Annotated in this window: 53 protein-coding genes and 1 tRNA gene (2 of these 54 only partly in view); 23 read left to right on the plus strand and 31 right to left on the minus strand. The window is 32.9% G+C overall.

Annotated elements, in window-relative coordinates; all coding sequences use genetic code 11:
* The 3 genes in view from coaD to ACNQGD_RS11445 are tightly spaced (at most 40 nt apart) and all read right to left on the minus strand, a layout consistent with a single transcriptional unit that may run on beyond the window.
* On the minus strand, positions 1 to 311 hold the 5' portion of the coding sequence (coaD, locus tag ACNQGD_RS11435; protein ID WP_417999354.1) for a pantetheine-phosphate adenylyltransferase. Its footprint begins 145 nt before the window's first position; the window shows 311 of its 456 coding nt (coding positions 1–311); it begins with the start codon at positions 309 to 311; its stop codon lies beyond the left edge, outside the window.
* Positions 312 to 351: 40 nt separating this feature from the next.
* Entirely contained in the window at positions 352 to 1,044 is a 693-nt protein-coding gene (locus ACNQGD_RS11440; protein ID WP_417999355.1) for a DUF421 domain-containing protein, read from the minus strand.
* 9 nt (positions 1,045 to 1,053) lie between these two features.
* Entirely contained in the window at positions 1,054 to 2,028 is a 975-nt protein-coding gene (locus ACNQGD_RS11445) for a D-alanine--D-alanine ligase (protein ID WP_417999356.1), read from the minus strand.
* 218 nt (positions 2,029 to 2,246) lie between these two features.
* Between ACNQGD_RS11445 and ACNQGD_RS11450 the strand changes: the two genes are divergently transcribed.
* Both ACNQGD_RS11450 and ACNQGD_RS11455 read left to right on the plus strand, forming a co-directional pair.
* Positions 2,247 to 2,870 carry a PASTA domain-containing protein gene (locus ACNQGD_RS11450; protein ID WP_417999357.1) on the plus strand — a complete coding sequence of 208 codons (624 nt, stop codon included), beginning with the start codon at positions 2,247 to 2,249 and terminating at the stop codon, positions 2,868 to 2,870.
* Positions 2,860 to 3,903, plus strand: coding sequence for an RluA family pseudouridine synthase (locus ACNQGD_RS11455; RefSeq protein ID WP_417997101.1), 1,044 nt, complete (start codon positions 2,860 to 2,862; stop codon positions 3,901 to 3,903). Before ACNQGD_RS11450 ends, ACNQGD_RS11455 begins: the two co-directional genes overlap by 11 nt.
* Positions 3,904 to 3,971: 68 nt before the next feature.
* On the opposite strand, the gene ACNQGD_RS11460 is transcribed toward ACNQGD_RS11455, so the two are convergent.
* The 3 genes from ACNQGD_RS11460 to ACNQGD_RS11470 all read right to left on the minus strand — a co-directional run bounded on the left by ACNQGD_RS11460 (position 3,972) and on the right by ACNQGD_RS11470 (position 5,852).
* Positions 3,972 to 4,298: a helix-turn-helix domain-containing protein gene (locus tag ACNQGD_RS11460; protein ID WP_417999358.1), complete on the minus strand. Its 327-nt coding sequence runs from the start codon at positions 4,296 to 4,298 to the stop codon at positions 3,972 to 3,974.
* A gap of 57 nt (positions 4,299 to 4,355) precedes the next feature.
* Entirely contained in the window at positions 4,356 to 4,598 is a 243-nt protein-coding gene (locus tag ACNQGD_RS11465) for a type II toxin-antitoxin system RelE/ParE family toxin (RefSeq protein WP_417999399.1), read from the minus strand.
* Positions 4,599 to 4,826: 228 nt separating this feature from the next.
* Positions 4,827 to 5,852 carry a DUF2971 domain-containing protein gene (locus tag ACNQGD_RS11470; RefSeq protein WP_417999359.1) on the minus strand — a complete coding sequence of 342 codons (1,026 nt, stop codon included), beginning with the start codon at positions 5,850 to 5,852 and terminating at the stop codon, positions 4,827 to 4,829.
* Positions 5,853 to 6,127: 275 nt separating this feature from the next.
* On the opposite strand from ACNQGD_RS11470, the gene ACNQGD_RS11475 reads away from it, so the two are divergent.
* Positions 6,128 to 8,596: a zinc-dependent metalloprotease gene (locus ACNQGD_RS11475; RefSeq protein ID WP_417999360.1), complete on the plus strand. Its 2,469-nt coding sequence runs from the start codon at positions 6,128 to 6,130 to the stop codon at positions 8,594 to 8,596.
* An 85-nt stretch (positions 8,597 to 8,681) separates the two neighbouring features.
* On the opposite strand, the gene ACNQGD_RS11480 is transcribed toward ACNQGD_RS11475, so the two are convergent.
* Together ACNQGD_RS11480 and ACNQGD_RS11485 are read right to left on the minus strand one after the other, a co-directional pair.
* On the minus strand, positions 8,682 to 9,470 hold the full coding sequence (locus tag ACNQGD_RS11480) for a transglutaminase-like domain-containing protein (protein ID WP_417997107.1): 789 nt from the start codon (positions 9,468 to 9,470) through the stop codon (positions 8,682 to 8,684).
* A 199-nt stretch (positions 9,471 to 9,669) separates the two neighbouring features.
* Complete coding sequence (locus tag ACNQGD_RS11485; RefSeq protein WP_417999361.1) at positions 9,670 to 11,088, minus strand: adenosine deaminase; 1,419 nt, start codon at positions 11,086 to 11,088, stop codon at positions 9,670 to 9,672.
* Between the two features lie 368 nt (positions 11,089 to 11,456).
* Between ACNQGD_RS11485 and ACNQGD_RS11490 the strand changes: the two genes are divergently transcribed.
* Positions 11,457 to 12,989, plus strand: coding sequence for a SulP family inorganic anion transporter (locus ACNQGD_RS11490; RefSeq protein WP_417999362.1), 1,533 nt, complete (start codon positions 11,457 to 11,459; stop codon positions 12,987 to 12,989).
* Between the two features lie 109 nt (positions 12,990 to 13,098).
* On the opposite strand, the gene ACNQGD_RS11495 is transcribed toward ACNQGD_RS11490, so the two are convergent.
* Both ACNQGD_RS11495 and ACNQGD_RS11500 read right to left on the minus strand, forming a co-directional pair.
* Positions 13,099 to 14,361, minus strand: coding sequence for an NAD(P)/FAD-dependent oxidoreductase (locus ACNQGD_RS11495; RefSeq protein ID WP_417999363.1), 1,263 nt, complete (start codon positions 14,359 to 14,361; stop codon positions 13,099 to 13,101).
* A 63-nt stretch (positions 14,362 to 14,424) separates the two neighbouring features.
* Positions 14,425 to 14,946 carry a GNAT family N-acetyltransferase gene (locus ACNQGD_RS11500; RefSeq protein ID WP_417999364.1) on the minus strand — a complete coding sequence of 174 codons (522 nt, stop codon included), beginning with the start codon at positions 14,944 to 14,946 and terminating at the stop codon, positions 14,425 to 14,427.
* Positions 14,947 to 15,191: 245 nt separating this feature from the next.
* On the opposite strand from ACNQGD_RS11500, the gene yaaA reads away from it, so the two are divergent.
* Positions 15,192 to 15,950 carry a peroxide stress protein YaaA gene (gene yaaA, locus ACNQGD_RS11505; protein WP_417999365.1) on the plus strand — a complete coding sequence of 253 codons (759 nt, stop codon included), beginning with the start codon at positions 15,192 to 15,194 and terminating at the stop codon, positions 15,948 to 15,950.
* Between the two features lie 74 nt (positions 15,951 to 16,024).
* Here yaaA and ACNQGD_RS11510 read toward each other — a convergent pair whose 3' ends face one another.
* The 4 genes from ACNQGD_RS11510 to ACNQGD_RS11525 form a co-directional block, all read right to left on the minus strand.
* Positions 16,025 to 17,608: a DHA2 family efflux MFS transporter permease subunit gene (locus ACNQGD_RS11510; RefSeq protein ID WP_417997113.1), complete on the minus strand. Its 1,584-nt coding sequence runs from the start codon at positions 17,606 to 17,608 to the stop codon at positions 16,025 to 16,027.
* Positions 17,609 to 17,678: 70 nt separating this feature from the next.
* Entirely contained in the window at positions 17,679 to 18,758 is a 1,080-nt protein-coding gene (locus ACNQGD_RS11515) for an HlyD family secretion protein (protein ID WP_417995245.1), read from the minus strand.
* An 11-nt stretch (positions 18,759 to 18,769) separates the two neighbouring features.
* Positions 18,770 to 20,101 (minus strand): TolC family protein, encoded by a 1,332-nt coding sequence (locus tag ACNQGD_RS11520; RefSeq protein ID WP_417999366.1) that lies wholly within the window; start codon positions 20,099 to 20,101, stop codon positions 18,770 to 18,772.
* Positions 20,091 to 20,717 (minus strand): TetR/AcrR family transcriptional regulator, encoded by a 627-nt coding sequence (locus ACNQGD_RS11525; RefSeq protein WP_417999367.1) that lies wholly within the window; start codon positions 20,715 to 20,717, stop codon positions 20,091 to 20,093. The genes ACNQGD_RS11520 and ACNQGD_RS11525 overlap by 11 nt, the downstream gene beginning before the upstream one ends.
* Before the next feature lie 212 nt (positions 20,718 to 20,929).
* On the opposite strand from ACNQGD_RS11525, the gene ACNQGD_RS11530 reads away from it, so the two are divergent.
* Positions 20,930 to 21,487, plus strand: a complete 558-nt coding sequence (locus ACNQGD_RS11530; RefSeq protein WP_417997116.1) for a DUF4494 domain-containing protein — start codon at positions 20,930 to 20,932, stop codon at positions 21,485 to 21,487.
* 117 nt (positions 21,488 to 21,604) lie between these two features.
* Here the strand turns inward: ACNQGD_RS11530 and ACNQGD_RS11535 are convergent, their stop codons facing one another.
* Positions 21,605 to 22,120 carry a GNAT family N-acetyltransferase gene (locus ACNQGD_RS11535; protein WP_417999368.1) on the minus strand — a complete coding sequence of 172 codons (516 nt, stop codon included), beginning with the start codon at positions 22,118 to 22,120 and terminating at the stop codon, positions 21,605 to 21,607.
* A gap of 380 nt (positions 22,121 to 22,500) precedes the next feature.
* Here ACNQGD_RS11535 and ACNQGD_RS11540 point away from each other — a divergent pair, with 380 nt between their 5' ends.
* From ACNQGD_RS11540 to ACNQGD_RS11550, 3 genes are read left to right on the plus strand one after another with little or no spacing between them, the layout of a single operon-like run.
* Complete coding sequence (locus ACNQGD_RS11540) at positions 22,501 to 22,704, plus strand: transposase (RefSeq protein WP_417999369.1); 204 nt, start codon at positions 22,501 to 22,503, stop codon at positions 22,702 to 22,704.
* A gap of 47 nt (positions 22,705 to 22,751) precedes the next feature.
* Positions 22,752 to 23,012, plus strand: a complete 261-nt coding sequence (locus ACNQGD_RS11545; RefSeq protein WP_417999370.1) for a hypothetical protein — start codon at positions 22,752 to 22,754, stop codon at positions 23,010 to 23,012.
* Positions 22,945 to 23,565 (plus strand): IS3 family transposase, encoded by a 621-nt coding sequence (locus tag ACNQGD_RS11550; RefSeq protein WP_417999371.1) that lies wholly within the window; start codon positions 22,945 to 22,947, stop codon positions 23,563 to 23,565. Before ACNQGD_RS11545 ends, ACNQGD_RS11550 begins: the two co-directional genes overlap by 68 nt.
* Here the strand turns inward: ACNQGD_RS11550 and ACNQGD_RS11555 are convergent.
* Positions 23,562 to 23,957 (minus strand): Arm DNA-binding domain-containing protein, encoded by a 396-nt coding sequence (locus tag ACNQGD_RS11555; protein ID WP_417999372.1) that lies wholly within the window; start codon positions 23,955 to 23,957, stop codon positions 23,562 to 23,564. The two genes, ACNQGD_RS11550 and ACNQGD_RS11555, sit on opposite strands and share 4 nt — an antisense overlap.
* Positions 23,958 to 24,422: 465 nt before the next feature.
* On the opposite strand from ACNQGD_RS11555, the gene ACNQGD_RS11560 reads away from it, so the two are divergent.
* The 13 genes from ACNQGD_RS11560 to ACNQGD_RS11620 all read left to right on the plus strand — a co-directional run bounded on the left by ACNQGD_RS11560 (position 24,423) and on the right by ACNQGD_RS11620 (position 39,722).
* The gene (locus ACNQGD_RS11560; RefSeq protein ID WP_417999373.1) at positions 24,423 to 25,724 is read left to right on the plus strand and encodes a site-specific integrase; all 1,302 of its coding nucleotides are present in this window, start codon (positions 24,423 to 24,425) and stop codon (positions 25,722 to 25,724) included.
* 67 nt (positions 25,725 to 25,791) lie between these two features.
* Positions 25,792 to 27,183: a hypothetical protein gene (locus ACNQGD_RS11565; RefSeq protein WP_417999374.1), complete on the plus strand. Its 1,392-nt coding sequence runs from the start codon at positions 25,792 to 25,794 to the stop codon at positions 27,181 to 27,183.
* A gap of 92 nt (positions 27,184 to 27,275) precedes the next feature.
* The gene (locus tag ACNQGD_RS11570; protein ID WP_417999375.1) at positions 27,276 to 27,572 is read left to right on the plus strand and encodes a helix-turn-helix domain-containing protein; all 297 of its coding nucleotides are present in this window, start codon (positions 27,276 to 27,278) and stop codon (positions 27,570 to 27,572) included.
* 2 nt (positions 27,573 to 27,574) lie between these two features.
* Positions 27,575 to 27,847, plus strand: coding sequence for a helix-turn-helix domain-containing protein (locus ACNQGD_RS11575; RefSeq protein ID WP_417999376.1), 273 nt, complete (start codon positions 27,575 to 27,577; stop codon positions 27,845 to 27,847).
* 11 nt (positions 27,848 to 27,858) lie between these two features.
* Positions 27,859 to 28,728, plus strand: a complete 870-nt coding sequence (locus ACNQGD_RS11580; protein ID WP_417999377.1) for a hypothetical protein — start codon at positions 27,859 to 27,861, stop codon at positions 28,726 to 28,728.
* Positions 28,729 to 28,892: 164 nt separating this feature from the next.
* On the plus strand, positions 28,893 to 30,461 hold the full coding sequence (locus ACNQGD_RS11585) for a type I restriction-modification system subunit M (RefSeq protein WP_417999378.1): 1,569 nt from the start codon (positions 28,893 to 28,895) through the stop codon (positions 30,459 to 30,461).
* A gap of 2 nt (positions 30,462 to 30,463) precedes the next feature.
* Entirely contained in the window at positions 30,464 to 31,705 is a 1,242-nt protein-coding gene (locus ACNQGD_RS11590) for a restriction endonuclease subunit S (RefSeq protein ID WP_417999379.1), read from the plus strand.
* Between the two features lie 36 nt (positions 31,706 to 31,741).
* On the plus strand, positions 31,742 to 32,308 hold the full coding sequence (locus ACNQGD_RS11595; RefSeq protein ID WP_417999380.1) for a hypothetical protein: 567 nt from the start codon (positions 31,742 to 31,744) through the stop codon (positions 32,306 to 32,308).
* A 10-nt stretch (positions 32,309 to 32,318) separates the two neighbouring features.
* The gene (locus ACNQGD_RS11600; RefSeq protein WP_417999381.1) at positions 32,319 to 32,798 is read left to right on the plus strand and encodes a helix-turn-helix domain-containing protein; all 480 of its coding nucleotides are present in this window, start codon (positions 32,319 to 32,321) and stop codon (positions 32,796 to 32,798) included.
* 3 nt (positions 32,799 to 32,801) lie between these two features.
* Positions 32,802 to 33,233: a hypothetical protein gene (locus ACNQGD_RS11605; RefSeq protein WP_417999382.1), complete on the plus strand. Its 432-nt coding sequence runs from the start codon at positions 32,802 to 32,804 to the stop codon at positions 33,231 to 33,233.
* Between the two features lie 67 nt (positions 33,234 to 33,300).
* On the plus strand, positions 33,301 to 36,156 hold the full coding sequence (locus tag ACNQGD_RS11610; protein ID WP_417999383.1) for a type I restriction endonuclease subunit R: 2,856 nt from the start codon (positions 33,301 to 33,303) through the stop codon (positions 36,154 to 36,156).
* 47 nt (positions 36,157 to 36,203) lie between these two features.
* Positions 36,204 to 37,403, plus strand: coding sequence for a hypothetical protein (locus tag ACNQGD_RS11615; RefSeq protein ID WP_417999384.1), 1,200 nt, complete (start codon positions 36,204 to 36,206; stop codon positions 37,401 to 37,403).
* Positions 37,404 to 37,406: 3 nt separating this feature from the next.
* The gene (locus tag ACNQGD_RS11620; protein ID WP_417999385.1) at positions 37,407 to 39,722 is read left to right on the plus strand and encodes a hypothetical protein; all 2,316 of its coding nucleotides are present in this window, start codon (positions 37,407 to 37,409) and stop codon (positions 39,720 to 39,722) included.
* Positions 39,723 to 40,755: 1,033 nt separating this feature from the next.
* Here the strand turns inward: ACNQGD_RS11620 and ACNQGD_RS11625 are convergent.
* The 15 genes from ACNQGD_RS11625 to ACNQGD_RS11695 all read right to left on the minus strand — a co-directional run bounded on the left by ACNQGD_RS11625 (position 40,756) and on the right by ACNQGD_RS11695 (position 55,997).
* Positions 40,756 to 41,511: a hypothetical protein gene (locus ACNQGD_RS11625; protein ID WP_417999386.1), complete on the minus strand. Its 756-nt coding sequence runs from the start codon at positions 41,509 to 41,511 to the stop codon at positions 40,756 to 40,758.
* A gap of 637 nt (positions 41,512 to 42,148) precedes the next feature.
* Positions 42,149 to 42,763, minus strand: a complete 615-nt coding sequence (locus ACNQGD_RS11630) for a hypothetical protein (RefSeq protein ID WP_417999387.1) — start codon at positions 42,761 to 42,763, stop codon at positions 42,149 to 42,151.
* A gap of 123 nt (positions 42,764 to 42,886) precedes the next feature.
* Positions 42,887 to 42,971, minus strand: a tRNA-Ser gene (locus tag ACNQGD_RS11635).
* Positions 42,972 to 43,138: 167 nt separating this feature from the next.
* Positions 43,139 to 44,272: a 3,4-dihydroxy-2-butanone-4-phosphate synthase gene (ribB, locus tag ACNQGD_RS11640; RefSeq protein WP_417997150.1), complete on the minus strand. Its 1,134-nt coding sequence runs from the start codon at positions 44,270 to 44,272 to the stop codon at positions 43,139 to 43,141.
* 8 nt (positions 44,273 to 44,280) lie between these two features.
* The gene (locus ACNQGD_RS11645) at positions 44,281 to 45,714 is read right to left on the minus strand and encodes an LptF/LptG family permease (RefSeq protein WP_417999388.1); all 1,434 of its coding nucleotides are present in this window, start codon (positions 45,712 to 45,714) and stop codon (positions 44,281 to 44,283) included.
* A gap of 8 nt (positions 45,715 to 45,722) precedes the next feature.
* The gene (lolA1, locus tag ACNQGD_RS11650; RefSeq protein ID WP_470303330.1) at positions 45,723 to 46,367 is read right to left on the minus strand and encodes an outer membrane lipoprotein periplasmic chaperone LolA1; all 645 of its coding nucleotides are present in this window, start codon (positions 46,365 to 46,367) and stop codon (positions 45,723 to 45,725) included.
* A 49-nt stretch (positions 46,368 to 46,416) separates the two neighbouring features.
* Positions 46,417 to 48,864, minus strand: a complete 2,448-nt coding sequence (locus ACNQGD_RS11655; RefSeq protein WP_417999389.1) for a DNA translocase FtsK — start codon at positions 48,862 to 48,864, stop codon at positions 46,417 to 46,419.
* An 18-nt stretch (positions 48,865 to 48,882) separates the two neighbouring features.
* Positions 48,883 to 49,257 carry a diacylglycerol kinase family protein gene (locus tag ACNQGD_RS11660; RefSeq protein WP_282716749.1) on the minus strand — a complete coding sequence of 125 codons (375 nt, stop codon included), beginning with the start codon at positions 49,255 to 49,257 and terminating at the stop codon, positions 48,883 to 48,885.
* A gap of 10 nt (positions 49,258 to 49,267) precedes the next feature.
* The gene (gene tpx / locus ACNQGD_RS11665; RefSeq protein ID WP_282730911.1) at positions 49,268 to 49,765 is read right to left on the minus strand and encodes a thiol peroxidase; all 498 of its coding nucleotides are present in this window, start codon (positions 49,763 to 49,765) and stop codon (positions 49,268 to 49,270) included.
* Between the two features lie 188 nt (positions 49,766 to 49,953).
* The gene (locus ACNQGD_RS11670; RefSeq protein ID WP_091172168.1) at positions 49,954 to 50,211 is read right to left on the minus strand and encodes a DUF6952 family protein; all 258 of its coding nucleotides are present in this window, start codon (positions 50,209 to 50,211) and stop codon (positions 49,954 to 49,956) included.
* A gap of 150 nt (positions 50,212 to 50,361) precedes the next feature.
* Positions 50,362 to 50,670, minus strand: a complete 309-nt coding sequence (locus ACNQGD_RS11675; RefSeq protein ID WP_091172170.1) for a thioredoxin family protein — start codon at positions 50,668 to 50,670, stop codon at positions 50,362 to 50,364.
* A gap of 83 nt (positions 50,671 to 50,753) precedes the next feature.
* A complete protein-coding gene (locus tag ACNQGD_RS11680) occupies positions 50,754 to 51,392 on the minus strand; it encodes a peroxiredoxin (protein ID WP_417999390.1) in 639 nt (212 codons plus the stop codon).
* Between the two features lie 141 nt (positions 51,393 to 51,533).
* Positions 51,534 to 53,144 (minus strand): glycoside hydrolase family 3 protein, encoded by a 1,611-nt coding sequence (locus ACNQGD_RS11685; RefSeq protein ID WP_417999391.1) that lies wholly within the window; start codon positions 53,142 to 53,144, stop codon positions 51,534 to 51,536.
* Positions 53,145 to 53,169: 25 nt separating this feature from the next.
* Complete coding sequence (locus ACNQGD_RS11690) at positions 53,170 to 54,441, minus strand: MFS transporter (RefSeq protein ID WP_417999392.1); 1,272 nt, start codon at positions 54,439 to 54,441, stop codon at positions 53,170 to 53,172.
* Between the two features lie 26 nt (positions 54,442 to 54,467).
* Positions 54,468 to 55,997 (minus strand): glycoside hydrolase family 10-like protein, encoded by a 1,530-nt coding sequence (locus ACNQGD_RS11695; protein ID WP_417997155.1) that lies wholly within the window; start codon positions 55,995 to 55,997, stop codon positions 54,468 to 54,470.
* A 237-nt stretch (positions 55,998 to 56,234) separates the two neighbouring features.
* Here ACNQGD_RS11695 and ACNQGD_RS11700 point away from each other — a divergent pair, with 237 nt between their 5' ends.
* On the plus strand, positions 56,235 to 57,671 hold the 5' end (the start) of the coding sequence (locus ACNQGD_RS11700) for an FAD-binding and (Fe-S)-binding domain-containing protein (protein ID WP_417999393.1). It continues 1,479 nt past the right edge of the window; 1,437 of the gene's 2,916 nt are visible here — the first part of the coding sequence; it begins with the start codon at positions 56,235 to 56,237; its stop codon lies off the right edge, out of view.

Consider the following 57,671-nt stretch of genomic DNA (forward strand, 5'->3'; position numbering starts at 1 on the left):
GTGTGCGCAATTGCTTTTTCAAATTCGAAATCAGCAGGATTGCGTAAACCACGAAGGATAAAATTTGCTTTTAATTTTTTACAAAGTTCAGTGGTCAAACCTTCATACGTAATCACCGAAACTTTAGGTTCGTTTTTGAAGGTTTCTTCAATGAAACGCTTTCTGTCTTCCAGCGAAAACATGTATTTTTTTTCGGCATTGATACCAATGGCAATTACAATTTCATCAAACAACGAAATACTTCTTTTGATGATGTCTTCATGTCCTAATGTAATTGGGTCAAAAGAACCCGGAAATATGGCTTTTCTCATTTTATAAGATATAATTAAATTGAACTTATGTTTTGTTCCATTAGGTTTTTCGAAGTGTTTGTATTGCTTCGACCCATTCCGTTTTTTCACAAACTCTACACTCGGCATTTCCGGGTTTATGGCTTTCAGTATCTCCGCAAAAAGTGCAGGAATAAATACCTTCTGTTGGAATCGTTTTATTTTTTTGTTTGAATAAAAAAGGCAGAATTGGCAGTCCTGGTTGGACATCAAGGTCTTCATAATAAAAAACACTGATTTCGCCACTAGTTTCCATAAAGGCATTTTTTACTTGTCCTAAATGTTCTACCGATTTCAATCGGAGTTCTGAAAAAAATTCATCTTGTGCCAAACTTTCTTTTTTAAAAGTAGCAATTGAAAATTTTCCTTCACTGATGATGCATTCCGTTTTTCCTTCTATAAACTCTTCAAAGCGTTTACTTTTTCCGGTTAGCCAAGTTACTAATCGGTATAAAAGAATTATGACCAGAAATACGGTTATGGGCGGAATTATTCCAACTTCTTCATAAAACATGGGGTCTCCGGCTGCTGATCCTAAAGCAATAATGATGACTGTTTCAAAAACAGATAATTGCTTGACGCCTCGTTTCCCAGCTATTTTTAATGTCAATAGTAGAACTGTAAACATTACAGTGGATCGGAAAATGACTTCTAAAAGAAAGGATTCAGGTAAATCATTGTATAATAATCGGTTCCATTCAAAGATTTCTATCATAATGGAGCGTTAGTTATTTAAAACCAATTCAATCGAATTGCTAAACAAATCTTCCAATGAAATGCCGGCGGCTTTGGCTTGTTGCGGAATCAAACTTTCTGTTGTTAATCCCGGAATAGTGTTCATTTCCAACATGTGTGGTTCTCCGTTTACCAATATAAATTCGCTACGGGAAAAACCTTTCATTTTGAGGACTTCGTAAGCGCGTTTGGCTATTTCGCTCACTTTTTGGGTCATTTCATCCGAAATTCTTGCCGGTGTGATTTCTTGTGATTTACCAAGGTATTTGGCTTCATAATCGAAAAAATCATTTTCCGAAACGATTTCGGTGATGGGTAAAACAGTTACTTTGCCTTTGTAATTAATAACACCGACAGAAACTTCGGTACCGTCAAGGAAACTTTCTATAATAATCTCGTTGTCTTCTTTATATGCCAGTTCTATTGCAATTGGTAATTCAGCGACGGTTTTTACTTTTGAAATTCCAAAACTGGAACCCGCTTTATTGGGTTTTACAAAACAAGGCAAACCAACTTTAGCGACAATTTCGTCAGTATTTATAGCATCGCCTTTGTTTAAGTAATAGGAAGTGGCAGTTTTTATGCCGTATGGCTTCAAAACTGATAATAAATCGCGTTTGTTAAATGTTAATGCTGCTTGGTAATAATCGCAGGAAGTTTGCGGAATATGCAATAATTCAAAATACGCCTGCATCAATCCATCTTCGCCGGGAGTTCCGTGAATGGCATTAAAAACGCAGTCAAAAGTGATTTTATTCCCATCAACTGTTACTGAAAAATCATTTTTATCAATAGGGAATTCTGCGTCATTAGCATCAACATAGACCCATTTTTCTTTGAAAATATGGATTCGGAATCCGTTGTATTTCGTTTTGTCCAGATATTGATAAACGACGTTTCCGCTGATAAGTGAGATTTTATACTCGCTGGAATATCCGCCCATGATGATGGCTATGTTTTTCATTTTGTATCGTTTTGTTCTTAGTTGTTCGAATAAATAATAAGGTGTTTTTGGCACTAGATTCTAGCCCCGATAGCAGTGGAAATCCTTTTTATCAGCCTTTTCGGCGGATAAAAAGATTATAACGAATAGCGGGAAATAGCTCCAAAAAGCATTAAACAAAATTATCATTTTTTTTGAAACGAATTAGCTTTATCTTTGCCACATATAAAAATAAATTTATGAGTTTACGGAAGTATCTTACCAGTCGTGTGTTTTTAGTGCAAGTGTTAATTGCGATTGCCATTATTGCCACTTTGGGTTATTTGTTTATGCATTGGTTGACTTTTACAACAGATCATGGTCATGAAATTGCAGTTCCAAATTTGAGTAAATTGACGGAAGAGCAAGTGGAAGAAAAGCTGGATGAGTTGGATTTAGATTATGTGCTTTTGGATAGTGTGGATTATAGAAGTGATTTCCCGCAATTTAGTGTGGTTGAGCAAGATCCATCGCCGGGAACCAAGGTAAAAGTAGGTCGAAAAATATACATAAAAATAAATACTTCGGGATTTTCATCGGTGCGAATTCCTGATTTAGTAAATAAAACCTATCGTGAAGCGGTGCCTACATTGAAAGCTTTAGGACTTGAAGAAGGATCGGTTACGTATGTTCCAAATCTTGGAAAAGATATGGTATTGGAAATGCGTTTCAAAGGAAGAAACCTGAAAGCAGGCGACAGAGTCTTGAAATCATCTAAAATTGATTTGGTTTTAGGAGACGGAAAAATGAGTTATGAAGAAGAAGAAAGTGCTGCGGATACTCTGGCTGCACCAATAGAAGAAACACCAGTTGATGAACAATAATATAGATACAATAGATTTAGAAGACGAGTTATTTGAACATTTCAGGTTTGAAGTTCCTAAAGGTCAAGCGTCTTTGCGGATTGATAAATACCTGATGGGTTTGATTCAAAATGCGACTCGCAACAAAATACAAACTGCAGCTACCGAAGGAAATATTTTTGTAAACGACGCCACGGTAAAGTCAAATTACAAGGTGAAGGCCAATGATGTAGTTCGTGTAATGCTTACGCATCCTCCTTATGAAAATCATATTATTCCCGAGAATATTCCCCTCGATATTGTTTATGAAGACGATACATTGCTATTGATAAACAAATTGCCAGGAATGGTGGTGCATCCCGGTCACGGGAATTACACCGGAACTTTAGTGCATGCGTTGGCGTATCATTTTGATAATTTGCCAATGAACAGCAGCGAACGTCCGGGTTTAGTGCATCGAATTGACAAAGACACTTCGGGATTATTGGTAATTGCCAAAACCGAGGCGGCTATGACGCATCTTGCCAAACAGTTTGAAGCCAAAACGTCCGAAAGAGAGTATGTGGCTTTGGTTTGGGGAAATGTAGCCGAAGAGAAAGGAACGATTGAAGGAAACTTAGCGAGACACTTGAAAGATCGCATGCAAATGGCGGTTTTTGCTGATCCGGAAATAGGGAAACCTGCCGTGACGCATTATAAAGTATTGGAGCGTTTTGGTTACGTAACGTTGATTTCGTGCCAACTGGAAACTGGAAGAACGCACCAGATTCGGGCGCACTTGAAACACATAGGACATCCTTTATTTAATGACGAGCGTTATGGCGGTCATTTGATTTTAAAAGGAACTACGTTTACCAAATACAAGCAGTTTATTGACAACTGTTTCAAAGCATTGCCAAGACAGGCTTTACACGCAAAAACTTTGGGCTTTGTGCATCCTACCACGCGTGAACTGATGCGTTTTGATACCGAACTTCCGCAGGATTTTAAGGATTGTATCGAGAAATGGAGAGGCTATTCAAAATCCCATGGTACAGACGAAGTAGAAGAATAAAATATTAAGAGCCCCGGATTGGGGCTTTTTTAGTTTATTGTTTCAAAGTCGAGACTTAGTACAACTGTCTATGTTAATTGCAAATTTTGTTTTTCAATTGTCACATTAAAATTTATATCCGCTTTTAATGCTTTGAAAACTTTCAATATTGTGTCAATCGTTGCACTATTTGTACTATTTTCAAGTTTAGAAATCTGTGCTTTTTTGACACCAATAAGTTCTCCCAATTGTTCTTGAGTTAAATTTCGTTCTTGTCTGGCTTTTTTAATCATGCGCCCTAGAATATCCATACGAAGTTCATATTGGTATTTTTCTCTTTCTTCAGTGCCAATGTTTCCTATATATTTATCTTTCATTTCTGAAAGTGAAGTCGATTTCATTTCTGTAGTTGCCATGGTATTACTTTTTTGGTTTATTTTTAAAATATTTTGCTCTTATTTTACTTGCTCTTTCTATTTCGTTAGTGGGAATTTTGTCTGATTTTTTACAAATCCGTGGGTTGCAAAAACTAATGTATTTTTATCATCTGTTTTGTCCCAAAAGGCCAATAATCTAATTTGAAGTCCGCCAAATCTTGTTCTAAACTCCCAAATATCATGCTGTAATTTTTTGAATAATTTTGGGTAGTTGGTTTGTTCTGCAATGTCAATGGTATAGAAAACTTTGGAAATCGTTTTTTGGTTCAGTTTTGCTATACATTTCTAGGCTTCTTCTAAAAATCTTGTTTCGAAATATTTCAAACGTTTAATTTTTTATAAAGATATAAAAGTTTCTAAATTTAGAAACGTTTAGTGCATTTTTGATTTTGCTTATTGTAGTGGGTGTATATTTAGAGACTTTTGAGAAGCTGAGCCAGCTTTGTAATTTTAGAATAATTTTATTAATACATTTGTTCTTGTTAAAACAAAAGTTACTTCATCTTTTCATTCTATTACCAATCTTTCTTTTGTACGAATAAGATAATAATCATTGTTTTCGTTCACTTCATATTTAACTCCAGAGTAATAAAGCTTATCTTTTAAATTTTCAAACACATAGTTTAATAATTTCTTTTGACTTTCAAAATTCCAATTTTCTTTACTTTGTTTTAATTTGACTTGAATATCTTTTTCGTCAATTTTGGTAATTTCATATTCTTTAGAATTGAAAAAATTCATTCCTAACGTAATCTCTTCAACTAAATTTTTATCATAATAAGCAAATCGATTTTCCTTTCTCACAAAGTAATCTTCTCGTCCTGATAATCCAGTTTTACTATATGGAACTCCCATATGTTCTTTACTTAAAACAAATCGCCATTCACATTCATAATTCCAATTAATTGATTTAACATTTGTTATATAATATAGGGGAATAGTCATATTTGGAAACTCACTAATATCGATTGGAATTAAATCTTTTGTATAGTTAGTCGGAATAAAACCTAAATATGTATTATTCCCATTTTCGTTTTCGATAATTGTTTCAATGCTTTTTTTTAGTTCTTCTGTTTTAAATTTTATTTGAAAACCTTTTTCTTGAGTATAATGTGGCCACATTAGTGGGTTGTTTTCTTTTGCAGTCATTGAAACAACTCCAAATTTATTTGATAAAACTTCCCAAAAAAGTGAAATATACCCTTTACATAAACTTTCTCTATTAATATCTACTTCGTAGAATTTTACTAATTGTTCTTTGTTGTCAGGATAAAGAAATCCCAAGAAAATTTCATAATAAGAAAAATCAAGTGGTTTTGAAGCCCAAAAAAGGAATGGACTACTATCTAAATAATCATTTAGGTCGTATGGATGGGAAGCATAGAAATAATTTTTTGTCAAAGCATCAACGCTATATTCATTTAAAGCATAAAATTTGAAAATATATTCTGGCTCTTCAATATCATACTCAACTTTCACTTTTGAAGTTCCATTTTTTTTATAAGTGAAATCGTTGTATTCGAACTCTTCCATGTCTGTGATTTTGGGTTTGCTTGTATAAACTGTTTAAACATCTGATAAACCTCAATATTCATCTCTCAAATATAATAAAATTATTCTTACAAATATAAGTTGCTCTTTCTTAAAACTAAATTCATCCTGTAAAAACAGTACGACTGATTTCCAATATGAAATGTACAACAAGAAATAGAACGATTGTTAATTAAAAGTTAAATCAATGAATACTATTCAATTTGCAGGCACTAAAATTTATTTTTGATATTGATTAACCATTAAAAAACCATTAAATGAAGAAATTTTTCATTTTAACTGCAATCGTTGCAGCGATGCTTATGCCTACTACTCAATTTGCACAGTCCAGAAAGAAAAAAGATAAAAATGCCGCTGTCGTTCCTCCTCCCGAAAAGAAACCGGAAACCACTATCAAGGAATACAGCAAGGTAATTACTAAAGACGCCGTTTCTGACCAAGGATTGTTTACGGTACACAAAGTAGATAAAAAATATTTCTTCGAAATTCCTAATACATACTTGGATAAAGACATGCTTTTGGTGAGTCGTTTGTCTAAACTACCTTCTAATTTAGGTGGCGGATATGTAAACGCAGGTTCCGAAACTAATGAACAATTAATTGTTTGGCAGCGTTTCCAGGATAAAATCCTAATCAAATTAAAATCATTCAGTGCTGTTGCCAATGACAGTCTGCCGATTAGTATTTCGGTGAAATCCAATAATTATGAGCCTACCTTATTTGCTTTTGATATTGTAGCTTTCAGCAAAGATTCTGCAAATACGGTAATCGATGTGACTAAATTTTATGGCACTGATGTGAAAGCGATCAGCGGTTTATCGGCAGAAATGAGAGAAACCTATAAAGTCAAAGGACTCGATGATTCCCGCAGTTTTATTAATACGATGAAAAGTTTCCCGATGAACATTGAAGTGATTCAGGATTTTACCTACAACGCTTCTAAACCGCCCGTTCAGGAGGATTCAGAAACGATAAGCATCCAAATGAATCAGTCGATGATTTTATTGCCTGAAAAACCAATGCAGCCCCGATTAGCTGATCCGCGAGTGGGATGGTTTACGATGAATCAAATCGATTATGGAAGCAACGAATTAAAATCAGACAGCAAAACTTTTATTCGCCGTTGGAGATTGGAGCCAAAAGATCCTGTCGCTTACGCAAAAGGCGAACTGGTAGAACCGATAAAACCTATTGTGTACTACTTAGATCCTGCCACGCCTGAAAAATTACGCAAGTACATCAAACAAGGAATTGAAGATTGGCAAAAGCCTTTTGAAACAGCTGGTTTTAAAAATGCAATTATTGCCAAAGACGCACCAACGAAAGAACAAGATCCTGATTTTAGCCCAGAAGACATCCGTTATTCCGTAATTCGTTATGTGGCGAGCACGACTCGTAATGCCGTTGGACCCAGCGTTTCTGATCCCAGAACGGGAGAAATTATCGAGAGTGATGTAATTTGGTACCACAACCATTTGCGTTCGTACAGAAATCGCTATTTGTTAGAAACGGGAGCTGCAAATCCTACAGCACGAACATTAAATACCAGTGATGAAGAAATGGGTGAAATGATGCGTATGGTTATTGCTCATGAAGTCGGTCATGCTCTTGGTTTTCCTCATAATATGGGTGCAAGTTGCGCGTATGATACCGAAAATTACAGAAGTGGTGATTTTACACAGAAAAACGGAATCGCAGCTAGTTTGATGGATTATGCTCGTTTTAATTACATCGCACAACCAGGAGATAAAAACGTTCGTTTTATACGCCAAATGGGACCTTACGATCATTATGCGACTAATTGGGGATACAGAGTTATCCCAAATGCGACTTCACCAGAAGTTGAAGTTCCAACATTAGATAAATGGATTATGGAAAAAGCCGAAAATCCTATTTATAAATACGGGAAACAAAGTAGCACCTTTGACCCGTCTTCACAAACGGAAGATATTGGAAATAATTCGATGAAAGCGGGTTCTTACGGACTTAAAAACTTGCAATATGTAGCGGCACATTTATCAGAATGGACCAGTGATGTCACTAACAATTACGAGGATTTAGATGAGTTGTATAAAGAGATGATGGATGTATGGAGCAGGTATGTAGGGCATGTGGTGACCAATGTTGGAGGTGTTTATGAAGCAACTAAAAAGCCAAACCAAAAAGGAAGCATTTATGATATTGTACCAAAAGTAAAGCAACAAGAAGCGATGCAATGGTTACAAGCCAATGCTTTTGCTTCGCCAACGTGGTTGGTAAATGTGAACACATTGAAGAACATTGATTACTCCGGTTACACAGAGCGTTTTAGAAATTTACAAGCCAGACATTTGAATAGTGTATTGAGTTTTGAGCGCATTGGCCGATTAATGGATGCAGAAATAATGGGTACTGCTAATTACAAAGCGTTGGATTTACTGGCTGATATGCGCAGAGGAATTTGGAAAGAAGCGAGTTTAGGTTCGAATGTGACTATTTACAGAAGAAATTTACAGCGTGCTTATATAGAAAGAATGGGTTATCTGATGAAGGAAGAAATTAAATCAGGTCGTCCTTCGGACTATTATAATGTGGTGCAATCGGATGTGAGAGGATTGGTTAGAGGTGAATTGACAACTTTAAAATCTACTTTATTAATTGCTAAAGCGAAAGCTATAACTGCAGAAACAAAATACCATTATGAAGATGCGATTAAAAGAATTGAGTTGATATTAAATCCAAAATAATAAAACTGTAGTATTCTATTACAATAAGAATCCGCTTTCGAGCGGATTTTTCTTGCTGTAAAGAAAAGTGATTCGATACATTTATTTAATGAACAGGAAACTCAAAAAAATAACTTTTTCCAATAAGAAACAGCAAGCCATGAATGAAAGGTCCTGGCATGAATTTTAGCGTATTTAGATATGAATCATAGGTTTTGTTGTGATAATTTGTAATTACAAAAGGAGAAGAATTAGATGTAAGATATAAATTGGTTATTCTTTTGTTGTCCATCATATTTTTTTCGTTAAAACTGGAAAAGCAAATTTCTTGGTTTTCGTTTTTTAAGTGGATAAGATCAAAAACGGATAAGGGAATAGTTTGATTTGTGGAAAAAAAAAGTATTGATTTAGAAACATCAATTAAAATCCATTTTTTTAATTCCTTGGAATAGATTTCATTAAAAGCATGTCCACCATTAATACAAGGGTCGTCTGACACTATTTTTAATCCCCATTCTTTTACTTTTAAATCGTTTATAACACAGAAATTATTATAGACTTGAGAAAAATCACTGCAAACGCCACCTTCGCCATTTATCATTTTTCTTAAGGTTGAATCTGAGGATTTACCTAATCCTGGACCTCCTTTTATATGGTTTCTCAACCAAACGGCTATTTGTTTTGCTTTATCAAGATCACTTATTGCCGCTTCTTTTTTTGTAAAAATTAATGGATTTAGTTCAAAATAAATTTCGGGGATTTCTATAGTCTTGTTTAAGTTATTGTAACAAAAACTTTCAATCCTATCAAAATTGACTTTTTTTGAAAGTAAACTAAATCGTATTTTGTACAATAACGGATGTCTTCGGCAATACCAGATTAAAGAGCTACTCATTTTTCAATAATTTATCATGTTAGTAAACAATTAAAATAAAGAAATGCCATTTACAAACAGTTTGTGATTAATTATTTGTAAATCAAGTAGGTAGCTTCAAATATAAGAAAAAAAAATAACTCAAAAGCATAAAAAAAGCCCCAATCAGGGACTTTGTTTTTTTGAAAGAAAAAATTTCAATCAGTTGATTATAAATGACTTATTTCATTGGAAAATTAGTTTCGAAAGCCTTAAATCTGCTGTCTAAATCTTTAAGCAATTGTTTTTTTATAGAAGCCTCTTTTATAAAACTGTAATTGATGCTGTTGTAAACAAATTGCTTGATATCAGAATACGAAATGTCTTTGTATCTTTTGGCTAACAAAACATATTGCTCGGTCATATTAGTGCGTAAAATCCCTGCATCATCCGTACTGATTACTATGGGAACGCCAAATTTTTTATACAAAGTCAAGGGATGACGGCTTTCTTTCACTTTCAAAATGAATTCGTTACTCACTAAGTTAATTTCGATAGGAATGTTTTTCTTTGCCATATACCGCAATAAATCATACGAATCTTTCTCGTACGCCATATCTACTCCGTGCCCGATTCGGTTGGCTTCTGCAGTATAAACAGCAGCGCCAATGTGCCAAGTTAAATCTTCCGGAAGCACTAAACCTAGCGTTAGTTCGCCGGCATGCATCGTATATTTTACGTTTGGATAGCGGGAATGACAGTATTTAAACATGACCATGTGCAACCAATAATCTTTCATCGCCGTTTCGCCATCTTCCGGAGAAACAATGTTAACTCCCGCCATCAGTGGACTTCCGTCAGCCGAAATAAATGCAATTACCAGATTTTTAAATAAATCTACGGGTTCCATGAAACGCAAGACGAAATTTTGATACCGCATCGTAAATTGTTTGTCATCAATTTTAAGGTCTTCGTGTAGCTTAGCCACAAAATTTGTGTTGAACGCTGTGGCATAGGATTCAGCATCTTTTTTAAGTAGAGAATTGTAAACAGAATCCAATGATTTTAGAATTGCTTTCTCTTCTTTTGCCAAAGCTAATTTTCGCAATCTAGAATTGAATTTCGTCAAATCATCGGTATTCATTACTGTTGGAATCGTAGATAATTGCGTTTCAATATAACTGACATTTTCTGAAATAGCTCTGTTTTTTAGTTCCAATAATCCTTGTCCAAAATTCCCTTTGATGGCCGGTTCAAACTTCATAAAGGATTCAAAAAACAACTTATCCGATGGGTAATCCACATGATTATAGTCTTTTACAGACCATTTTTGCATGATTTTTTGTTTGTAAGCATCTAATGTTCCGTTGCTTTTTAATGTCGAAAATTGTTCCCAATTTCCGGTTGATGGTTTTTCTTTTAGAACATCCATCGTTTCGGTATTGAGATAAAAATCATCAGCAATAGCTTGTTTTAATAAGGGTTCAGCATAAATAGAACCTGAAAAATGATGGTGTAAATCACCGCCTTTTGGCATTTGCGAAAAGAAAGCAGTTAATTCTGCTTCATTGTTTCTAATTTTTTCAAAATAGTCATTTGGAGCTTGAGAATAAGCACTGTTGAGTACCGTAATTAAAAGGAAAGTATAAATTAATTTCATGTTTTTAAATTTTATTGAAAGATGGGTTTGCCAACTGTTTCAATTAATATGCGAGTATTTTTAGTGTCAAAATCAATTTATTATAATTTGTACAACTAATTTAGGGTACAAATTCATAATTTCTAGGGAATATTTCAAGTAAAGAAAAATTTTTGCCAAATTTAGGCAATTTCAATTTCTGTTTGCCATATCAATTAAAAAGTTTTACTTTAGCAACTCTTATGAAAAACGGTCTCATATTACCCTCTCAAATTACTGCGCCTTGATTTATAGTTTTTAAATTGAGGTATTTACCCAAAATATTTCATCGAATTTTTTCGATATAATTTCTGTTCACGAAATTGTATCGAGAATCCATTATTATTTATATGAAAAAAGTATTTAATTTATTTGATTTCTCACAAAAAGTCAATTATAGAACAGAAATTTTAGCAGGATTAACCGTTGCCATGACCATGATTCCAGAGTCACTTTCTTTTGCAATATTGGCTGGATTCCCGCCACTAGTAGGTTTATATTCCGCTTTTATAATGGGTTTGGTTACTGCAATATTAGGTGGCAGACCCGGAATGGTTTCGGGAGGAGCAGGAGCAACTGTGATTGTTTTAATTGCTTTAATGAATTCAAATGGGTTGGAATATGTTCTTGCGGCTGTTGCTTTGGCTGGGGTTTTACAAATTTTAGTAGGTCTTTTTAAACTCGGAAAATTTATACGATTGGTACCACAACCCGTTATGTTTGGTTTTGTCAATGGATTAGCGGTTATTATTTTCATGTCGCAATTGGAACAATTCAAAACAATTATTAATGGCAAAAGTGAGTGGCTTTCTGGAATCCCAATGTTTATCATGGCGGGGTTAGTTGCACTGACTATAGGAATTGTGGTAGTATTGCCTAAAATAACAAAAGCGGTTCCATCTTCATTAGTAGCCATTATTGTGGTATTTGGATTGGTTTTTTTCTTTGGAATCGAGACCAAGACAGTACGCGATATCGCTTCAGTAAGTGGAGGTTTTCCGCCATTTCATATTCCGACTATTCCAATAAACTTCGAAACGTTACAAATTATATTCCCGTACGCTTTAATCATGGCTTCAGTTGGATTGACAGAAGGATTATTGACATTGAATTTAGTCGATGAAATCACCGAAACAAAAGGGAACGGAAATAGAGAATGCATTGCACAAGGAAGTGCGAATATTTTGAATGGTTTTTTTTTCGGGATGGGCGGTTGTCCTATGATTGCTCAAACTTTAGTGAATCTTTCGGCTGGTTCCAGAGCACGATTGTCCGGAATTGTAGCTGCGGTAACGATACTTGGAATTATTTTATTTGGTGCCCCAATAATTGAACAATTGCCTATGGCAGCTTTAGTCGGCGTGATGATTATGGTAGCAATTGGTACATTTGAATGGGCAAGTTTTAGAATTATCAATAAAATGCCGAAACATGATATTTTTGTTGGAGTATTGGTTGCGTTGATCACTATTGTATTGCATAATTTGGCGTTAGCCGTTTTAATAGGAGTGATTATTTCTGCTTTAGTTTTCGCTTGGGAAAGTGCCAAAAGGATTCGGGCTAAGAAGTATATTGATGAAAAAGGGGTGAAGCATTATGAAATCTACGGACCTTTATTTTTTGCTTCCACTACGGCTTTCTCAGAAAAATTTGATGTTTCAAATGATCCGAGTGCGGTCATTATTGATTTTAAAGAAAGTAAAATTACAGATATGAGTGCGATTGATGCTGTAAATAAAATTACCGAGCGTTATGCAAAAGTCAATAAAACTGTTCATTTACGACATTTAAGTTCAGATTGCAGAACCTTATTAAAAAATGCCGACACCGTAATTGATGTAAATATTCTCGAAGATCCTACCTACAAAGTGGTCATAGATTAGCGTTACAATTTATACAAAGGCAAAAAAATAGGCACAGATTTACCGATTTTTTTTGACAAATTATAATCGGTGTAATTGTGACAATAATCGATTTATAATTTAGAGCAAACTATATTTTCATTGCTTCGGCAGCTAATCGTCCCGTTTTTAAAGCGGCATTGATAGAGCCATTCAGCAAATTATCTCCACAAATAAATAGCGTATCAGAGATTTTTATACCCGAAGCAGCAATTTCATTCCGCACACTTTCCTGAGTTGGTAAAGCATATTCAATGCGATACGCCTTCAGCATTTTCCACGAATTTACTTTTTCACCGTACCATTGTTTCAGTTCTTGTTTCATGTTTTCAGCCAAAATTGCGTCATCAATAGTTGGAATTCCATTACACGAAACGGAGATTAATATTTTTCCTTTTGGAGCATAAGCATTGGAAACATTTGATATTACAGTTAAATTATTGGCCCATTTTTTTTTGGTTGAAGCATTTAAAATTACAACTGCTTTTTTTGTAGGTGCCTCTTTTGCTTCAAAATAAACATTGGTTACTTGATGCGAAGTCATTTTTTGCTTCGGAAAGTATTTTTGTGTAAGTGCATCTGCTGTCGTAGCCAAAATGATTTGGTTGGCTTCTAGAACGGTTCCGCCTTCAGTAGTTACGATATTACCATCAACAGCAGTCACTTTGGTATTGCATTGAATACTTCCTTCGGGAAGCATGGCGACTAATTGTTTTGGAATTTCTTCCATTCCTAATGCTGGAATCGCCACATCACCATCTGAAAACATTTTCATTACAAAGTCGAACATTCTGCTGGAAGTTTTTAGTTCATTTTCCAAAAAGATACCAGAAAGGAAAGGCGCATAAAAACGTTGAATCATTTTTGGACTAAAACCATAATCAGTCAGTTGCCTGCGGGTCGTTTCTTCCGGTTGTTCGAAAATTTCGTCAATGGTTAATTTTTGCAGTTTATTTTTTAACCAAAGGGTATTGATTTTATCTTTTAAAGTACCAACGGGAGCAAAAAGCGTGGCAAAGGCTGCGGAAGGTCTTCGGAATGGATCTGCGATTTCAAATCGCCCACCATCATAAAGCACGGTTGCTCCAGGTAACATTTTTTTTAGTTTTAAATCCGTGTAATTAAGTAATTCTTGAGCTTCTGGATAGGCGGTCAAAAGGACTTGAAAACCTCTGTCTAAAAGAAAACCTTCATGGGAATCGGTTTTAATTCTTCCACCCGGACGATCACTGGCTTCTAAAAGAAGAACTTTTCTCCCTTGACGATGCAAATGAACAGCCGCAGCTAATCCCGCCACTCCTGCTCCCACAATAATTACATCCTGTTTCATAATTTTTGATAATATTTGGAACAAAAATAAGCCAAATAGGGTTTTAGAATGGCTAATATCAGTGACAATTTAAATTTTTGATTTTTTTTAATGTATTTGAAATTGCATAAGTAAATCGGTTTGTTCGTCATTTCCTAATGTAAAAACGTGTTTGTCAAATACAATAAATCCATTTTTAGTATAAAATCGAAGTGCTCTGTGATTTTCTTCCCAGACACCAAGCCAAATAAAAGCAACGCCAGTATGTTGTGCAATATTTTTTGCTTTGTCAAGCAACAGTTGACCAATGTTTTTTCCATGAAAAGTTTGCAGAACATAAATTCGATGCACTTCTAAAGCATTTTTTTTGATGATTTCGGTTTGGGCATCACCGAAGTTTATTTTCAGATAACCAACGGCTTCAGCATTCGAATAGGCTATGTAAAACTGAGAATTAGCATTGTTCAATTCAGTTGTTAATTGTTCCGAATTGAAACTGTCTTTTACATAATTGGCAATATTTTCGGGTGTATTTACAGCAGCAAAAGTCTCTTTAAAGGTTTGGATACTTATATTTTGGATTGTTTCCAAATCTGATAGTGTCGCTTTTCTAATTTCAATTAGGTTCATAATTATGGAAGTGTAGTCTGGTTTATTTTCAATTCAAAAATAATTAAATTAGGGAACAATTTTCATTATCTATGGCACTATTAAACAAATCAATTTAAAGATTCTTGATTTCTTCTGAAAAGTATTTAAATTTTGGTTGTCAGGAACCCACTTTTTCATTTTATCGGAAAAAAAACTTTTTTGATGTGGGTTTCAATTAGTACTTTTGGAAGAACTAATAAAAAGAGCTCGAAAGAGTATTGTGTATGAAAATTGTAATATCGCCGGCCAAGTCTTTAAATTTTGAAAAAGAGTTACCAACTAAGCTTCATACCGAACCCTTATTTTTAAAAGAATCGCGACAAGTTCATAAAGTTTTAAAAGAAAAAAAGCCTGCGGATTTATCGGATTTAATGAGTATTTCGGAAAAACTGGCTGATTTGAACTGGAAGCGAAATCAAGATTGGAAAACACCTTTTACAACTTCAAATGCTCGTCCCGCGGTATTTACTTTTGATGGCGATGTGTACATTGGATTAGACGCTTATTCGATTCCTGAAAAGAAAATAGACGCTTTACAAGATCGTCTGAGAATACTATCCGGTTTGTACGGATTGCTGAAACCATTGGATTTGATTCAAGCCTACCGACTAGAAATGGGAACCAAATTACCCATTGGTGAAAGCAAAAACCTGTATGAATTTTGGAAGCCTACAATTACTAAAGCATTAAATAACGAACTTAAAGAAGGCGAATTGTTTGTTAATTTAGCAAGTACTGAATATTTTTCGGCAATTGATGTCAAGGCGTTGAAAGTTCGAGTAATCACGCCAGAATTCAAAGATTACAAAAACGGAAAACTAAAAATAATCAGTTTTTTTGCCAAAAAGGCGAGGGGAATGATGGTGCGCTATATTATTGATTCTGATGCTCAAACGATAGACGATTTAAAAGGCTTCAATTATGATGGTTATCAATTTGATGCTAATTTATCGGAAGGAAATCATTTGGTTTTTACACGTTAATATATTTTAAACAAATAACAAAAACGCCGTTTTCATTATGATAACGGCGTTTTTTTATGGTTAAATTTTTAATATCAATGCATGGCATCGGCAGGATTGATTTTGTTTTTTCCTTTCTTTATCAAAAGTATAAAAGGAATACATAATAAAAATAATGCGCCTAAGTATAGAAAGATGTCCATATACGATAATACGGAACTTTGTACCATTACTTTGTATTCAATGGCTTTGTAGGCTTTTGCCAAAGCTTCATTTTCAGAATAGCCTTTGGACATAAATCCCATTTTCAGTTGTTGCACCGTTTTTTGTACTTCATAAGAAGTTGTATTGAGATGCGAGATAAGATTCACGCGGTGTTCCTGATTAAATCTGGCAATAAAAGTGGTGATGATGGCAATACCAAAAGAACCTCCTAATTGTCGCATCATTCCGGTAAAAGCGGCTCCTTCACCAATACTTTTTCCTTTTAAAGTAGACAATGAAAGTGTCGAAATAGGAACAAATAATAATCCCAATCCAATTCCTCTTAATATCAACGGCCAATATAAATGTTCTTCTCCAGAATCTGGTGTGATGACTTGTTGCATCCAAAAGGTAAAAAAGAAAAACAATAAAAATCCTGCAGCAACCATATATGCCTGCGGTACGCCACGCTGAATCATTTTTCCTATGAATGGCATCATAATTCCGGTGGTAATAGAACTTGGAATTAATAATAAACCAGCATCTAAAGCACTCCACCCTAAAACGGATTGTGTGTAAATAGGAATGATAAAGGTAGAACCATATAATCCGAAACCAAGAATAAAACACATGATGGTTCCTACTCTTAAGTTGGTATCTTTTAAAACTCTTAAATTTACAATGGGATGTTTATAGGTGAGTTCTCTCCAAATGAAGAGCAGTAAACCAAAAACAGAAATAACAGATAGTAGTAGAATTGTATTATTATTGAACCAATCGTCTTGCTGGCCATGTTCCAAAACATATTGTAAGGAGCCAATAAAAGCGGTTAAGAAAAAAATTCCCGACCAATCGACCTGACTGGCTTTTAGTTTATCCCCATATTTAGGGCTTTTTACAAAAGAGAGCGTTAGTAAAGTAGCGATAATTCCGATAGGAATGTTGATGTAAAAGATATACGGCCATGAAAAATGATCTACAATATAACCTCCCAAAGGCGGTCCAAGAGTAGGTCCTACAATAACGCCCATTCCGTAAATAGCTTGCGCCATTCCTCTTTTGGCAACAGGATAACTCTCGGTAATTATGGTTTGCGCAGTTACTAATAGAGCACCACCACCCAGTCCTTGAATGAATCTAAAAGTGACTAATTCCCAAATATTATTGGCATTACCACATAAAAAGGAGGCAACCGTAAAAATAATAATGGAAACTGCAAAATAATTCCGACGCCCAAATTGTTGTGACAACCAGCTCGTCATAGGAATCACAATTACATTTGCAATAGCATAAGCCGTTATAACCCAAGCGACATCAGTTAATGATGCACCAAGACTACCTCGCATATTGTTTAATGCTACATTTACAATTGTAACATCTACAATTTCAAGCAAAGCACAAAGAACGGCGGTAATGGTAATTATGACTCTTCTAAAGCCATATTCTACTAAATCATCTTCTCCTGTTTGTACCATTTTATACTAAAGTGTAAACTATCATTTTCTTAGAAGTATTGCCGTTTTAGAAATCACCAAAAGGGTGAATTTATTTTAAATGTACATCTACATCCACATTCATTCCCGGGCGAAGTAATTTTATTTTTTCAGGATCATTAGCGGTGTTCAAACTTATTTTAACGGGTAATCTTTGGATTGTTTTTACAAAGTTTCCTGTGGCATTATCAGGAGGAAGCAATGAAAAGCGAGCGCCTGTAGCGGGGGAGAACGAAGTGATTGCGCCTTGAAAATTATATCCGGGATACGCATCTACTTTTACGGTAACTTTTTGACCAATTACCATTTTGTTCAATTGCGTTTCTTTAAAATTAGCAATTACCCAAGCTTCTTTGTTATTGATAATATAAAATAAGGATTGTCCCGGTTGCACTAATTGTCCTGGTTGAATGTCAATTTTTGAAACCTGACCATCAATCGCAGCGGTTACAGCAGTGTAAGTCAAATTTAATTTTGCTGCATCAAGTAACGCTTTGGCTCTTTTGATATTGGCAGCAGCCACTTCCGTTTGTTTGTCTGAAACTTTTGATTTTGCTATTATAACTGATTTTTGAAAAGCAGTTGCTCTCTGTTGTTGTTGTAAAACGCGCACTTGGCTTTCTGCTTCCAATTTTGCAGCCAAAGCTTGCTCGTACTGCTGTTTTGTAATCGAATGGCTTTTGTACAAATTGTTATATCGGTTGTAATCACTCGTAATGCGACCCAATCTAATTTTTGCCGATTCGATATTGCCTCCTGCTGATTGCACATTAGCATCAGAAACTGAAATACTGGCCAAAGCACTCCCGATATCAGCTTTAGAAACTTCAAAACTGCCTTCAGCACCAACCATTGCAGCATTAGCCTCTTCAATTTTTAACTGGTAATCTCTTTTATCAATAGTAAAAAGCGTGTCGCCTTTTTTTACAAAATCATTGTCTTTGATGTACACTTTGTCCACATATCCCGAAACTCTTGGGATTATAGGATTCATATTTTTTTCAATTTGCGCATCGTCTGTTTCTTCGTGAGCCAAGGAATGCATGTATTTATAAGTTCCGTAAGTTCCACCTAAAACTACCAAAGCCACTAGGATAATAATAAATTTTGTATTTGTGTTTTTCTTTTCCATGGTAGGTATGATTATTTTTGCGCTAGATTGAATGATTGAGATAATTGACCAGTTACCGATAGTAATTCGTAGTATTTTTGAATGGTATTTGCTTGCGCCAATGCTTTATTGATTTTTGAACTTAGTTGCTCCACATCAGCTTCGAGTAAATCATTCGTATCCGAAAGTCCGTTGTCATATTTATCTTTTATGATTCGGTAATTTTCCGATGATTGTTCTACTGCTTGTCCGTAAACTACATTTTGTTTCAAAGCTAAATCGTAATCTTCAATTGCTTTTTGAACCTGAACTTTAATATAATCCGTCAGTATGGCTTCCGAGTTTTGCACTTCAAGGAATTTATTTTCAGCTAGTTTTACCAGTGTTCCATTTTTAAGAATGGCACTTAAATCATAGGAAATACCCACACCCACATTCATTGCATTTTGTACGTTGATCACATTACTTAAGTCTAATGTAGTATAACCACCAATGATTGCAATTGCAGGATAATACGATCCTTTTGCTATTTTGATATTGGCTTCGCTTGCTTTTCCCTGAAATCGAATAGCTTCTAAATCTTTCCGATTTTCTAATGCCGGCAACTCATTCGTTGGGACATTTGTCATTTGAAAATCAGTAAAATCACTTTCGCGAATCTCCAGTTTGGTATCTGGATTTAATTTTAAAAGCGTAACCAAATAAAAGTTGATAATTTTTAAATTATTATTCGTCTCATCTAATGACAATTGAATTTTTGAGGCTTGTAATTGAGATTTCAAAAGGTCATTTTTAGGAATAATTCCATTTTTTTCTAATTCGATAAAATCATCTACACGTTGTTGAGCACTTTTTTGATTCTCTTTCAGCAATTCAATTGTTTTTTGTGCTTTGTACAAACCGGCATAATAGTCAATTACGCGCAAAGCGATCTCTTCTTTTGTTTGTGATGCTGTTGCCATTTCAGCTTCGTAAAGATTCTTATAAACTTTGATGCTGTTTTGGATTTTAAAACCAGAAAATACAGGAACACTCGCGCTCAACTGTCCAATCATCAATTGATTTACTATAGGAAGCGGTTCTTGTGAACCGGAATTATTTTGATTTATTTTAAAATCTACGGATGCATTTGCCAATCTTTGGTATTGACCTGAAAGTTTCAAATCAGGATATTGATTGTTTTTTGTGGATTGCAGCTCGTACTTTTTAGTTTTCACTTTTGTATTGGCCAGCGTAACTTCATTGCTCTTGGTCCAAGCCAAATTAATGGCTTCGTTCAATGTTAAACTTGTTTTTTCTTGTGCTGCTGCGGATGAAATTCCAATATAGAAAATCCCAAAGAGCATGAATTGACTAACTTTCATATATCAGAAGTGCTTTTATAGTTTGTTGAATGTGCTTTGTCAAATTGGTTTTGATGTAATTGTTGTATAAATCTTCGGTTTTCAAGTTTAATAAATTCTCGAAGAAAGGTTTATTCATGTGAAAATGAAAAAAAGTACCCAGAATGGTGGGTGTGATAAGCGGAATAATAACGTCTTTTCGGAAAATGCCTTTTCTTTGACCTTCTTCGATAATAGTTTCAAGGTATCTTAAATTTCCTTTTTTTAATTCAGAAAAAGCCTGAAGATTTTGTTCTCGCTTTTTAGACGTAAATTCGAAGTGTAGAATTCTATAAATACCTCGGTTGCTATTGATTCTATTGATATACAGTTCAATCAGTTTATTGATTTTGTCAATAGGTTCCAGATCTTCCTGCAATAAATTCTCTAATTGGTTTTTAAGATCCGAAGTTCTGTAAACTATAAGCGATTCCAGTAATCGCTCTTTGGAACCAAAGTAGTAGGAAACCATAGCAATGTTGATTTTTGCCACTTTTGCTATGTTTCGAATGGAAGTACCGTCAAATCCTTTTTCTGCAAAAAGTGTTTCTGCAACCTCGAGAATTTGAATTTGTTTGTCGTTGAAATTACTTTTCAATGGAATTTAATTTTTTCAAAAACAAAACTAAACAAGTGTTTAACTTAAACAACTGTTTAGTTTTTGTTTAACATAATTTTAACATAATAAATTAAACAAAAATAAAGTTTATACCAACACTAATCTTCTTCTGAAATTGTGAATATCTATTTTAGGAATAGTGTTTTTTTTTTTCTTTTAAATCTATCTTTGAAATCCTAAAAAAAAAAGAAATGAGCACAACTTGGTACGAATGCAAAGTAAAATATAGAAAAACGGATGAAACTGGCGGACAAAAGATTACGACAGAACCGTACTTGGTAGATGCGTTATCCTACACGGAAGCCGAAAGCAGAATCAATGAAGAAATGTCGGCGTATATCAGTGAAGAATTTAAAATCACGAATATAAAAGTGGCTAATTATGCTGAGATTCATCCTTTTGAAAATGCGGATCGTTGGTTTCGATCCAAAGTTTCATTATTGGCGTATGATGAAGAAAGCGGTAAAGAGCGCAAGACTAATATGTATTTATTAGTGCAAGCTAACGATGTCAAAGAGGCGTATGATAACACCACCAGTGTAATGAAAGGCACGATGGGTGATTACACCATACCTGCAATTTCGGAATCTCCTATTATGGATGTTTTTCCTTATTTCAGTGGGGAAGAAGGGGAACTGGAACAATTAGAACGATTCAATGCGCTCAAAGGTTCTAAACCGGAAGCAATAGCAGAAATAGTGGATCACATGGAATTTGAAACTGCTCCAGAAGAAGAAGCCGTAGTATAAGATAAGTTATTTTCAAAAAAAATCGCAAATTCGCATAGTATAGAAACAGTTGCTAATTGTTTTTATCTGCGAATTTGTGTTTTTTTAATTGTAACCCTAAGTTTTTCGTAATTTCAATTAGTCTTTTTTAGCTATAACTTTCTCGTATGCTTTTCGTGGGCTTCCTCTAAAATATACTTCGCCACAGTACATATAACCTGAATTTTCAAAAATTTTCATCATGGCGATATTATCAAAATTAGTATCCGCTTTTACGCTGTAGATGTTATTGCTTACCGCAAATTCTTCTATGTATTTGAGTATCATTTTAGCCAAGCCTTTACCCAAATATTTTTCAGAAATGGCTACACGGTGCAGTACTACAAAATCACCATTCGTGAGCCACTTTCCTTCAATAGTTTCATAGGCCGGTTCGTCATTGATTAGTACCGCACTATAACCGATGATAGTTTCTCCATCAACCAAAACAAATCCTTCTCCTTTTTCAATATCTTTTTGTACAACATCTGGATTTGGATAACCGTCTTGCCATTGGGTACTGCCGTCTTCTTTTCTTCGTAGGATAGCTTGTTGTAAAATTTTCCATATTGGAGCTATTTCAGATAGTTCTGCTTTTCTAAAGTGATAATTCATTATTGTAATTTAAATTTTTTGTTAATGAGTATGTTTTAAAAGTACAAAACAAACTTTAAATTTTGTCAATTTACATTCTAGGATGTTTTTATTTTTTTTTGAAGTACACTTTGCATAACGGGTATAAGTCACTTCGGAAATGTTATTTGTAGTCATTATTTTCCGATTATCAGGATCTGAGTTTGAGATTTGGTTACTACCAGTAGTATCAATTGGGTTTTGATACCCTGGACATGCTAACTTAGCCATCACATTAAGTTAAGAATTAATCTTAATTTTAGCCTATGAAACAAGTCCGCAAAATTTATGACAAAGCTTTTAAAGAAAAAGCCGTTCAATTAAGTTATGATAGAACAAATGTATCATAACTCGCCAGAGAGTTGGGAGTCACAGCACCACAGTTGTATAAATGGCGTAAAGAGTTTGAGGAATTTGGAGAAGGAAGTTTTTCTGGGAAAGGAAATTTAAAACTCACTCCCGAGCAAGAAAAAATCCACGAACTGGAGAAAAGACTCAAAGATGCCGAGTTAGAACGTGATATATTAAAAAAAGTAATCGGCATTTTTTCCAAGAGCGGTCGATGATTTATAGTTTCATAAAAAGCAATGAACAACTATTCCCGATTGAAAAAATGTGCAAAGTTCTACAAGTGAGCAGCGGAAGTTATTACCGATGGAAAAAACAAGTAATCACAGCAAGACAACAACTAAAAATTACCATAAAAGAACAGATAACATTGATTTATTTTGCACCCAAGCAAAGATATGGAAGTCCTAGAATAACATTGGAATTACAGTATTTAGGTTATAAAGTTTGCAAAATATATGAAAGAACTTGGCTTGCGAAGCAAATTAAGCAAGAAGTTCAAAGTTACAACCAACTCAAATCATAATTATTTAGTTGTCGAAAATGTATTATACAGAGAGTTTATTGTAAAAATGCCTTCAAAAGTTTGGGTTTCGGACATTACATATATCCAAACTAAAGAGGGGTTTGTATATCTGACCACTATTATGGATTTATACGACAGAAAAATTATCGGTTGGAGTTTGAGTGACGGAATGAGTACAGAAGAAACTACCCTTGGAGCTTGGAAAATGGCGGTTAAAAACCGAAATATTGAGGAAGGTTTGATTTTTCATTCCGACAGAGGTGTTCAATATGCAAGCAAAAAGGTTGTAAATGTTCTTGATTCCTATAGAAAAATAACCCGTAGTATGAGCCGCAAAGGAAATTGTTGGGACAATGCAGTAGCGGAAAGCTTTTTTAAATCCTTGAATACTGAATTGATTTATGGAAACAAACTGATTTCTAAAGAACAAATGAAACTAGAAATCTTTGAATACATTGAAATTTGGTACAACAGAAAAAGGAGACATTCTGCTTTGAATTATGCAACTATTGAAGAATTTAACAATCAAATTAATTACAAAAATGTAGCTTAACTTAATGTGCACCTTTTATTTGCATATCCATTTATTTTATTGTTGAGATCCTTAAAGATTGGGATTAGCAATCTTTGGCTCTCTTGGAGATCAAAAATTTCATTCTTTAGATTTTCAGAGGATATAATGATATCCTTTTTGTATAATTTTTTTTCAGCTTCTAAAATTTTAGATTTTAAATATTCAAGGTGACTGTTTGTTGAACGAGTCTCTTCATTTTTACCCTTAACTTTAGATCCTTCATTTAACCATTTCTCAGGATTTAAAAACTTGTTACTGCTAAATTCAAATCGTTTAGATTGCACTGTGACACTTACATAAATAGGGCAGATGCCATCATTATTGACTTTTGATCTCTTTATATAAAAAAGAACGGATACGGCTGTGTTCATAGTTGGTGACCTTTTAGTTATTATTAAATTTAAACTTTGTAATACTTCCAAATAAGATGTTCAAATAGTGAAAAAGTATTTGAACAAATGTTGAACTGGTATCTATTGAGATAGGTGTCACTTAAAAAATATAATTTCAGTGACACCTCAAAAGACACCTAAGTTTTGAGATTTAATGAATAATTTGATTTACCATGAACGAAAAACCACTCTAAATCATAAGATTTAGAGTGGTTTGCTTCGTTTTGTATTTCTACTGGCGGAGAAAGAGGAACTAGAATCTACTTTTTCGCATCATATCACACCTTATCAAAACACGTGTTAACCCTTGTAAATAAAGGGTTTTTGTATTTTTAGTAGTAAGGTAAAAACAAGCTAATTATGTATAAATATAGTCAATGTGGGGATTATGTGGGGATAATTTTGTATCTTTAAGGTATTGAAAAACCTAATACTCCCGTACCAATGGCGACAATTAACTATCTAATTAAAGGCGAAAAAAACGCAACTAACATACTTTTGCGTTTCAAAAATGGCAGAAAATTTGACCTGACAGCAACTACAGATTTAAAGGTAGAGCCTAAAAAATGGAGTGTAGCTAAACAAAAAGTAAAGCTTACTGCAGCTGATACCACAAAAGACGAAGTTAATAATAAATTAATCGAGTTGGAGAAATTTATCTTTGACGAATTCAATTCCGATAATGCCAAAGGGGAATTTATAGACAAGCACTGGCTAAGAAAGAAGATTGCCAATTTTTTCAATAGACCTATTGACGAAACAGCTGTAGACCAGGTGTTTTTTATTCCATTCATTGAGACCTTTATTAAAAATGCCCCAACAAGGATAATTAAAGGTAAAAACAAGGTCATTGCCAAAGGAACTATTACAAAGTATACAACAACACAACATAAGCTCGAAGAGTTTGAAGAACGCTTTAAAACAAAGCTAAAATTCACAGACTTAGATTTGACATTCTATGACAGATTTGTCAATTTCCTTTCCCAAGAACAAAATATAAATTTAGGTACAATAGGAAATTACATTGGTACATTAAAAACGATTGCCAGAGATGCAAAATTGAAAGGCTTACCGGTGCATCCACATATTGAGCATCCAAACTTTTTTGTACCTAAAATTACAGCTGATAGTATCTATTTGAATGATACAGAAATCAACAAGATTTTTAATCATGATTTTGAAGGAGTGGAACGATTAGAGAATACAAGAGATCTATTTATTATTGGATTGCGTACAGGGTTAAGGATATCTGATTTTTTAAGATTAAAAGATGCCAATATCAAAAATGGATATATTGAAATTGAAACCCAAAAAACAGGACAAACAGTTACTATTCCATTACACAATCAAGTAAAAGCAATTTTGGAAAAAAGAAACGGATTTCCTAGAACCATTTCAGATCAAAAGTTTAACGAACACGTAAAAGATTTATGTGAAGTTGCAGGATTTAAAGAAAAAGTTCAAGGTTCTAAAATCAATAAGAAAACCAAAAGAAAAGAAGACGGAATATATCCAAAATGGGAATTGGTTACATCGCATATTTGCCGTCGTTCTTTTGCCACTAATTTATATGGTAAATTGGATAATCTTACCATTATGGCAATTACCGGACATCAAACAGAAACCCAATTTTTGAAATACGTTAAAATAACCAGTACTGAAAAAGCGGATAAACTGAAAGAGTACTGGAATAAGCAAAACGACGAGCAAGTAATTGAAGAGAAAAAAATGAAAGTAGTTAAGTAAGAAAAAGTTTAATATATTTAGGCCTTCAATTTTATATATGCAGAACGTAACGAATTTCATTAACCTTTTGGGTGAAAACTATTATTTAGATTTCATTATACAACCATATGCAGAAGAAGTTGATTATGAAAAACATTTTGTGTTAGTTCATTATCAGGATAAAAAGTATTATGAACAAACTCATGAATACATACAAGTAAAGCAAAATGAAATTATTAATGACATAAAATCACTTTTTCAAAAGTCAATTTCTGATATTTATTTAGAGGTTTCAAAGAGGAAAAATGAAGAAATTGAAAAATTTTTGAATTTTAATATTGAAGCTGCCAAAGTAAAATTAAATATGCTTAAGAATGATTTTTATATTGAAAATGATAAATCCAGATATTGTGCTATTTTATATGATGATGCCGATACACAAACCTTAGAAACCTTTTATTCAAAAAGAGATTATTCAAGCACAACAACTAATGTTGAAATTAAAAGTGTAATACAAAAGTTGAATTCAGATAATATTAAAAATGTATTGCCAACAAACCGGAGTGATTATTTTTTAGAATTTCATTATCAAAGATTTAAACTTCTATGCTTTTTACCTTTCAAATTATTTCATATTGGGAACAAATTTATAGTTGAACTCAACAAAATTAAACAAATGAATATGTCTGGAATCAAGCATCAAAATGTATTAAACGAAACCAATTTAAACAAAGTTTTCAAGGATCAATATCTAAATGCTTTTTGTAAAGAGATAAGCAATGAAAGCGATATTTACCAAAGTACATTTATACAATGTTATGATTTTGGAATTAAGAATTTTCCAGAGTTTTTAAAAAGTGAAATCACTGAAAATTTGTTGATTTTACCATCCGAAAAAATAAACCCCTATTTAGATTTTGTTGAAGATAAAATTAAAAAAACACCATATTTTGACATAGACAATAATGCTATAGACAGATGGATTAGCATGTATAATTTAGAGAATTTTGCTTTTCCATTTATCGAAAATAAAGAAGTTAAGAAGTTAATTTCAATGTCTGTAAACTTTCATCAGCTAACCGAAGATGATAGAACTTTAATGGAAGATATTCAAATAGATTTCTATTGTTATGCTGCAATGATTGAGGGCAATAAAATGATTGACTTTTTAGAGAGTAAAAAATCAAATACGGCTAAAATGACAAGTAAGATTGAAAAAAGTGATGAAACAGAAAACGCAAACCAATTATCGGTTAATCAAGCAGTCATACTTTTAGACAAATTAGGTATTTTCAATACAAGTACTTTTGAGAATGTGTCAAATGTTAAAAAAGCCAAACTAATAAGCCAATTATTAGGTAAAAATGACAAGAATATTAAAACTTCAATTGAAAAACTCGAATTAAAACAAAAAGACATCAGCAACGGCTATCAAAGGGATTTAGATAAAATTCAACAGCTTTTGGATAACTTGGAGTAACCTCTGGAGTATCTTTTGGAGTTACTCCAACAATAAGAAACGACAAACCTCACAATAGCTTTGTACCATCATTAACGATAAAAAAGTTAAAAATGGAACAAAGTAAAATGACACAAGTATTCGGAGTTTCTCCCGACGAATTAAGAGAAAGCATCTTGATCGATGTAAGAGCAGAGTTTAAATCTTTAGTGCTACAATTCCAACCCATCACACCGCCGGAGTACCTTACTCGACAAGAAACAGCCACAATACTCAAAGTATCTTTGGTTACACTTTCTGATTGGAACAAAAAGAAAATTCTTAATCCGTATCGTTTAGGAAATCTTATCAGATACAAACGTGCTGAAATAGAATTAGCCTTAATCTGTATTAATCCTAAAAAAGTTTAACGATGAGCAACCAATTTCAAGAAAGTTTAAAAAACATCGAACAACGTTTAGAGGATTTGACCAAAGTAATAAATAAAAAACAAGAGAAAATCTTCGATAAAGTTATTATTGATAATGATGAATTTCAAAGACTATTCAGAATTAGTCCCGGAACGGCTTTCAATTGGAGAGAGCAAGGATTGATTGCTTTCAGTCAGATAAATAGTAAAATTGTTTATAAAATTGAGGACGTTAATAAAATGCTTGAAGATAACTATCGACCCTTTAAAAAGTAATTTTTTATTTGATGATCGATTTTATCAAAATAAAAATTACAGACGAAACACTAATAAATAGGATTTGGAAGAATGATTTATTAGTGTATGAAGGTAGATCTGAAAAGCGATTTAATGACGAAATTAAAGAATTTGTAACCAAAAGTTATAAAAACTTGTACTTTAGAAAATATCAAAACAGGTTGGAAATCACTGGAAGTATTCATTATTTTTTTAATAATGGTTTCCACAATGCCGATGATTTTTATATTTCAAATTGTATCTATACAATTATAAAAATCCAAGATATTTTCAGCCTGGATTTAAGCAAATGTTTTTTAATCAATCTGGAATATGGCGTAAATATTAATCCAATTATTCCGGTATCTGAATTAATTCATAATTTAATCTACCATGAAAAGCGACAATTTGGAAGACCATCAATACATTTTAATTATAAAATAGCGGGTAATGAAGCCTATAAACAAATCAAAGCCTATGATAAAAGTGTGCAGTTTCCAAACCAATGCAAAAATATGTTTCGATTTGAAGTAAAAACTAAACAAGCAAAATTTATCCATAGTTTAGGATTATTTACGCTTCAGGATCTCATAAATAAGGATAATTATAATTTGCTTTCAGCTTCATTATTGAAGGAATGGGGTAATGTTTTACTTTTCGATTTTTCCATAGATATTGACACTAAATTTTTCAATACTGTTTTTTGGGAAGAGATATTAAAAAACGGAAACCGAAACAAATTCAACAATCAAAAGAAACTATATTATAAAAAATTAGGAAACAATAATTTGCATACCAACATCAGGAAAATAATAGAAAGTAAAATAAAAGATTTAAAAAGTGTGCATATTCCAACTAATATAAGCTTGGAAATTGCATAGTAGTAATTCATTAAGTCGTTTACCATCTTTTTCTATTTCATAAAGCGTATAAACCTGAAAACATAAAATAAAGGGATACCTAAGGGAAATAATATTAAAAAGGAAATAGAAAGAAACATCTTTAAAATTATATATTTACAATTTTAAAATAATAACCATTTTAAATGTCAGAAGACCAAAAAAAACAACTCGAACAACAACTTTGGAATATTGCAAATACCCTTCGTGGTAAAATGAATGCGGACGAATTTCGAGATTACATACTGGGTTTTATTTTCTATAAATACCTTGCCGAAAAGATGGAAATTTATGCAAACAGTATTTTAAAATCTGATGGTATAAAATACAAATCCATTAACGAAACTACTAAAAATGGTGAGGAGTATATCGATGCTATCCGTGAAGAAGCATTAGAAACTTTAGGTTATTTCCTAAAACCAAATGAATTGTTTAGCGAAGTTGCAAAACGTGGTAATAGCGATATAGAAGGACAAAGTAATTTTATTATTGAAGACCTTCAAAAAATCCTTATCAATATCCAGTTAAGCACAATGGGTACCGAAAGCGAAGATGATTTTGATAATCTCTTCGAGGATATGGATTTGAACAGTACCAAACTGGGTAAATCTCCCGAAGCAAGAAACGAAATTATTGCAAAAGTACTATCACATCTTGATAAAATAGATTTCAAATTAGAAGATAGTAAGGTTGATATTTTAGGTGATGCCTACGAATATTTAATAGGACAATTTGCCAGTGGCGCAGGTAAAAAAGCAGGTGAATTTTACACGCCACAAGAAGTGAGCATAGTATTGGCAAAATTGGTTACCACTGGAAAAAACAAGTTAAAATCGGTTTATGATCCTACGTGTGGTTCTGGTTCGTTATTGCTTCGTGTAGCAAAGGAAGTTAAAGAAGTGAGTGATTATTACGGACAAGAAATGAACCGTACCACTTACAACTTAGCACGAATGAACATGATTTTGCACGGAGTGCATTATCGCAAATTCGATATCAAGCAAGAAGATACATTAGAACACCCACAACACAATGGTTTGCAGTTTGAAGCTATTGTTGCCAATCCGCCATTTTCTGCCAATTGGAGTGCGAATCCTCTATTTACTAGTGATGACCGTTTTAGTCAATACGGTAAATTAGCACCGGCAAGTAAAGCAGATTTTGCTTTTGTACAACACATGATACACCATTTAGCGGATAATGGTACAATGGCTTTAGTTTTGCCACACGGTGCTTTGTTTCGTGGTGGTGCCGAACAACACATTCGTAAATATTTAATTGAAGATCGTAATTATTTAGATGCAGTTATAGGATTGCCTACTAATTTATTTTATGGCACGCCAATTCCAACCTGCATTTTAGTATTCAAAAAATGCAGAGAAAATCCAAACGAAGTTTTATTTATTAATGCTGCAGAACATTTTGAACGTGGCACTCAAAATACATTACGTCAAGATGATATTGATAGAATAATTGATACTTACAGAGAAAGAAAAGTCATTGATAGATACAGTCATTTAGCGACCTTGCAAGAAATAGACGATAACGAATACAATCTTAATATTCCAAGATATGTAAACACATTTGAAGAACAAGATAGTGTTGATATTCCGCTAGTGTCAAAAAAATTAAAAGATTTAGAAAAAGAAATGAGTGCAACTGATGAAGCATTAATTGATTTTTGTAGAGAGTTAAATATTGAAACTCCTTTTTAATTATGGAAAAACTACAAGAAGCAATTCCAGCAATACGTTTTCCAGAGTTTACAGACAATTGGAATAACACTAAACTAAGTGAACTTTTAAAAGAAGCTAAAAAACGAAATACCGATTTAAATTACACCAAAGACGAAGTACTTTCTGTTTCTGGCGAAATGGGTATTATAAATCAAATTGAACATTTAGGCAGAAGTTATGCTGGTGTTTCTGTTCATCAATATCATATAGTTGAGGTTGGCGATATTGTGTATACCAAAAGTCCTTTAAAAGCAAATCCTTACGGTATTATAAAACAAAATAAAGGCAAAGCTGGAATTGTTTCTACACTTTATGCAGTTTATAATGTTAAAGAAGAAAATGCACATGGCGAATTTATAGAGCACTATTTTTCATTAGATGCAAATTTAAATAGATATTTAAGACCAATAGTTAGGAAAGGAGCTAAAAACACTTTGCAGGTTTCTGATGCGGAAGCTATTAATGGTAAAATGTTTTTATCTACAACAGCCGAACAAAAAAAAGTTACTCTTTTTTTTAATGCTTTAGATAAAAAGATTGAACAACTTAAACAAAAGAAAAGTCTTTTAGAGCAATACAAAAAAGGCGTAATGCAAAAAATATTCTCTCAAGAATTAAGATTTAAAGACGATAATGGTAATGACTTTCCAAATTGGGATATGAAGAAATTAGGTGAACTAACAACACTTATAACAAAGGGCACAACGCCAAAATATTTTTCACCGTCTGGAATAAATTTTATTAAAATTGAATGCTTACAAAATGGAAAAATTAACAATAAAAAATGTTTGTTTATTGATGAGATAACTCACAACAAAGAATTGAAGCGTTCTATACTTGCAGAAGGTGATATATTATTTGCTATTGCAGGAGCTACAATTGGTAAATGTAATATTGTGAATAAAGAAGTTTTACCGGCAAATACAAATCAAGCATTGTCTATTATCAGATTAAAAGAAAATATAAACAAATTATTTGTTTACCATAATTTAAAGTCTGATAAAATGAAAAAATATATTACTGATAATATTACCACAGGAGCACAACCAAATTTAAATTTACAACAAATAGGAAATTATTCATTTCCTTTCCCATCTACTGATGAGCAAAATAAATTGGTTAAATTCATATCTACTATTGATGAAAAAATAAACCGAACACAAGCACAAGTAGAGCAAACACAACAATACAAAAAAGGGTTGTTGCAAAATATGTTTGTGTAAATAAAAGTTAAAATAATAAGCCTATAAGTTGATTATATGAAAATAGTTGATATATTTGCACACGTGAAAAATAAGTTATTGTCGGTTCAATTTGAACCCAATGACTGTGATGAGTTTACGTTAGCATTCAGAAACTGGAACGATACAGAGTATTTAGAGGAGTTTTTTGAAAACAACAAAACCGATTTACAGTCGGGTTTTTATGGCACAATATCAATAGAAGAAGCTATTTTTTCAACTCTCGATGAAGCAACAGAATTTGAAGAAAAAATTAGAAAAATTGCGATAATTGGAAAATTTAAAACAAAAAGTTCATTACAAGATTTAGTTTTTTATCCATTACACAAAAATGACCAAACTTATAAATTACAAGAAACTAGAGCATACGGAACGGAAGACAAATCTTGGCTTCGAATATTTGCGGTACGTATCAGTCCGGAATGTTTTGTAGTATCGGGAAGTGCTATAAAACTAACCGGTGCAATGGGCGGGCAAGACCACACGGCAATCGAGTTAAACAAACTAAAAATTACAGCAGCATATTTAAAAGAAAATGACCTATTAGAAGAAGATGACTTCGGATACATAGAAATCATTAATTAAAACTACCATTATGAACAATCAAGAAATGAGTAACAAGTTAGAAGCATTAGTTTCTAAAACTCCTAGCAAATGGATAGAAGAAAGCAACAAAAGATTTGAGGATAAAGAAGGATTAAGATATTCTCAACAAGTTGCTGTTCGTATTTTAAGAACTCTTAGAGAAAAAAACTTATCACAAAAAGACTTAGCAGACCTATTAAAAGTGACCCCACAAACAGTTAACAAATGGGTTAAAGGTTCTGAAAATATTGGTTTGTTTACCATAGGGAGAATAGATAAAGCATTAGGTGTTAAATTGATGCACGTTTATGATAATGAAAATAGTGTGACGATAGATTGTAGTAACATAACTACAATGAGTAAGCAAATTCATTCGCATCTTAATAAAATTGAGAAAACAATGGAAGCTAAAAAAGAAACTAAAGTTATTCCATTGGGTGCCTATATAAATGAAAAGGATTGTACTGATTTAAAATATTATGAATTATAAAAAATGGAAGCTAAAAAAAACATTAGTTTTAGATTACTTAATATAGTTACGGAACAATTTGCAACTTTTGAAGTTCAAAATATTTCAGAAAAAAATGACTTAAAATCGGAACTTCAATTTTCTATTAATCCTGATAATAGAGTGGTGGCTTGTAAAATGAATTTTCAGTTTCTGCATGATAGTCAGCCAATTGTTGTATTGTCAATAGTGTGTAATTTTGATGTAGAAGAAAAATCGTGGAATGAAAATATACTAACTGCAAAGAAAATAACTTTGCCTAAACATTTTTTAGAGCATCTTTGTGTTATTACAGTAGGTACTGCAAGAGGAGTATTACATGCAAAAACAGAGAATACTACTTTTAATAAGTTTATTATTCCAACTTTAAACGTGAGTAATTTAGTAGAAAAAGACGTTGTTTTTGAAATAAAATAATTGATAAGAACAAAAAGAACAATATATTTACCTTGCCAACATAGGCAAGGTTTTTTTTTGATATAATATGGCTAAACAACCCGAACAAATTTTAGAAGAACAACTAATAGAACAATTGCAAAAGTTGGGTTACAGCAATGTGGTAATCAAAGATGAAAAGGATTTACTTTCCAATCTTAAAAAGCAATTAGAAAAGCACAATAATATTACTTTTTCAGATAAAGAATTTGAAAGGGTTTTAAATATTCTAAGCAAAGGTTCTGTATTTGAAAAAGCCAAAACACTCAGAGAAAAACAACATATTCCTAGGGATAACGGAGATAATCTTTATTTTGAGCTTATCCAATCAGAACACTGGTGTCAAAACCAATTCCAAGTAACCAATCAGGTTTCAATGGAGGGAAGTTACAAAAACCGATATGATGTAACAATATTGATTAATGGTTTGCCATTAGTACAAATAGAATTAAAACGTAGAGGATTGGAACTCAAAGAAGCATTCAATCAAACAAATCGTTATCAAAGACACTCCTTTGGTGCGGGTGCAGCTTTATTCCAATACATTCAAATATTTATAATTAGTAATGGTGTAAATACTAAGTACTACGCTAACAATAAATACCAATCCTTCAAACAAACCTATTACTGGACTGATAAAGAAAATAAACGTTTAACCAATATTCTTAATGGTTTTACGAGTGATTTTCTAGAACCGTGTCATATCTCTAAAATGATATGCAAGTATGTGGTGATGAATGAAGCCAATAAAATATTAATGGTGCTTCGTCCCTATCAATATTATGCGGTTGAAGCTTTAATTGATAAAGTAAAAAATAGTAATCACAACGGCTATATTTGGCATACAACAGGATCAGGCAAAACGCTAACTTCTTTCAAAGCCAGTCAAATTATTATGCAAATGCCACAAGTCAAAAAAGTGGTTTTTGTTGTAGATAGAAAAGATTTAGATTACCAAACTACCAAAGAGTTCAATAGTTTCAGCAAAGGCAGTATTGACGGAACAGACAATACAAAAGCATTAGTAAAACAATTTTCAGACGATACAAAACTTATAGTCACTACCATTCAAAAACTAAATACGGCAATTAGTAAAAGTCAGTATTTAAGTAAAATGGAAAAGCTAAAAGACGAACATATTGTTTTTATTTTTGATGAGTGTCACCGTTCCCAATTTGGAGAAACACACAACCGTATCAAAGATTTTTTCAATAACTATCAAATGTTTGGCTTTACCGGAACACCTATTTTCGCTGATAATGCTGTTAAAAATGAATTAGGAAAACGAACTACAAAAGAACTATTTGGTGAATGTTTGCATAAATATGTAATTACAGATGCCATAAAAGATGAAAATGTATTAAAGTTTTCAATAGAATACGTAGGTCGCTATAAGCAAAAAGAAAGTGCAACCGCAATAGATATAGAAGTAGAAGACATTGACACAAAAGAGTTAATGGAAGCTCCTATTCGGTTAGAAAAAATTGCAGATTACATTATTGCGCATCACAATCGAAAAACATACAATAAAGAATTTACAGCAATGTTTTGTGTGAGTAGTGTCGATACATTAATCAAGTATTATGATATTCTGCAACAAAAGAAATTAGACGGACAACACAATCTAAAAATTGCAACAATATTTAGTTATGCTGCTAATGAAGATGATGCAGATGCAAACGGTTTTATTCCTGAAGAATTATCAGTTGTTGGAGAACCAAAAGCATTATATGGTTTAAATGTGCATACTCGTGAAAAGCTAGATGAATTCATTGGCCATTACAACGGTATGTTTGAAACTAAGTTTTCAACCAAAGACAGCGAAAGTTTTTACAATTATTACAATGATATTTCTAAAAAAGTAAAAGAACGCAAAGTTGATATTTTATTAGTTGTAAATATGTTTCTTACTGGATTTGATAGTAAACCTTTAAATACTTTATACGTTGATAAAAACCTTAAATATCACGGATTAATTCAGGCCTATTCGAGAACAAATCGTATTTTAAATGAACAAAAGTCACAAGGTAACATAATTGTTTTCCGTAACCTAAAGAAAGCTACTGACGAAGCTATTACCTTGTTTAGCAATAAAGAAGCTATTGAGGAAATTATAATGAAACCTTACGAGGATTATGTGAAGAAATTCAATGATGCTTTTATTGGTCTATTAAAGGTGGTTCCAACGGTAAATAGTGTAAATAATCTCCAAAGTGAAGAAGACGAATTAGAGTTTATAAAAGCATTTCGTGAGTTAATGCGTATCAAAAACACAATGGCAACTTTTGCAGATTTTGTTTGGGAAGATTTAGCGATGAATGAGCAACTATTTGAAGATTACAAAAGCAAATACCTTGATTTATACGACAAAGTAAAAGACGAACACCAAGTAGAAAAAGTATCAATTCTTGAAGATGTTGATTTTGAATTGGAGTTAATTCATCGTGATGAGGTTAATGTTACCTATATTCTGAAATTATTAGCAGCATTAAAAGACACTTCAAAAGCGGACAAAGAAAGAAAACAAAAAGAGATTATTGATTTATTAACTGGTGAAGCCAATCTAAGAAGCAAGCGTGAATTAATCGAAAAGTTTATTTTAGAAAACTTACCTGTAATAGAAGACACCGATACAATCCCAGAAGAATTTGATAAGTATTGGAATGAAGAACAACAAAAAGCATTCGACGAATTAGTAAAAGAAGAAAACCTATCAGCGGAGAAAACCCATAAATTAATAGAAAGTTATTTATTTGCAGAAAGAGAACCATTGAGGAATGAGGTTTTAGATTTAATTGAAGGAGAAAAACCATCAGTACTACATCGCAAAAAATTAGGAGATAAAATCCTTAATAAAATAGTCGGTTTTGTGGAGACTTTTATAAATGGGGTAATAGGGAATTAGTAAAAGCTGTCAGATTTAAAAAATAATATGGCGCAATATAATTAGATATGTTAATAACAATAAAGAAAAACATCGGTTTAAAAGAGATTGATCGTCTGTATTTAGATTTATATTCTGGTATAAAAATTAATACGGTTATTAATATTATGTTGCCTAAAGAGCTTACTAAGAATTACTTAGGTCTAGCATCTTCATTGATTCAATTTGTTGCTACTTGGACAAGATATAGTAATTCAGGCAAGCTACTAATTGATATAGAAAAACCAACATCAAATGATATAGAAGGGTTATATGCTTTTGAATATGTTTTTCCTATCATTTCGCTAGTGTGGAATTCTAATGGTGTTTATGATAAAACTGGGGAAGTTAGTTTGAGGAATGATTTCAAAGAAATGAATGCGTTAGTTTTTGATGATATGAAAAAAGTTAAAGCAATGAAAGGTGAAAAACTACTTCTAACAAATTTTGATCATTTACCAAAAGAATATGGCATCCTAGCAACTTTTGAAAAAAATGGCAGATATATATTAAATGAAAATGATTTATTAGAAAGTTTAAAACCATCTATTTTAAATGATGTTTTAAGAAATTCAAGGGAGAGTAAATCAATTTTTGAAACTGTTCAAAAAGATTTTATTGGTATTGTATATGAATTAATGAAGAATACTTTTGAATGGGCTAAAGATGATGAGTTAGGAGTTCCTTACAACCCTAATGTTAGAGGGATTTTAATTAAATTCAATAAAAAAAAGAGAGTTAAATTATTGGAGGAATACAATAATAATAATGCAGTTTGTAAATATTTTAGTAGTGATGTATTGAAAGAGAATTCATTAGGGCAATTATATTTTCTTGAGATATCAGTTATTGATAGTGGTGCCGGTTTCATTAAAAAATATAAATCATTAAACAACGACACTGAATGTAGTGATATTGATATCGTAAAAAAATGTTTAATTAAACACAATACATCTGCTAGAGGTCTTGATAAAACGGACAAAGGCAGAGGTTTAGACAGAATATTAAATATTTTAGACAACAAGGGGTTTCTAAGGATAAAAACAGACAAGGTGTGTTTATATCGAGATTTGATTTCTGATAATTATAAAGTTAATGAAACAAATGACGTTAAACAGATGGAACTTTTTGATTGGAAAACGTATAGTAATGAGGTTTTTACTGAATATAAATATGCGTCTGGTTCTGTTGTTACAATTATTTATCCATTAGCACAAAATATAGTTTAATTTATGAAAAACTTTTACATTTATAAGTTTGACTATATTGTGAAGTCAACCGAGAAACCAATATCTGCAACAGTTATTTTTTGTGATAATACGATTTTAAATGAAGTTAATTTAAAAGTTGAAATAAAAAATTTTTATGAAGAATGTTCTCAAACTGATAAAATTTTTATCATAGGAGGAGAATATTTACAGGATGAAATGATTAAAGTTTTTATTGACAACAAAGAGAGCACTTTCATAGGAATTCCAAGGAGAGAAGATACTTCGTTTTATGAAAATATTTATATTTTATCTTTTAATAAATCAGGGGTATTAAAACTCATAAATCGAGATGGTGATATTCCAGCAAAATTTAAAGAGTATTTTTTAAACGAAGGACTTCAAAATATATTTATAAAAAGAGGAGGTTTAGTTGAAACAGAAGGGACACATCATTATGTTTTTCCTTCGAAAAAGCATTGTAATAAATTTTTAAGAACAGGAAATATTTTACTTTATAGTAGTGAGATTTATTTTATTGCTTTTGCATTACTGAAGCATTTTGACGAAGAAATTCACAATCAAATTTATTGCGATAGTTCTTCTATAAATTCAATTGCCTTATCATTATCCGAACTTAAAAATAGATTTAATAGTGTTAAAACTCAAATTCCTATTGAAAGTTTTAGTTCATATGATGGCCTTTACAAAAATGATTTAAATTATAAGAAGAATGCTTTATTATTAATTTCTGCTTCTACTTCTGCTAATATAATTACATACATATTAGATTCTCATAAAGAAATTGAACGTCAGAATATTGTTGTTTTGTTTTTTTTAGGAAATGAAAAAAAGTATAACAATGTAAAAGATAAAGTGCTTTGTAATTTAACAGAGTCCAAAATTAATCCAAATGGGATAACTGAATATAATACTTATTATGAAAAAGATTGTATTCACTGTAAATCTGGATCATATCCTGTTCAAGTATCAGGAGATGTTTTTTTATTAGAAAAACCTAAAATTAATTCTTTATTAATTGGAGTTACTGATGCAGATAAAAAGCTGTCTAGTTTTGTTGAACAATTCAAATCTCATAAATTTAGTAATACAGTTCTAAAAACAAATTACAAGGAAGCAAGTCCATCAAACAAATATGAAATTTATATTGATTTTTCAGAAATATTAGATGGAATAAAGAATAATAGATATGAAAAGTATCATAAAAAATTAGATGCTTATATTAATCAATTTGTTCCAAGTAATACACGCTACATTGTTTATTTAAATGATAATTCATCAAAGGAATTAGCAAATTATGTATTTAATAAAATCATAGAGAATTATGTTGCTGATAAACTGCCAGAACTAATCAGTCAAGATGATTTAACGAGTGATATTAAAAAGGGAAGTGTTGGGAGTGTCCTAGTTGTAGGGTCTTGCATTTCTAATGGCAAAAATTTATTGTATTTAAGTAGAGCTTTAAGAAAATTTGATAAACTACGAATTGTATATTTTGTTGGTATATCAAGAATGAAAAGTAAAGAAGCTTTATCTGTATTGAAAAGCAACTTGAAGCAAGGCAATTATGGTCCAGAAACGAGTACTTGTGTCGAAGTTGAAAGTATTCATTGCCTAAACAATTCAAAAGAAACTTCTTGGGTTGTAGAAATTGATTTTTTAAATCAACTAATAACATTGTTAAATGACGAAAGTATTGATAATACAACAATTGATTTCTTCAAAAATAGACTTAAAAATATTCAGGACAGTTTTAGTATTTTAAATAAAGGGTTATCAAATGGACTTTTCTATCCAAGAGTTATTAAAAAACCACATAATGAATTAGCTATAAGGAATAATTTTGCATTTTTTAATTTTCATAATTATGTTAAAGATGTTACTCAATCAGATATTTATTTTACCATTTCCAATATTTTAAATGGTCTAAGGAATTCTGATAAAATTGATAAATCATTAAAGCAAACTTCTTTTGTTAGAAATCTTATTTCTCCAGGTAATTTTAATCGTTTTAATGATGGTATTATTCAAGCCTCGATTTTGCGAAGTGCTAATGCTGATGAGTTGAGTTATTCTATTGATTATGATTTGTCTTTAGAAATGAAAAATATACTTGAAACACTAATCAAATACCATAAAGACGAGCAGAGCGAAGCATTGTTGGAGTTTTTATACGCTATATCAATCTCTAAATTATCTTTTAAAGAATCGCACTTAATTGAATTGATTAAACTAATAGAATCTGATTGTAAAGATAAAATCATCAAATGTTTTGCATTATACATTAGAAAAAATATAATAGCAAAATATAAAGACTAATTTATTCTACATACAACATTTACGTTAATAACAAGACGTGCAATCAAGCGGTCTCACTACGGTCGTTCCCTTTGTTCCGTTCAGCTGTTCCAGTCGGTCAACCTTATATTTTCATAAGAACTTTTTCGGGAAATAGGCAATTTATCATTTCAATTCAATAGCTTGGTTTCCCTCCGTTCCACAGACACTTCACAGCACAAAAAAATACAGCAGCTTGAAAATAAGCAGCTATATTTTTTGCGCTGTTTCGTTCCTCATCTTCACACGGTCTCTTCCTGCGTTCGGTCGGGCTTATGCATCCACAATACAGCTTCATTTCGTTACACTCCACAGGCTACGTTTCACTACATTCCAGCCGTATTATGTCTGCCGCCCTTTATTTTTTCAGCGGTTGCTCTTTCGCACAGCCATCGGGTTAGCTCCGTTCAGTAAAAACTTCACTTTGCCCTAAATCAAGGAACGCCAAAGGCTGACTTATATTTTTTCCCCGCCGTTTCACGCTCGCAGTACTTCTCTCCACTTCGCAAAAGCTACGTTCGTTCCCGTCCTGCGGTGGCAGTTCGATTGCCGCAACTCCGCCACTGCGCTCCTCACAAAAAATTCCGTAAAAACTCCATTTTTGTTGCGGTGCTTGGGGGTGTTTGATTGCCGGTTAAACAATGAAATTCTCAATAAAAAAGATTTCAAACAAGAAACATCTTGCTATAAAAAAAATAAATAAAAAGAAAGTAAAGGTAAGTTCCGGTTTCAAAAAGTAAAGTTCAAGCCCTACGGGTTTTTGAAAAAATCTCCACCCTTACATTTCCAGTTCAACGTTTGATTATACTATATGATTTCATTCCATAAGAACAGTAGGGTAGTATTTTTTCAAAAAAACTTGACTTCTTTTGAAACCTCCACTATTTAGACGACTTTCTTTTTTTTTCTTTTTTTCTTTTGAAAATAATAATAAAATAGGTTGGGAAGAAATAAAAAAGCCTGGTCTTACGACTAGGCTTAGATTTTAATAAAAAGATGAATTCAATTCTTAAATTTATAAACCACTGACTAGAACTAATGCCAAAGGATTAAATGAACCATTTTTCAAAGGATACATACTGCCATTTACTTCTTGGAAGAATTCTATTCCTAAAGCAAGAAATAATGGTTTTGTACTCGCAGGAGTGACGTTATTTGTTTGGCTAATTACCGCTGTTGCTGTAAAATTCCAAGGTAAAATAGCTGTTTCAGAATTGGACGTAACAAAGGTTTCTGCTTCAAAATCCACTTCAGCACCAGCAGAAGTAATTTTGAAATGTGTAGTTCCACCTGGGGCAGCAATCATATTTGCAGGAATAAATGAATCTAAATCAACTGTTATCGCTCCCGTAACTCTGTCGATATTAGCATTAAATGGAGCAAACAAGCTAGTGCCTAATTTACCTCTTATATTGAACTCAAAACCTTTTAGTAATTCTGCTTCGCCATCGATAACATTTCTCAAACCTCTTTCACTGGTAGTGTCGGCTTGTATAACCTTAACCATAGATTGTGTAAGTCTGCTAACCATTCTGCTATCAGATGAGTTCAATAGCAAAGTTCTTAAAGCTGTTCTTAATGTTTTTCCTGCTGTCCCTGCTCGACCAAACTCAGAACCGTTTTCACGCGTTCTTTGAAATGCAGGATCATTTTTGATTCTGTTGGCATCAATCCCGCCTTTTTCACGTGCTAAATGCCCGTCTTTAGTTTTGTAAAAAGTAATATCCCCGATAGTACCTTTCAATTTAATAATTCCATTCTGTCTGGCCATAATTTCTAAAATTTACGTTGTTAATTGCTTTTCTTTTTTTCAATCTTCATATCTTTTTACGGATGTAACAAATTGATTTCAAAACAAATATTAGATAATTTAGATAACATTTGAAAGGGTGTGTAATGCCATAAGTCACATTTGAACACAAATGGCACTAAACGACTAAAATGTCTTATAAAATTTACTAGATTGGACTATATTGCAGGGTATAAAAGAGTGATATTTTCCAATTAATTTTAAGAATGACTATAAAAAGGTTTACAGTAGTTTTAAGTATGCCAAAGTCTAGTCAAAGGCATAGATAGAGTATGAAAAACGAGAATAAAAGATTATGTATTTACCCGAAAGACATACAACGGATTACAGGAAAGAGTTATCGTCAAAGCATTAGATTGTTGCAAAAAATCAGAGAGGAGCTTAAAAAGCTTGAAAATGAATTTGTATCTATTGAGGAGTTCTGTCAATATACTAGTTTAAAACCGGAACAGGTATATCCTCTAATTATTGGATGACTTTCGTTTTATCCAATAATTGAAAAAGAAATCAAATTATAGAGTATCTATATTAGCTTTGGTACGGCAATTTATATTTTTTAGATACTTTATGAGCCGCTTAGAAATAGGCGGTTTTTTTGTTACCTATAGTTTGGCTTACCGTATATAATTTTCTTAAGTTCTGTCTCATTCAATTCATAAGATTCTCTAAAGCCTATTTCTCCAAGCTCTAATGCGCGATCTTTCATATATCGGAAGTATTCACTATAGCTTCCAACTTTGAGTGTAATTATTATTACCTGCGTGTCATTTTCTAATTCGTGTTTTATATCTTCTACAAAGAAATAATTAATAGGTATTGAAGCACTAATAATCGGCAAACTAATGTTATCACCAACTCTGGGTAAATGTGTCAAACAATCAACAGTAAATTGGCAACTATAGTCAAAGTAACTTATGAAAAAGTGATATAATACTTTTTTAAATGTCAAATTTAGTTTTCTATCATAAGTAAATATTTCAGAATGCATCTTTAGAAGTATTTTTCTAAGTATATGACTTTTTAATCCTGTTGCTTCTTCAATATCTTTCATTCTTGGAAAAGGAATATCCAAATCATCATCTAAATAATCTTTATCACTAAGAAATTCAATAATAGGTTGGTATTCTTTTCTATCCCTAAACAGGTCTTTTAATTGACTATTAATGTAAATAAAATCAACAACTATTTGTTTTATTGATACTTGAGTTTTCATAATTACTTTTTTAATATAAAAATAGTAATAATTTTTTATGAAAATTGTGGGGATAATGTGGGGATATATTATAAATAAAAAACCCTAACACCTTTGTTTACAAGGGTTAGGGTAATTTTTCAGCGGAGAAAGAGGGATTCGAACCCCCGGACCTGTTACAGTCAACAGTTTTCAAGACTGCCGCATTCGACCGCTCTGCCATTTCTCCAGTATGTCGCTTTCATTACTTGATTGCGAGTGCAAATATAAGAACCTTTTTTGGTTATGCAAATCTATTTTTAGAAAAAAAGCATCTATTTCCTGGACTAATTTTTAAAGGTTTCATTTTCTTTACTTTAGATGAAATGTATTGTTGTAAAATAGTTATGAATAGCTTTAATACTTTACATATTCGGTTATTTCTAATCCATATCCAATCATTCCTACTCGTTTTGTTCCCTCAGTATTGGATACTAATCTGATTTTTGAGATGTCAATATCATGTAATATTTGCGCTCCAATACCAAAATCTTTGCTGTCGATGATGATTTTTGGTGCTTTCATCACACCCTCACTTTGTAATAATTTGAGTTCAGCGATGCGATTCAATAAGTTTACGGATTGCATGTCCTGATTGATGAAAATAACGGCACCTTTTCTTTCCTCATTAATCACTTGGAACATGTCATCCAGTTGTTGGTCTGCGTTATTGGTCAATGTACCTAACAAATCATTATTCACTTGTGAAGAATTGATTCTGGTTAAAATCGATTCACCTAAATTCCAAGTTCCTTTGGTCAAAGCGATATGTATTTGTTTGTTGGTCGTTTGTTGGTACGCTCGTAGTCTAAAGGTACCAAAACGGGTCTCTATGTCAAAATCCTCTTTTTTAATAATCAAACTATCGTGTTGCATTCGATACGCTACTAAAGCTTCAATGGAAACTAATTTCAAATCGAATTTTTTAGCCACTTCTACTAATTGTGGTAAACGCGCCATAGAACCATCCTCGTTCATAATTTCTACGATTACACCTGCTGATTTAAATCCAGCTAATCTTGCAAAATCAATAGCCGCTTCAGTATGCCCGGTTCTTCTTAATACACCACCTTGTTTTGCAATAAGAGGGAATATGTGTCCTGGACGTGCTAAATCATGTGGTTTAGTTTTTGAATCAACTAACGATAAAATTGTTTTTGCTCTATCTCCAGCTGATATTCCTGTAGTTACTCCATTACCTCTTAAATCTACTGAAACCGTAAAAGCGGTTTCCATAGGATCTGTATTGTTAGTTACCATTACATGTAATCCTAATTCTTTGCAACGGCTTTCTGTAAGTGGAGCACAAATCAATCCTCTACCGTGGGTAGCCATGAAATTAATCATTTCAGGGGTCACTTTTTCGGCTGCTGCCAAAAAATCTCCTTCATTTTCGCGGTCCTCATCATCAACAACAATGATTATTTTTCCTTGGCGAATATCTTCTATCGCTTCTTCAATTGTGTTGAGTTGTATGTTATTTGTAACCATTTGTACTATTAGTTTTGTGATGGTAATAATTTTTTAATTATTTTTTGGAATGGAGCCAGAATAACATCCATGTTTATTAATCCGATGTCGTTTGTGGCTCTGTATGTTAGTAAAACAGCTAATGGTGTCAGGATAAATGACGATAGCCAAGCTCCCATAAAAGGAGTCATTCCGTTTTCCTGTGCAATTCTTTTTCCAAAAGTATTTATAAAGTGAAATGTTATAAAGATTAAAATAGCAAAGACAATTGGAAGCCCCAAACCACCTTTTCTAATAATTGCGCCTAATGGTGCTCCAATGAAAAACATTAGAAAACAAGCAAATACAATTACAAATTTATCGTAAAATGCCAATAAATGTCTATTGATGTTTTTTTGTTTATTGTCTAATTCTGCTTTAGTAGTATCGATGGAGTAGGTTATGCTGGTAAGATTACTAATCGCTATTTTTAAAATATCCGATTTTTGTTCCAAAGTATACAATGACATAATATCTTTAGGAAGCGGTTTTCTTTTTGCTGCTTTTTCCAGTTTTTTATTCAAAGGAATACCAACACGCATATTGCTGTTCTCAGAAAATGAAATAATATCATTTTTTATGTTCTTGTTTAATGAATCCAAAGTGTATTTTAATTCATTAACAGTCAGCATGGTGTTCGTATTTGCCACACTTTCATCGGCTACATCGGTCTTGTTTAATTCAGATAAATCGATATTGATGATGTGCTTTTTAAAAGAACTTTTGGCAAAAGGCATTTTACTGCGATCTTCATACTTTTTTGGAACAATATCCTCGTAATAATACCCATCGTTTAACACTAATTGTAAAATACTCGATTGTTCACTGCTGATTAACTCACCATCTTTTGCTTTAATGACGGTTTTACTTCCGTCACCAATTCTAGATTTTTTGTGAATTGTCACGCCAGTTAGAATGTTACCCTGTTCACCTGATTTTTTATTAACCTTAATATTGTAAAAACCCACATCGTTAAACTGACCTTCGGCTATTGCCAATGCCGGTTTTACTTGTGCAATATTTTTTCTGAAATTGATGAATTTATATTCCGCATAAGGGATGACATTATTCGAAAAGAAAAAGGCCACAATACTTAATAAAACAATGAATACCGTCAAACTTCTCATGGCTCTTTGCAAGGAAATGCCAGAAGATTTCATCGCAGCAAATTCATAATTCTCAGCCAAATTACCAAAAGTCATTATAGAAGACAATAAAATAGAAAGTGGCAATACCAATGGTACAATTCGAGGCATGGAAAATGCCAGAAATTTAATAATCATTAATAGATCTAAATCTTTACCAGCCAATTCAGAGATAAATAACCAGACTGTTTGAAGTATAAAAATGAAAAAGAGTATTACAAATACCGTAGTAAATGTAGTCAAGAATGTTTTTAATAAATATTTGTCAAGAATTTTCACCGAATAGATTAATCTAATTTGTTGATGTAGTAATTTGGATATTTACTTTCCGCAAATGTAAATTGATTTTTTGACAAAGGTTGGTTGGTTTTGAAAGAATTAACCGTTAAAGTTGTTTTTGTTCCTTTTTTACCCATTTCTATTAAGTTATAAATGTGTTTTGTTTGGATATCAATTCCCAGTAACACTTCTTTTCTTTGATCTTTTGAATTGGTGGGAATCAGTTTTATATACTGAATTTTTCGACCTTTTACGTTCTGTAAAATATCCATATTGTATTTATAACCCGTATTGAAAAAAGTTAACATTTTTGAAGGAGTAATGGCATTGTCGTCTTTTTCATTAACTTTAGAAATAGTAATTTCCTCATCTTCCGGAACAATAGTGTATGTTTTTTTGCCATCAAAAATTTTAGTCACTCCCATGAAATTCAAAACATATTGATTTCCTTTCATGGTTACATTTCCTTTACTGTCCTGATTGATGTTTTCTTTAGCATTGTTCAACGAATACTTGAAATCAATTACGATCGTATTGTAGCTTTTTACTTTAGCAGTAACTTGATCTAAAAGATCTTTTGCTTTTTTGTCTTGTGCTTGTATTGAGAAACTAAAAAATAATAATGCTGCAATTAAAATAAATTTTTTGCCCATACTTTCTGTATTGTTTTTTTTAGATTCTTGAATTTTTAATTTCATGGTATTAATTGTTTTGTTCATTGTTGAAAAATTGATCAAGAGAACTCATGTCCAGAATGTTTACACTTCGTGCTTTACTTCCTTCAAAAGGGCCTACAATTCCTGCAGCTTCGAGTTGATCAATCAATCGACCTGCTCTGTTGTAGCCTAATTTTAGTTTTCTTTGTAACAATGAAGCGGAGCCTTGTTGTGCATTTACAATGATTTCGGCAGCTTCTCTAAACAAAGTATCTCTATCAGAGATATTCATATCAAGATTAATGCCACTTTCCTCTCCTACAAATTCTGGAAGTAAATAAGCGGTTGCGTATGCTTTTTGCGAACCAATAAAATCAGTGATTTTTTCTACTTCAGGAGTGTCGATAAAGGCACATTGTACCCGCACCACATCATTTCCGTTTGTGTAAAGCATATCACCACGTCCTATCAATTGATCTGCTCCCTGCGTATCAAGGATGGTTCGGGAATCAATTTTTGAGGTAACTCTAAAAGCTATTCTCGCAGGAAAATTGGCTTTTATTAAACCTGTAATTACATTCACAGATGGTCTTTGTGTTGCTATTATTAAGTGAATTCCAATGGCTCGGGCCAGTTGTGCCAATCGTGCTATTGGTACTTCGACTTCTTTACCTGCCGTCATAATCAAATCGGCAAACTCATCCACTACCAGAACAATATAAGGCAAAAAGCGGTGTCCATTTTCTGGATTCAGTTTTCGAGCCTTAAATTTATCGTTGTATTCTTTGATGTTACGGACCATCGCATCTTTCAATAGAGAATACCGGTTGTCCATTTCTACACAAAGTGAATTTAGGGTATTCACCACTTTTGCATTATCCGTGATAATCGCATCATCCATATCTGGAAGTTTCGCTAAATAATGCCTTTCGATTTTATTAAAAAGGGTTAGCTCTACTTTTTTAGGATCGACCAAAACAAATTTAACTTCGGCTGGATGTTTTTTGTACAAAAGAGAAGTAAGAACGGCGTTTAATCCTACCGATTTTCCCTGTCCGGTAGCTCCTGCCATCAATAAGTGAGGCATTTTGGCTAAATCCACGACAAATGTTTCGTTCGAAATTGTTTTTCCAAGAGCGATTGGTAATTCCATTTCGGCTTCTTGAAATTTGGCAGAGCCAATAACACTTTTCATAGAAACCATCGTTGGATTCTTATTAGGAACCTCGATTCCTATAGTTCCTTTTCCGGGAATAGGGGCAATGATACGAATTCCTAATGCCGAAAGTGACAATGCGATATCATCCTCTAAACTCTTGATTTTTGAAATACGAATTCCAGCTTCCGGTACAATTTCATATAAGGTAACCGATGGTCCAACGGTCGCTTTTATTTGAGCAATTTCTATTTTATAATTGCGAAGGGTGTCTACAATTCTGTTTTTATTTTCTTCTAATTCTTCCTGATTGATTGTAATTCCTCCGGTCGAATATTCTTTTAATAAATCAATCGTAGGGAATTTATAATTGGATAAATCCAAAGTTGGGTCGAATAATCCAAAATCAGCGACTAATCTTGAGGCTAGATTTTCTTCGATAATATCCTCTTCAGGCGCTGTCTCTATTACAAAAGAATCGTCTGCAGTAGTAATGACTTCAGGAGTTGCAATTGGCGTGACTTGCATCGCAAGCGGTTTTACTACCGGATCTCTATTGATATCAGATGAATTACTGATAGTTGGTTTCAAAGCTTCCTTGTTAATTTCGAATTGTGAACCATTCGTTTTTAAATGGATGTTGTCCAGTTCGTCTTCAACAACAGCAAATTCTTCCAGATTGTAGGCGCTTTTGCCATTATTTAGCGGATTAGTAATTGGAATTGCTTTCATTTCTTTTTTGGTAGTATCAAAAAAGGACTGAATACTTTCCGGCGAAAGCTTTATTTTGAAGATGATATAAATGATAAGTCCGAATAGCAAAATCATTAATGTTCCTGTTTTTCCGATGTAATCCTGCAGGAATAAATTCAATTCATATCCAATGGTTCCTCCTAATTCAGGTGCTGAAGTTGCAAAAAATCCAAATAAAATGGATAAAATAATAATCACGAATAAATCCCAAAACCAAATATTCTTGAGCTTTCTTACCGCAATACCAAGAACCATGTATATTCCAGTAAGGAAAAATAAGCGCACAAATATAAATGCAGCAATTCCAAAACCTCTGTAAATAAGTAAGTCAGCTATAAATGCACCAGATTTCCCCAACCAATTGTGGACTATTTCGCCCCTGTTAGTTAGTTCTCTAACAGCACTTTGATCTTGTTGTCCGTAAATGAAAAAGGAAATAAACGCAAATAATAGCGCTATTGAAAACAATACCAACAGAGCACCAAAAACAATTTTGTGTTGTTTGGTGATTCTTAATGGATTCTTTCCCTCAGCTTTAGTGTCGTTTTTTTTATCTAAAGGTGCTGTTTTTTTTATTTTTGCCATTCTGGATGCTACTATTATCTAAAGTAATATTGGTATATATATGATTAAACCGATTGCTATTGCTGTTAATGCAGCAAAAAATACTGCTCCTGCAGCAATATCTTTGATAAATCCAATTCTTTCATGATAATTAGGATGAATAAAATCAGCTACTTTTTCAATTGCTGTATTTAAACCTTCAATACTCATGACCAAACCAATGGCTAAAGTCTGAAAAAGCCATTCTGTTTTAGAAATGCCAAAATAAAATCCCGCAATGGTAATCAATATTCCTATTGAAAATTGTACCATAATGCTGTGCTCTGTGGTAATCAATTTTACGGCCCCTTTAAAAGCATAAGTGACGCTTTTTAATCTCCCGGTAAAGAAAGTATTGTCTTTTTGAAATTCCATTCGGCTGCTGTTAAAGTACTGCTAATGCAGCTTCGTAATTTGGTTCATCTGCAATTTCAGCAACTTGTTCCGTATGTGTAATTGTTCCGTTTTCATCAACAACAATAATAACTCTTGAATGCAATCCTGCCAAAGGTCCGTCAGTAATTTCTAAACCATTCGTTTTACCAAAACTTCCTTCTGAAAAATCAGATAAATTAACGACATTATCAAGACCTTCTGCACCACAGAAACGTTTTTGGGCAAATGGTAAATCTCTTGAAATACATAAAACAGTCGTGTTCTCTAAAGTACTGGCACTTTCGTTAAATTTTCGAACGGATGCTGCACAAGTTCCTGTGTCAACACTTGGAAAAATATTCAATACTAATTTTTTTCCTGCAAAGTCTGCTAGTGAAGTGTATGAAAGATCCGTTTTAACTAATTTAAAATCAGCAATTTTTGTACCTACTTTTGGTAATTCTCCTGAAGTCTGTACTGGATTCCCCCCCAATGTTATTGAAGCCATAATGTTTGTTTTTTAATGAGGTTCAAAAGTATGAAAATTATTTAAGAATTTGTCCTCAAATCTCTTGATAAGTTTGCCATTTTGGCTCAAATTATCAACCACAAGATTCAATGTGGTTTTAGTTTATGGAATAAAAAAACGCACTCGTTGCGGAGTGCGTTTTAGAATTGTTGAATTAAAAATTCTTTTTATTTATCGATAGAACCCAGAACACGTTTCATGAAAGTGTTTAAAGCTTCTTTTTTATCAGTTCCGGTTTTTACCAGCTTATTAACTTCTAAAGCACCATACATATTAGAAATTAATTCCCCTATAACATCTAATTCTTCATCTTTCAATGACGAGATTTCAGTCATTGCTTCCAGAACTTCGATTGTTTCTATGATGTAATCTTCATCATTTTCTTCTATAAACTGCGTTAAATGCTTAATTACAGGTAATTTCATATTTAGACTTCTTAGATTTTTAGACTTCTTAGATTTTTAGACATTTTAGATTTTTAGACTTCTTAAATTATTTTCAAATTTTAGATAAAAGATTCTAGGAATCTATTAAACTAAGAAGTCTAAAAAATCTAAGCTAGTCTAGTGATCTAATTAAACGATCTCGTTTACTAATTCAATTAGCACTTCTTGTTTATTTGTTTGTGTTTCGTTTACCAATTTACCATTCACAAAAGTGGCAAAAGTTGGCAAATTACTCACATTGGCTAATTTTCTGGATTCAGGAAAATTTTCCGCATCAACAAGAGCAAAAGTGATTGTTTCGTTTTCTGAAGCTAATTTTTTGAATTTTGGCTTCATAATTCGACAATTTCCACACCATGATGCCGAAAACTGAACGACTACTTTTTCGTCTTTTGCAATTAAATCCTGTAACGTATCTTCGGTTAATTCGATTAACATATTTTTATTTTTTTGAGGTTCTAAGCTACTAAGTATTAATCCTTAGAATCTTAGTGTCTTAGTAGCTTAATCTCTTTGATTTATTAGTTTAAACTTAAATATTCAGCAGTACTTTTTCTGTCAGCACCCATTGCTTCTTTTCCAGCTTCCCAGTTTGCAGGACAAACTTCTCCTTTTTCTTGAATGTGCGTGTACGCGTCAACCATACGTAAATATTCATTTACATTACGACCTAATGGCATATCGTTTACACTTTCGTGGAAAATTTTTCCAGTCTCATCGATAAGGTACGTTGCTCTGTACGTTACATTAGAACCTTCAATAATGATAGAATCTGTTTCTTCACTATAAACTGTTTCTTCAATATCAAGAATTCCTAAAATATTAGATAAGTTTCTGTTTGTGTCAGCAAGAATTGGGTAGGTAACACCTTCAATTCCACCATTATTTTTTGGAGTATTTAACCATGCAAAGTGTACTTCGTTCGTATCGCAAGAAGCACCAATAACAATTGTATTTCTTTGTTCGAATTCTGGTAAAGCAGCTTGAAAAGCATGTAATTCAGTTGGGCAAACAAATGTAAAATCTTTTGGGTACCAAAACAAAAGTACTTTTTTGTTGTTATTTACAGCTTCTTCGAAAATGTTGATTTTTAAATTATCACCCATTTCAGAGATAGCATCTACTGCAATACTTGGAAATTTTTTACCTACTAATGACATTTTATTTACTTTTTTAGTTATTTTTTTGAAGGTGCAAAAGTAGTTATACTAAAAGTAAATAGGAATAGCAGTTGATTATAAAAATTTATTTCAAAATAGGGAATTACTATACTGTTATTTTCGAAAGATTTAAGTTGTTAATTATCGGAAGTTAACCTCCACAGGAAGAGTTCCTTTGCATTTTGTGTTTTCCAAAAGTTGTTCGGCGGCAGCTTCTTGAAACTCTGGAAAATCTTGATACATTTCTATAATTCCTAAAGCATGTTCCAGATTTGGTATCAATTGAAGTGCATACGGATTCCCAAAAACATATAAAACACATTTTTTGGTGGTGAATAAGTTGCCTAAAAATTGAAGAACGGAGTCTTCAATGTCAAAATTGTTTAAAGGTTTTGCCTTTGGAACAAATAAAGAAATGACCAGTGTGTCAAATCTATTTAAGTTTTTTTCTAATTCATTCAGAACGGATTCACCTCCAGTTTCATAACTAAATTCGGGTGAAGGCAAAGCGTTAGTCAAGCTTTTAAAAAACACAGTATCAGTGTTTTTGTAAATGCTGAGTTTGGCGAAATCTTCTCTGTTTTTTGCATCAAAAACGGTCACGGTATTGTGATTGTCTTTTATTTTTGTAATGCAGTTTTTAGCTATTTTCAGGTTTAATTTTGAAGTAGTTTCAAAATCAAAGTCATTCGTTGAAAGGTTTGGCAAGCTGAGATTTCCATCTGTAATTCCTGCTTTTTGTTTGCATTTCCAGATGCGTTGAAAACTAGCTTCAATTCGCTCCAGAGTTGCGTTTTTTAGGATTTCCTGAATTCCTTCGGGTACATTTTCGGCAAAACACAAAACATCATTTCCGGCATTAAAAGCTTCCCATTCCAGTTGTCCTTTTTTCTCATATAATTTAGAAACGCTGTGCATGTTCAACGCATCCGAAATCACTAAACCATCATAACCTAATTGCTTTCGCAAAAGCGTCTCGATTACAGATTTTGACAAAGTTGCCGAGGTGTCTTTTCCTTCGTTCAAAGCGGGAACGGCCAAATGACCAATCATAATGGAGTCGACATTATTCTCGATTCCTTTTATAAAAGGAACTAATTCATTGGCTAATAATTCTTCCAGTGTTTCTTTTAAAATCGGTAATCCTAAATGCGAATCGACATTTGTATTTCCGTGTCCAGGAAAATGTTTGAGACAGCCTAATACACCGACAGCATTCATTCCTCTGAGATATTCCAGCGCAAAATCGGCTACTTTTTCTTTGTTTTGCCCAAAAGAACGATACCCAATTACTGGATTATTTGGGTTGTTATTGATGTCCGCTAATGGCGCCAAATTATAATGAATTCCAACCGATTTTAAGTCTAAACCTATTTGTTTCCCTACTTCATAAATCAAATTTTTTTCACTTTCAGGCAAAGCACCAAGTGTAATAGCATGTGGGTATTGAGGTGTTTTTTCGACGCGCATGGCCAATCCCCATTCGGCATCAATGCTCATTAATAACGGAGTTGTAGCACAATTTTGGTACCTGACGATGAGTTCCTTTAAACGTTGAAAACTATCATCATTCAGGACTATTTTTTTCTTGGTTTCATAATTCGTCGCAGCGCTTGCTCTGCTGTGAAAAAAAGTCAATCCACCTATATTGTAATCTCTAATCAATCGTTCGGTAGCCTGAATATTTTCCTCGGTATCATTGATGAATACAGCAGGAAAGAAAAATTGCCCTATTTTTTGTTCTAATGTCATTTTGAAACAACTTTAAATGGTAAAATTAAATATCTAATTTCTTTCCAAAATCGGCAGGAAAAATCAAAAAGCGTGATAAAATTAATCCTGGAATTGTTGCCAAAAACACCCAAATAAAGAAATTTCCATAGCCTAGATATTCTTGGATATAACCGCTCAACATTCCCGGAAGCATCATCCCTAAAGCCATAAATCCGGTTGCAATAGAGTAGTGGGACGTTTTAGATTCGCCATCGGCCACATAAATCAAATACATCATGAAAGCGGCAAAACCAAAACCATAGCCAAATTGTTCCGCGATTACCGTTGCATAAATATAGAAAACGGAGCCAGGGTGAAAATGAGACAATAATATGAATCCTATAATAGGTAAATGCATGGCTAGAATCATGGGCAACATCCATTTTCCCAATCCATCTCTGGAAATGACAATCCCGCCCAAAATCCCGCCAATCGTCAGTGAAATGACTCCAAAGGTTCCATAAATAACGCCGACATCTTGTGTGGTTAAACCCATACCGCCTGCAGTTACAGGATCAATTAAAAAAGGAGTTAGCATTTTTAATAATTGGGATTCCCCTAATCTGAATAACAGAATGAAAGCCAAAACTAAACCAATTTGTTTTTTTTGAAAAAAAGTAGCAAAAACAACTCCGAAGCTTTTATTTGGAACGGATTCTATTTTTGTTGCTACAATTTTTGCTTCTATTTTTGGAGTCGAAAAATAATTATAAAGGGTAATTACTGTCATAATCAATCCCACAATTATCATAGTGTACGACCATGCTTTTTGTTTATCTCCATATTCCTGTTCTAAATAACCGGCAATTACCACGATTAGTCCATTTCCGGTAAGCATGGAAAGTCTATAAAAAGTACTGCGAATTCCAAGGAAAAAGGATTGTTGGTCTTTCTCTAAAGCCAACATATAAAATCCATCACTGGCGACATCATTCGAAGCAGATGCAAAAGCGGCAACCCAAAAAACAGCTAAACTGACTACGAAAAAATTACTCAAAGGAATCGTTAAACCCACAATTAAAAAAGCAATAGAAATTAGCAATTGCATGCTTAAAAACCATTTTCTTTTAGTTGAATAGAGATCAATAAATGGACTCCACAACGGTTTTATTACCCAAGGTAAATACAGTAAACTGGTATAAATTCCAATATCCTCATTGTTGATTCCGAGGTTTTTATACATGATTACCGATACCGAAATAATAATGGCATAAGGCAATCCGGAAGCAAAGTTTAAAACGGGAATCCAATACCAAGGTCTATTGTCTGTTTTCATTTAAAGCAAATTATATTCAATTAAAATTACAGCGTAAAGTTGACAAAAGTAGCTTCACTTTCATTGCCATAAAAATCGATGAATGTAATGGCGCAGGAATTATTTTTATCTAATTTGTAGGTAGGAATTACTATTTCAATCGGATTTTTCTCATTGAAAGCAATCTTGTTGATGATTTGACTCGGATCATTCACATCAATTTGCGTTTTAAGTGTTGATCCGTAAACCATTACATAACGCACTTGGCTGTTTTCAGGATAGTCTACATTAAAACTAGATGATAGAGCATTTTTGGACAGTGTATTTGCTTTTGGAACAGCTAATACTTGTTTGACAAAATTGGGAACAACATACGGAAGCGCTGGATATTTATATTGGTTATTTTCCAGTAATCGAGTCACACTTTGGTTTTTATTCAAAAATGATTTGGCACTAAAAAAAGCATTTCCCTGAATGTTTTTGTAGGATCTGGTAATGTCTATTTGATTGGGGATTTCTTTTGGATTATTCCATCTTTTATCAGAATCTGTATTGATTTTATATGTTCCGTTTCCAATGTAGATTGCAGTATTCGTTGAGTTCTCAGACCACCAACGCAATAATTTTGAATACGAAGCTTTAGGATGATCCATGCTCCAGTACAATTGAGGAACAAGGTAATCAATCCATTTGTTTTCCATCCACGCTAGCGGATCAGCGAATAAATCATCGTAATTCGTTTGTCCAGCTTCTGTTTCGGAACCTCTAGGATCTACTGATTTATTTCTCCATACACCAAATGGGCTAATGCCAAATTGTACCCACGGTTTGATGCTTTTAATAGAAATTGAAACGTCTTTTACAAAAGTGTTGACATTGGAACGTCTCCAATCTTCTATGCTCATTCCGTTTCCATATTTTTTGAAAGAATCCGTATCGTTAAATGCTTCTCCTTTTATTCTGTACGGATAAAAATAGTCATCAAAATGAATGGCATCAATGTCATAATTTTGAACCACTTCTTCGACAACGGTCAACAAATGTTTTTGAACTTCAGGTAATGCAGGATTGTAATAATATTTTCCACCGTATTTAATCATCCAGTCCGGATGCTTAAAATAGTCATGTTCTGGACTTAAAAGTGCGGTATTGTAATCCATTGTAGCACGATACGGATTTAACCAGGCATGAAACTCAAATCCACGGGCATGAGTCTCAGCTATCATCCAAGCGAGTGTATCAAAATAAGGTTTTGGGGCTTGTCCTTCTTTTCCGGTCAAAAAACGGGACCAAGGCGCTAATTTTGTTGGATAAAAAGCATCACCAACACTTCTAATCTGAACAATTACGGCATTATAATTTAGTTTTTTATAGGCTTCTAATATTTCAATATAATCCGCTTTTTGTTTGGCAACATTATCGGTACTGCTTTTTGGCCAGTCAATATTAACCACGGTAGCTATCCAAACGGCTCTAAATTCATTTTTTGGATTTGTAGCCAAGGCTTGTGCATTACCATTCCAAAAAGAAAGTAAAAGGAACGAAATAAGCAAAAGGGTGTGCTTGTAATTTTTCATTAGAGTCTTGTTTATAAAGTATTCAAAAATAGTTTTTTTAGTGAAATTTACCAGTTAAAATGGTTTTAAAATTTGACTTATTTTAACAGCGCAATTTCTTTGCCAGTTTTTTAAAAATGAGATTAAAGAATACTTTCTAATCAATAACATAAGGATTTGAATATTTCTTATCAGTTTTTAAAGTATAAACGGCTATATATTTATATTTGTGAAAATAATAGCAATTTACTCCATTACATGTCAATCACGCCTCAATTACAAGAATTATCTCAGTCCTTAGAAGGAACACTTTTATACGATGATCTCCATAAAACGCTGTATGCCACAGATGCTTCTGCGTATCGGATTATGCCAGTTGCTGTAGCGATTCCAAAATCAGAGGAAGATATTGTCAAAATTATTCGCTTTGCAGCAAAAAATAAAATTTCAATTACGCCCAGAACTGCCGGAACTTCCTTAGCGGGTCAAACAGTAGGTAACGGGATAATTGTGGATGTTTCCAAACATTTCACCAGGATTGTCGCTTTTGATTCGATAAAAAAAACGGTTACCGTACAACCTGGAGTGATTCGGGATGAACTGAATTTATATTTAAAAGAACACGGATTATTTTTTGGTCCCAATACTTCAACCTCAAATCGCTGTATGATAGGCGGAATGGTAGGCAATAATTCATCGGGAACTACGTCAATTCGGTATGGAGTCACCAGAGATAAAATAGTGGAAATTAAAGCGGTTTTGAGTGATGGAACTTCAGCAGTATTTAAAGAAATGACTTCTGCTGAATTCATTGAAAAAACAAAAGGAAACACGCTCGAAAGTTCGATTTACAAGACCATTTATGAGGAACTTTCGAATACAGAAAACCAAAAAGAAATTGTAAAGGAATTTCCAAAACCTGAAATCCACAGACGAAATACCGGTTACGCAATTGATTTATTATTGAAATCAGAACTTTTTGGAGGAACAGAAATTACTATAAATTTAGGAAAACTCCTTTGCGGAAGCGAAGGAACACTAGCTTTTACCACCGAAATAACGTTAAAGATCGACGAGCTGCCACCAACAAATAATGTGATGGTGGTGGCGCATTTTCATACCATTCAAGAAAGTTTAGGAGCCGTTGTGACTGCGATGAAACATCATTTGTATACCTGCGAAATGATGGATGACACGATATTGGATTGTACGAAAACCAACAGAGAACAAGCCAAAAATAGATTTTTCATTCAAGGAGATCCAAAAGCGGTTATTATGCTCGAAGTGGCTTCGCATATTAGCATGGAAGATGCTGAAAGACAAGCGAATGATTTGATTGCAGATTTGGAACGAAATAATTTTGGGTATGCTTTGCCAAAAATTTATGGAGCAGATATTGATAAAATAAATGAGTTGCGAAAAGCGGGTCTTGGGCTTTTAGGAAGTATTGTTGGCGATAACAAAGCGGCCGATTCTATTGAAGATACCGCTGTTGAGTTGAGCGATTTACCCAATTACATTGCCGAATTCTCCGCCATGATGGAACGTCACGGACAGAGCGCTATTTATTATGCTCATGCCGGAGCTGGAGAAATTCACTTGCGACCGGTTTTAAATTTGAAAACAAAAGAAGGGCTGCATCAATTTAGAAACATCGCTACCGAAGTCGCTATATTGGTCAAAAAATACAGAGGT

The sequence above is a fragment of the Flavobacterium glucosi genome (genome assembly GCF_048286535.1).
Lineage (GTDB): Bacteria > Bacteroidota > Bacteroidia > Flavobacteriales > Flavobacteriaceae > Flavobacterium.

What these genes read in the sequence shown, in the direction of transcription:
- ACNQGD_RS11605 (WP_417999382.1), top strand. Translation starts at nt 32,802, where the DNA reads ATGGAAGCTAAAAAAAACATTAGTTTTAGATTACTTAATATAGTTACG.
- ACNQGD_RS11660 (WP_282716749.1), bottom strand. Translation starts at nt 49,257, where the DNA reads ATGGAATTTCAAAAAGACAATACTTTCTTTACCGGGAGATTAAAAAGC.
- ACNQGD_RS11490 (WP_417999362.1), top strand. Translation starts at nt 11,457, where the DNA reads ATGAAAAAAGTATTTAATTTATTTGATTTCTCACAAAAAGTCAATTAT.
- ACNQGD_RS11535 (WP_417999368.1), bottom strand. Translation starts at nt 22,120, where the DNA reads ATGAATTATCACTTTAGAAAAGCAGAACTATCTGAAATAGCTCCAATA.
- ACNQGD_RS11615 (WP_417999384.1), top strand. Translation starts at nt 36,204, where the DNA reads ATGTTAATAACAATAAAGAAAAACATCGGTTTAAAAGAGATTGATCGT.
- ACNQGD_RS11610 (WP_417999383.1), top strand. Translation starts at nt 33,301, where the DNA reads ATGGCTAAACAACCCGAACAAATTTTAGAAGAACAACTAATAGAACAA.
- ACNQGD_RS11475 (WP_417999360.1), top strand. Translation starts at nt 6,128, where the DNA reads ATGAAGAAATTTTTCATTTTAACTGCAATCGTTGCAGCGATGCTTATG.
- ACNQGD_RS11515 (WP_417995245.1), bottom strand. Translation starts at nt 18,758, where the DNA reads ATGGAAAAGAAAAACACAAATACAAAATTTATTATTATCCTAGTGGCT.
- ACNQGD_RS11600 (WP_417999381.1), top strand. Translation starts at nt 32,319, where the DNA reads ATGAACAATCAAGAAATGAGTAACAAGTTAGAAGCATTAGTTTCTAAA.
- ACNQGD_RS11500 (WP_417999364.1), bottom strand. Translation starts at nt 14,946, where the DNA reads ATGAACCTAATTGAAATTAGAAAAGCGACACTATCAGATTTGGAAACA.
- ACNQGD_RS11510 (WP_417997113.1), bottom strand. Translation starts at nt 17,608, where the DNA reads ATGGTACAAACAGGAGAAGATGATTTAGTAGAATATGGCTTTAGAAGA.
- ACNQGD_RS11670 (WP_091172168.1), bottom strand. Translation starts at nt 50,211, where the DNA reads ATGAAATTACCTGTAATTAAGCATTTAACGCAGTTTATAGAAGAAAAT.
- lolA1 (WP_470303330.1), bottom strand. Translation starts at nt 46,367, where the DNA reads ATGGGCAAAAAATTTATTTTAATTGCAGCATTATTATTTTTTAGTTTC.
- ACNQGD_RS11470 (WP_417999359.1), bottom strand. Translation starts at nt 5,852, where the DNA reads ATGGAAGAGTTCGAATACAACGATTTCACTTATAAAAAAAATGGAACT.
- ACNQGD_RS11555 (WP_417999372.1), bottom strand. Translation starts at nt 23,957, where the DNA reads ATGAACACAGCCGTATCCGTTCTTTTTTATATAAAGAGATCAAAAGTC.
- ACNQGD_RS11690 (WP_417999392.1), bottom strand. Translation starts at nt 54,441, where the DNA reads ATGAAAACAGACAATAGACCTTGGTATTGGATTCCCGTTTTAAACTTT.
- ACNQGD_RS11575 (WP_417999376.1), top strand. Translation starts at nt 27,575, where the DNA reads ATGAGCAACCAATTTCAAGAAAGTTTAAAAAACATCGAACAACGTTTA.
- ACNQGD_RS11655 (WP_417999389.1), bottom strand. Translation starts at nt 48,864, where the DNA reads ATGGCAAAAATAAAAAAAACAGCACCTTTAGATAAAAAAAACGACACT.
- yaaA (WP_417999365.1), top strand. Translation starts at nt 15,192, where the DNA reads ATGAAAATTGTAATATCGCCGGCCAAGTCTTTAAATTTTGAAAAAGAG.
- ACNQGD_RS11625 (WP_417999386.1), bottom strand. Translation starts at nt 41,511, where the DNA reads ATGGCCAGACAGAATGGAATTATTAAATTGAAAGGTACTATCGGGGAT.
- ACNQGD_RS11585 (WP_417999378.1), top strand. Translation starts at nt 28,893, where the DNA reads ATGTCAGAAGACCAAAAAAAACAACTCGAACAACAACTTTGGAATATT.
- ribB (WP_417997150.1), bottom strand. Translation starts at nt 44,272, where the DNA reads ATGGTTACAAATAACATACAACTCAACACAATTGAAGAAGCGATAGAA.
- ACNQGD_RS11480 (WP_417997107.1), bottom strand. Translation starts at nt 9,470, where the DNA reads ATGAGTAGCTCTTTAATCTGGTATTGCCGAAGACATCCGTTATTGTAC.
- ACNQGD_RS11550 (WP_417999371.1), top strand. Translation starts at nt 22,945, where the DNA reads ATGAAAGAACTTGGCTTGCGAAGCAAATTAAGCAAGAAGTTCAAAGTT.
- ACNQGD_RS11695 (WP_417997155.1), bottom strand. Translation starts at nt 55,997, where the DNA reads ATGAAAAATTACAAGCACACCCTTTTGCTTATTTCGTTCCTTTTACTT.
- ACNQGD_RS11685 (WP_417999391.1), bottom strand. Translation starts at nt 53,144, where the DNA reads ATGACATTAGAACAAAAAATAGGGCAATTTTTCTTTCCTGCTGTATTC.
- ACNQGD_RS11630 (WP_417999387.1), bottom strand. Translation starts at nt 42,763, where the DNA reads ATGAAAACTCAAGTATCAATAAAACAAATAGTTGTTGATTTTATTTAC.
- ACNQGD_RS11530 (WP_417997116.1), top strand. Translation starts at nt 20,930, where the DNA reads ATGAGCACAACTTGGTACGAATGCAAAGTAAAATATAGAAAAACGGAT.
- ACNQGD_RS11545 (WP_417999370.1), top strand. Translation starts at nt 22,752, where the DNA reads ATGTGCAAAGTTCTACAAGTGAGCAGCGGAAGTTATTACCGATGGAAA.
- ACNQGD_RS11620 (WP_417999385.1), top strand. Translation starts at nt 37,407, where the DNA reads ATGAAAAACTTTTACATTTATAAGTTTGACTATATTGTGAAGTCAACC.
- ACNQGD_RS11455 (WP_417997101.1), top strand. Translation starts at nt 2,860, where the DNA reads ATGAACAATAATATAGATACAATAGATTTAGAAGACGAGTTATTTGAA.
- ACNQGD_RS11440 (WP_417999355.1), bottom strand. Translation starts at nt 1,044, where the DNA reads ATGATAGAAATCTTTGAATGGAACCGATTATTATACAATGATTTACCT.
- ACNQGD_RS11445 (WP_417999356.1), bottom strand. Translation starts at nt 2,028, where the DNA reads ATGAAAAACATAGCCATCATCATGGGCGGATATTCCAGCGAGTATAAA.
- ACNQGD_RS11570 (WP_417999375.1), top strand. Translation starts at nt 27,276, where the DNA reads ATGGAACAAAGTAAAATGACACAAGTATTCGGAGTTTCTCCCGACGAA.
- tpx (WP_282730911.1), bottom strand. Translation starts at nt 49,765, where the DNA reads ATGGCTTCAATAACATTGGGGGGGAATCCAGTACAGACTTCAGGAGAA.
- ACNQGD_RS11680 (WP_417999390.1), bottom strand. Translation starts at nt 51,392, where the DNA reads ATGTCATTAGTAGGTAAAAAATTTCCAAGTATTGCAGTAGATGCTATC.
- ACNQGD_RS11520 (WP_417999366.1), bottom strand. Translation starts at nt 20,101, where the DNA reads ATGAAAGTTAGTCAATTCATGCTCTTTGGGATTTTCTATATTGGAATT.
- ACNQGD_RS11560 (WP_417999373.1), top strand. Translation starts at nt 24,423, where the DNA reads ATGGCGACAATTAACTATCTAATTAAAGGCGAAAAAAACGCAACTAAC.
- ACNQGD_RS11485 (WP_417999361.1), bottom strand. Translation starts at nt 11,088, where the DNA reads ATGAAATTAATTTATACTTTCCTTTTAATTACGGTACTCAACAGTGCT.
- ACNQGD_RS11675 (WP_091172170.1), bottom strand. Translation starts at nt 50,670, where the DNA reads ATGTTAATCGAATTAACCGAAGATACGTTACAGGATTTAATTGCAAAA.
- ACNQGD_RS11580 (WP_417999377.1), top strand. Translation starts at nt 27,859, where the DNA reads ATGATCGATTTTATCAAAATAAAAATTACAGACGAAACACTAATAAAT.
- ACNQGD_RS11460 (WP_417999358.1), bottom strand. Translation starts at nt 4,298, where the DNA reads ATGGCAACTACAGAAATGAAATCGACTTCACTTTCAGAAATGAAAGAT.
- ACNQGD_RS11590 (WP_417999379.1), top strand. Translation starts at nt 30,464, where the DNA reads ATGGAAAAACTACAAGAAGCAATTCCAGCAATACGTTTTCCAGAGTTT.
- ACNQGD_RS11595 (WP_417999380.1), top strand. Translation starts at nt 31,742, where the DNA reads ATGAAAATAGTTGATATATTTGCACACGTGAAAAATAAGTTATTGTCG.
- ACNQGD_RS11450 (WP_417999357.1), top strand. Translation starts at nt 2,247, where the DNA reads ATGAGTTTACGGAAGTATCTTACCAGTCGTGTGTTTTTAGTGCAAGTG.